A 57,671-nucleotide genomic window follows, 5' to 3' on the forward strand; every position below is an offset into this window, starting at 1 on the left:
CTTGCCAGCAGTACCAAAGCTGGTGTCAAGACTACCATTGCTGTTGTAACGTACCACAGCAAAGTTACTACTACTCGCTCCCGCTACCAGAATCTTGCCATCGTCTTGCAGGGCAATGCTGTAGGCTATGTCAGTATTGCCGAAGTCAGTAGTGACTTTGCCATCACTATCAAAGTTAGTGTCGAGACTACCATTGCTGTTGTAACGTACTACAGCAAAGTTATTATTACTCACTCCCGCTACCAGAATCTTGCCATCGTCTTGTATGACAATGCTTCTAGCAATGTCACTGGTATTAGTACCAATATCAGTAGTGACCTTGCCATCACTATCAAAGCTGGGATCGAGAACTACAGATAGAATTGAAGCGTAGGCTGTTATTACTTCATGCCCAAACGCTAAACGAGGAACAATAGGTGCTGTAGAAACCTCCAGTTCCCAATCACCACCTAATGCAGCACTCCCTGTCAAGTCATCAGAGGCAGCTACTACTGCACCTGTCAATTCGCTCAGACAGCGTATAAACAATACACCTGGCTCGGTTTGAGCGACTTTGCAACCATATAGCAGTAGTTGTGCGTCTTCACCCAAAGCATTTGCCCAACCCATAAGTTGGGCTGCGTAACGATTGAGTGTTTCGTTGTTGAGTTGACTGTTGCCCAAATAGATGCACCCAGGTGCGCCGTGGGAAACAATGTGCAGACTATTGACTCCCTGATGAGACTCCAGCACTTGACTAATTTGCTCAATGCCATCTTGGTTGGCATCTAAGACTACAACTGAGGTATCTGGTAATACACCCATCACCAGACTTTGGTAGTCATCAACCTGTGGGTCAATAAAAACTAGACGAGTAGGATACAAGTCTAAAGTTGGTTTAATATTAATGCTGTTAGATATTTTGTGTATAGTAAAGTTATTATTGCTACTATGCTTTATCATAATTGTCCAAGAGTAAATCCCTGATATTTAGCTAAAATGAAACTTTTTGCAGATCGTTTCTTGTAGTTGCTTTCACTTTCAATTTAGGAATAAAATAAATCCTTTCCCTCGGTAAATCCACTAGTTTAATTAATGAAGATTTAGAAATTTTGGGCATAGAAAGTAGCTGAAACTTTTGATAAAAAAACTCAGTAAACATCTATATACCGACGTTGCATATTTGCGAGATGATTTAGCAACGTCCAAATTTTCCCTTAGTTTTCCCTGCTTGCCTCAATTCATACCACTGTTCTGCAATGCCCTATTCCCAGATTTCCTGTTCCCTCCCTAGACAAGTAAGTTCAGGAATCAAATCGGATTCCTATATGATCCGGTAAGTATCGTCTAAATGAAAAGAGATTTATGACGCAAACAATTTCAATTAACGACTCCGGGCGCTTGCAACTCACGCCGCTAGAAATCCCATCCCGTCTGCTGTTGGGGCCAGGGCCATCTAATGCCCATCCCACAGTTCTCCAAGCGATGAATACTTCACCTGTTGGGCATCTTGACCCAACTTTTCTCGCACTCATGGATGAAATTCAGTCGTTGCTACGCTACGTATGGCAAACAGAAAACTCACTTACCATTGCAGTCAGCGGTACGGGAACAGCTGCAATGGAAGCAACCATTGCCAATGCTGTAGAACCCGGTGATGTAGTTTTAATCGGTGTAGCTGGTTACTTTGGTAATCGCCTTGTGGATATGGCTGGACGTTATGGCGCTGATGTGCGAACCATTACCAAACCTTGGGGACAAGTCTTCAACTTGGAGGAACTCCAAACTGCCTTAAAAACTCATCGTCCAGCTATCTTAGCTCTAGTTCATGCCGAAACTTCCACCGGCGCACGTCAACCGTTGGAAGGGGTCGCTGATTTGTGTAGTGAATTTGGCACTTTGTTATTAGTGGATACGGTGACAAGTTTGGGCGGCGTCCCCTTGTTTTTGGATGCTTGGGGAGTTGACTTAGCCTATAGTTGTAGCCAAAAAGGGTTAGGTTGCCCGCCTGGTGCTTCTCCTTTTACAATGAGTGCGCGTGCAGTTGAGAAATTGCAACAGCGGCAAACGAAAGTTGCAAACTGGTATTTAGATATGTTGTTGCTGGGTAAGTATTGGGGTGCTGAACGCACCTATCACCACACAGCACCGATTAATTTATACTATGCATTGCGGGAAGCACTACGTTTGCTTGCAGAAGAGGGATTAGCAAATTCCTGGCAGCGGCATCAAAAGAACGTAGAATATCTCTGGGAAGGTTTAGAGAATTTAGGACTGAGTATGCACGTTGAGCAAGAGTATAGATTACCAACGCTTACCACTGTCCGTATTCCAGCCGGGGTAGATGGTAAAGCGATCGCACAGCAGTTACTCAATGAACATAATATTGAAATTGGCGGTGGTCTTGGCGAACTCGCGGGTAAAGTTTGGCGCGTAGGATTGATGGGCTTTAATAGTCGAAAGGAAAGTGTTGACCAACTTTTAGCCGCACTGCGGCAGGTTTTGCCTAAGTAGTTTTGATATATGGTGCGTTAACAGTAGCTTAACGCACCTAAGAAAAAGAGCATTGGGCTAACTTTACTGTGAGAAAAAACCAACAACCAACAGAGGCAAGAGTATTAAGACAGATACAATCAAAACCAGGGTTGCCGGCTCGACTTTAATATGGTTATTCTCTGGATCGCGCATTTGGCACTCTCTCGAACAATAAATATATTACCTAAGCCTAAATGATGGTTACTTTTTTTTCCAACCCCAATGAGGTTTAGAAGTGTAAACTTTTTAGCCCATCAGCTTATTTCTTCCAAGGCAATTTAGTACCCATTTCGGTTAAAGCTGAGAAGATAAGATATACAATGAGTAACCCAGCAGCCGCAAAGAAAGCGAGTAAATCGTTATCCATAAATGCCCCACGCTAAAACTTCGCTAATCATAGCGGAATTATCTAATCTTTAGCATTTTTCTGAGTCTGCAATCTTTGATCTTCTGGGTACAAACTGTACCAGCCATACCAGTGACGAACTGCTAGCCAAATCGCTGAAAGCAAACCCGCCAAACTAAGGGTTAGTCCGCTAAACGGTATTAATAATCCAAAAATAGGTAGTACTGCTCCAGCAATAGTAGCCACGATCGCAGCCAGGGAAGCACTGCGGCTAGCTCCCAATCCCCATGTTAAAATTAGTAAAATGATGGAAATTAAAGTCCAAGCCAACTGAGCATTGATAATGCGAGCTAGATAGGTCAAAGTTAACAGACAAGCAAAGAAAATACTAGCAGCGATCGCAATATTTCTAAAACTCATTGGCAGTGACAAATATAACAATAATATCCACCACAAAAATATTGCCGGGGCTAGCAATAAAAGCCGGGGAATGATGCCAGTATGACGAATGGGTTCGGTGTTGGTAAAGACTCCAAAGGGATTTTTGACTGAAACATTATCGTCAAATATCCAAGTAAACTGAGTACTGCGTCCGTTAACTTTAATCTCATTCGGTACAACACCACTAGCAAAATCAGCCGGAGCAAAGTTGGCAATTGCTGTGAGGCGAAAATTAGAAAGCAACTGTCCCGTTGCACTATAAACCCAACGCGGCCCGCCTTGAGCCTGATAAGTAACTCGAAAGGTAGTTTCTTCTCCTGGTTGCAGCCGGAAGGGAAAGCCATAGTCTCCCGGATTGGTTTGTTGTAACCTAGTACCGTCACGCTCAACTTTGTAGCTAGCAAGCAGTGTGTAGCCGTTAGGTGGCGGTGTTTCAAAGAAAAAATTATTAATATCCTTGAGTTGGTTAACTACTTTATAATCAGCAGTGTAATTTACCTGATAAATTGAACTGCGGCCTGGAACATCTACACTTTGGTCAAGCTTGACTTGTATTTGCGAACCAGCCAACGTTAAGAAGCGGTTGATTTGTCGTGTCTCATTTACCTTGACAATTTTGCCATTAACTTGAGTGTTATAGGAGTATGGCTCTTGAATCGAGTAGCGGACTTGAGGCGCAAATTGTTCGAGTTTTTCACCTGCGACACTTTGGGCCACTTGAGCCACCTTTGTTTGTTCCCAGTAGTGATAGCGATTGCTCAAAGTCGAACAGAGAAAAAATCCCGGTACTAACAAGACTAATACTAGAGTTAAATGCTGTAATCCTCGCAGTAGTTGGGAATAACGCACAGCCCATTCGCCAATGAATATAAATTGTTCCGGCTGGCTGCGACGCAGAGAAAAACTGATGAGTGCGATCGCAACTCCCAAAGCTACAATCAAAAATACTAATAACAGTGAAGCTTTGAGCGCCTGGGTTCCAAATTGAACAAGCTCAACTGGATGCGTCAAATCGGGTAATCCGGGAATACCTTGAGCAGAAGATGACATTGGTTGATTTTTGCAGAATTTGGAGAACCAGACCAATAAAATCTCTTAAAAGTTTCTTGACAATAGTTTTATTTGATACCCAGGCAATTGAGAGAAGTGCTGCGTTGCCGTAGCCAGCTGTAGGCATCGTGTCCCTAACTTGCTCGACTGTAACTTAACGTGAGTTCGATGAATCTCTCCCGAACAACCTACCTCTCCCACGGGGAAAGGGAGGAGCAACGAGAAATTAGGGTTTTGGCTCTTCTCTGGGTGTCCAAGAGGGGTTGGGGGAGAGGTTAAAAAAGGGCTTGTCGAACTCACGTTAACTTGGTATAAACACCAAAAACCCGATCGTTAAGACCGGGTTCTTGAGGGAAAACAATGGGGATATATTCCCCGAAGGTTAGTTATAGAGGTTCAGTATAATATCGATGCTCTGATATTTACTACCACGCCATTGTTACCCATTCCGGAAAATTAGCTAAGAATTTTTGACTAGTCTTCTTTGATCTCCTAACATACAGCAACCTACTGGTAGCATCAGCGTGTAGGATTGATAAATATTAATTTTCCGGCTTTTGCTAATGAACAATGCATTTGGTAGCTGGCAAGAATGGTTAACAGTATTCACCTATCTAGGTTTTACCGTCTTCATTATCTGGCGAGTGTTTACCGCCGAGAAGAATTAAAAAAGCTGCATATAATCTCACCAGGGCCTTTTTGCTCAAAGGGCAAAATAGTCCCAGCTTGTTGAACCTTGACTCGTTCGCGACAATTGTAAACCTCTGTAGGTCTTTTTATGCCATCTACGCTAACAATTGCCTTGTATTCCCAATAATTTTTGGCACTTCGGCTGATACTGAGAATGCAAATCTGGTGGCGTAGACCGTCGTAGACAGCGTAATTACGGCATACAGATGCAAAAGCTGGATATACCACGGAGAAAGGTAGTATTAATAGCAACATAAATATTATGTATTTAATCCTGCTCATAAAAAATTTTTTAACATTATTTGGAAATATTATTAGATTTTTCAACCCTTTGAGTTGATTCAATTACTTTTCCTAGTTTGACGGACGAGAGATTGCAACCCCATAGCATACAATGCATGAGTTAATTGAACGTGAGTTCGACAAGTCTTATTTGACCTCTTCCCCAACCCCTCTCCGTGTCGGAGAGGGGAGCAAAAAGCTGAATTTTTCGTTGCTCCTCCCTTTCCGTTTCGGAGAGGGAGGCTGGGAGGGAGAGGTTCATCGAACTCACGTTAATTGAGAAAGTCAGATTACATCTGGCTGGGTTCCCACCATTTGTATCTGTAGTCTGATTTTGGAAAATTGATATAACAACAAATGTGCAAAAAAAGTCAGTCGTAAGGACGATAAAATTGCAACCAAAAACAAAATTTGAGCAATCTGGGATTACACGCTGTTTTGCAGCAATACTGCTCTTTGGTCAAGTGTGGCTACATTTACTCCAAGGGAAAACCTACTATCGCAAGATTTTGCAACATCTTGTTACCGCTGGGCCAGGTTCTATCTCTCCAGTTCTCCTTGTCAGCGGTTTTGCCGGAATGATTTTTACTATTCAAACAGCGAGAGAATTAGTGCGATTTGGCGCTGTTGATGCAGTGGGAGGTGCTTTTGCCTTAGCTTTTTGTAGAGAATTAGCTCCAATTTTGACCGCTAGTATTATGGCGGGACAAGTAGGTTCTGCTTTTGCAGCGGAAATAGGTGCAATGCGAGTCACCGAACAAATTGATGCACTTTATATGCTCAAAACCGATCCAATTGATTATTTAGTACTTCCTAGAGTAATTGCTTGTTGTTTGATGGTGCCTTTGATGACGATTTTGGCTTTAGTTACAGGCATCACTGGTGGAGTTTTTGCCGCATCAAAGTTTTACCAAATTATTCCCGAAACATTTTTAGAATCAGTCAGAAATTTTTTAGAACCGTCAGATTTGTTTATTATTTTGCTAAAAGGGTTTATTTTTGGAGTGCTGGTTGCTGTCATTGGCTGTAGTTGGGGTTTAACTACGAAAGGGGGAGCAAAGGAAGTAGGGGAATCGGCAACAAAAGCAGTTGTTACTAGTTGGGTATCCATTTTTATTATGGATTTTTTCCTATCTCTACTGCTGTTTGAACAGCCTGCATTTTGAACCCAACTAAGTATTGAACAAAACAAAATTCCCAACTTATTAAAAAGTCGGGAATTTGAGCTACAAAGGAAATTGTAGGGAAATAATACTGCTTCTAAAGGATTGGCGTAACCCAACCCAGGCATAGCTTGCTTTTTCGGGTATACTTCATCACGTTAACAGAATTTGGGAATATATGAACTTGTAAATTAGCGCACCCAAAGCTAAACCTCCCAATGAAAAGATCGAGGCAGTCGAAAAAGCTAACCCTTCCTTAAGACCAGCTCTTTGAAAGTCTATCCTGACTAATATAGTCGCTGAAATGATGAGTAAAGTATCAAGAAATATCCGAAACCAGGCAATCATAATAAAGAATAAGAACGCTGCTAAGACGGCAACAGCAAAAGCCCTGGTATTTGATTGCAGGAAAATACTGTAGTAATATGTCATCCTTGGCCAAGGAGCGGTCAACGTTATGATTAAAAGCAAGATAGCAATTACAGTTGCCACCCACACAAATATAGGAGCACGTGTTTCTGATATTACCCAGCCCAAAGTACTGTAACTCAGCAGTACTAGTGCTAGGGACACCCAAGGAACTCTTTTCAAAATTGACATGGGTTTATATTTCTAGTACAGGGTTAAGGTCTTATCGCATAAATAAGTTTACTAACTCAAGACTTTATTTTGCTTGAGGATTTGCTTAGTTTATGATAATTGTCCTTCCTTAAGCATATCCCAGTATCAAAGGAGTTTTTTCCGATACGGGTATTAGTGAGATAAGAAACCAGAAGTTCTTACAGATAAAATTATGTAGATTTTGAATATATGGCTTAAACTAGTAGGTTTAGCATCATATTTTATAACTTCAATCAATAGACTTTTATGCTATTCACAAGAAAGCTAAACAAGTTTGTCGAGAATTGCGGTACAAAGTAGTTAAAGATTTGTAAACTGTTAGCAGCCGAGTAGCCGCGTGTCACATCTTGTTAAGGAATTATCATGAAACAACTTATTATTGCTGAACGCGTATGCCTCATTGGTCATATCGCGTCAAAAGCCTTTGGACTGGTAGGGATGCTACTGGTAGTACCCAATGCCGAAATAATTTTCAACTTATCGCAGGTAGGAGAAACTGCCGTACAGTTAAGTATGGCTGGCGGCGGTGTAGTAGATATCATCTTAGGGACAGTAGCTGTCTCTATTTATGCCTACCGGACATTGGGATTAGGAACTTGGCTAGCATTTATGCTACCAGCTATGTTTATCTCTTTGGGAAGTGAACTACTGGGAACTAGTACAGGGTTTCCATTTGGTGATTATAGCTACTTGAGTGGTTTGGGTTATAAGATTGCGGGGCTAGTTCCTTTCACAATTCCTTTATCTTGGTTTTATGTTGGGCTGTCGTCTTACTTAATTGCGAGAACTGGTTTGAAAGTGGCTCAAAAACCCAGTTGGGGTCGCCATATTGCTGCGATAGCCGTTGGGGCTTTGCTCTTCACTTGCTGGGACTTTGCCCTTGAACCGGCTATGAGTCAAACTTCTCTGCCTTTCTGGTATTGGGAACAACCAGGAGCTTTCTTTGGAACACCTTACCAGAACTATATAGGTTGGTTTGGTACTAGCGCTCTGTTTATGAGTGTGGCAGGATTATTGTGGCGAAATACCTCGATTAAATTAGAGCGATCGCAACTAAATTTGCCTTTAGTCGTTTATTTAACTAACTTTGCATTCGCCGCCGGACTCAGTTTAGCCGCTGGATTCTTTATCCCTGTGTTACTTGGCTTATTGCTAGGTATAATTCCGGCTATGGTGCTGTGGTCAAGGAGTTCAACCACACCTGCTCAAGTTACTGTTGAACCAGTAACCAAAGAAGTATCAGTAGCAAAGGTTGAAGTTGCCTTGAAATAAGTCTAGAAATTAGGGAGTGGAAAGTAGAGGGGCAGGGGAGCAGGGGAGCAGGCGAAGCAAGGGGACAAGGGCACAAGGGGACAAGGTGACAAGGTGACAAAAGTTTAGAACTTACAACAAGTCTTTCCCCTTGTCCCCAATTCTCCTTGTCTCCAAGTCCTCTTTCCAATGCCCAATGACTAATGACTGGTGACAAGGTGACAAAAGTTTAGAACTTACAACAAGTCTTTCCCCTTGTCCCCAATTCTCCTTGTCTCCAAGTCCTCTTTCCAATGCCCAATGACTAATGACTGGTGACAAGGTGACAAAAGTTTAGAACTTACAACAAGTCTTTCCCCTTGTCCCCAATTCTCCTTGTCTCCAAGTCCTCTTTCCAATGCCCAATGCCCCATGCCCAATTCCCAAGTTTAGTGTTGAAGTTCCAAACCTGCTGCCGCATCCAGCAGCCACCAAAGTTCTCCTTGGGGCTGAATTAAACGGGATGGGTAAGTGAAGTCATCGGCTACAGGTGCAAAGACTTGCGCTAAAGCTGGTCGTTTATTAGCACCAGCAACCAGAAAAATCACGCTACGAGCAGAGTTGATGAAGGGGTATGTGAAACTTATCCTGGGGTTTCCGTCTTTGTTACCCACAGTCACAAGGCGATCGCGTACTTTAAGAGCCTCGGTATGGGGAAACAAAGACGCAGTATGTGCATCATCACCCATTCCTAGTAATACTACATCCAAGGGGGGAAACTCGACCCCAGAAGAATGGAAAAATTCTTTGAGCTGTTGTTCATATTTGGCAGCAGCCAGTTCTGGATTGGCTTCTAAAGTTGGTACGGGGTGAATGTTAGCCGCTGGGATGTCAACACGATCTAGCCACGCACGACGCGTCATCAGTTCATTGCTATCGGGGTGATCTGGTGGTACGTAACGCTCATCTCCCCAGAATATATGAATTTTATCCCAAGGCAGTTTTTGAGTAGCGATCGCTTCGTATAACGGTTTAGGTGTACTGCCGCCAGATAAGGCGATAGTAAACTGCCCCCGTTGCTCAATGGCAGTTTCTAACTTGGACAGAATTAATTCTAGCGCTCGTGTAACCAGCGCCGGCTGATCCGGTAGAACTTCAACAGTTTTGTTCATGGCTTCATCATCATATTGCTGGCTTCTGGCAATACAATACCGAACTTATTACAATCCCCCTTTTTAACTTTTGAAACATTTAACATCATGGATTGAGTAAGCTTGAAAAATTTAGACCCTCCTTATCAGCTTCAACGGTAAGTCGTCAGTAGTGAGTCGTACTAACTACTAACCACTCTCATGATTATTTTTATTTACATCCAGTTACTTGATACTTTGTTGATTCACGCCACAAAGGATACGTTTATTAATTCTTATTAAAAATTAATAGAACTAATCGATCGCAAACAATTTTTCCCAGTCAGGGATCGCTTCACGTTGGGCAATTAACAATTCCTGAATTCCTTTTTGGGCAACATCTAGCAGTTGATCCAACTGAGTGCGGCTAAAGCTGCCTTCTTCGGCTGTTCCTTGGACTTCAATGATTCCCAGATGTTGATTCATCACCACATTAAAATCTACTGTTGCAGCCACATCTTCGATATAATTTAGATCCAAAAATGGCTCTTTCTCCAGTAATCCTACGGAAACTGCCGCTACCTGTCCACACAAAGGCGATCGCTCCAACACGCCCTCTTGCGACAATTTGGAAATTGCATGAGCCAACGCCACAAACGAGCCTGTAATAGCTGTTGTTCGAGTTCCGGCATCTGCTTGCAACACATCAGCATCTACAGTTAGCGTGCGTTCTCCCAGTGCCTCAAAATCTACTGCTGCGCGTAAGCTACGTCCAATTAAACGTTGAATTTCTTGCGTCCGTCCAGATAATTTCAATAATTCCCTTTCTTGGCGTTTTTGGGTAGCAGATGGTAACATTCGGTACTCAGCAGTTAACCAGCCTTTACCAGTTCCTTCAAGAAACTTCGGAACTCCCTTATTAACGCTAACGGTACAAAGTACTTGAGTATCACCGCATCTTGCGAGAACAGAACCGGGGGCAAAGCGGGTGAAACTGGGGTGAAAGCTAATCGGACGTAGTTCGTAAGCAAGACGACCGTCAGGACGCTGCCAAGCCATTGGAGTTGCCTCAAGTTTTACAATACTGCCTTAAGATTACCTTAGTGTTATTGGGCATTGGGCATTGGGCATTGGGCACAAGAGGCAGAGGGGCACAAGAGGCAGAGGGGAAAGACTTACTGCAACTTCTCCCCTGCTCCCCTGCTCCCCTGCTCCCCCGCTCCCCTGCTTCTTTTCTAAGGAACTGAAAGCAGAGTCAAAATATTTTGCTGCACCATCTCTGGTGATTGGTCGCCGTTGATAGTCAATAAACAGCGACGACGGTCGTAATATTCTAGGATGGGAATGGTGCGATCGTAGAATAATTCTACACGGCGCTGTACGATTTCTGGTTGGTCATCTGGTAGCGATCGCCCCAAGGATCGACTAACCATAACTGCTTCCGGGACTTGGAGATAAATTGCCCAATCTAGCTTTTGCCCTAAATCATCCAATAAAAAATCTAATTCTTCAGCTTGGAAGGCAGTACGGGGATAGCCTTCTAACACCCAATCGCAATTAATATCCGGTTGTCTGAGGCGAATTCGGATCAATTCAACGATCGTTTCGTCTGGAACTAACTCCCCTTTTTGCATGTAGGGCCGTGCGTGGTAGCCTAGTTCGCTCAAGCTAGCGTAAACCGAAAGAGAAGTCCGGGGATCGGCTTCCAACCATCGAAATTCCGGCAGGGGCTGATTGCCAGATATTGCTTCTCGTAAAATCTCACCTGTGGAAATCAGAGGAATATCAAAGTATCTGCAAAGCCTTTGTGCTTGAGTGCTTTTCCCCGATCCTGAACCTCCCAGAATCACCAATCTCACAACGATTTACTCCTCATCCTGTCAAATTCACTACTAGCTAAGCCTGTTTTGCCCAAACAACCGAAAAATCTAACATTTAGAGATTTTTAGGCGTTGTGCCTAGCTTTTTTAAATAATTGGGACTGTAACTTTTATGTTTTCATTTTTACAACTCATTTCCGAGAAAAGACGAAAATTTAAATCAAAACAACTCTTGACTTCAATACAAACGTAGTGTTTGACTAAGAATGCAATTTGCCAAATTCACCATACCTGTGAAAAACAGATAGATTATACAGGCAGAGTTGTAATAAGTATCGCCAGCACAAACATTTAATTTATTGTAATTTTTTGAACTTTACCCTATGGTTGCCCAGCTAGAAACTCCAAGTATAAATTCACCCCTTACCTTACCATATCCAGTAGAAGGACTAGTGCAAGTTTTCACTAGCTCCCATCGCAACTTTTTTACGAGTGTCATGGCTCAAGCACTGAGAATAGCTGGACAAGGAACGCCAGTATTAATAGTGCAGTTCCTCAAAGGAGGTATTCGCCAAGGACAAGATCGACCTATACAATTAGGACAAAATTTAGATTGGATTCGGTGTGATTTGCCTCGTTGTATCGATACACCACATTTAGACGATACAGAAAATCAAGCCTTACAAAAGCTGTGGCAGTATACACAACAAGTTGTGTGTGAGAGTAAGTATTCTCTCGTGGTGTTAGATGAGTTAAGTTTAGCGATTAACTTTGGTTTAATTCCTGAAACAGAAGTTTTAGCGTTTTTGGCAAAACGCCCTCCCCACGTCGATATTATTCTCACAGGGCCAGAGATGCCAAAATCTCTTCTCGATGTGGCAGATCAAATTACAGAAATCCGCCGGAGTTATCGGCCTTAAACAAAATACTCAGTTCGTGCTAATATATCGAGTCGGTTGGAATTAACGTTAGCAGCGAACTTGTGATTAAGAACGATATCTGGATTACTGAAATGGCTCAACAGGGTTTGATTTCGCCCTTTGAGCCTAGCCTAATACGTCATCTTGAGAATTTACCTGTAATTTCATTTGGTCTTAGCAGCTTTGGCTATGACATCAGACTATCACCAGATGATTTTCGCATTTTTAGGCATATTCCAGGCACTGTAGTAGATCCTAAGAATTTTAATCCTGAAAACTTGGAGCGAACAGAACTCCATACAGATGTTAATGGCAAATACTTCATTCTGCCTGCCCACTCCTATGGGCTTGGGGTTGCCCTTGAAAGGCTGGAAATACCAGATAATATTACAGTAATTTGTATAGGTAAGAGTACTTATGCTCGTTGTGGAATAATTGCAAATGTAACTCCAGCCGAAGCTGCTTGGCGCGGTTACTTGACACTAGAGTTATCCAACGCCTCTAGCGCTGATTGCCGCATTTACGCCAGTGAAGGAATAGTACAGTTGATGTTTTTGGAGGGAGAACCATGTGCTATAAATTATGAAGCACGCCAGGGTAAGTATCAAGACCAGCTAAAGGGTGTAACTCTGGCTAAGGTTTAAACTTCAAAAGAATTATTTAGTTTTGTCTCTGCTTTCTTTAGGAAGTGTCTGTACTTCCTGTTTACCTAAAGGCTGCACAATTTGAACTATTGTTAAAACTATGGTTGCAATAGTTAAGATAATAGTAAAGTAGGTCTGATTTGTCTCAATAAAATCTCTAACTCTACTTAATAAATCCTTTCTAGAGTTTCCGGCAATTTTTTTAGCGTCTTTTGTATAAGGAATAACTCCTTGCCTAACATCAAGTACATAGAGTGTACAAAAATCTTGTCCTTTCTTAAGCTGAACTGTTCTTTTGCCTAAATTGAAAACTGTGATAGAAAGTTTTCCTTCATATCCAGGGTCTATCTTTGATGAGGTGTTAGATAACCCATCTTGCAGAAGAGATACTTTTGGAACTACATGGCCAAATCTAGATTTGGGAAATTGAACTGATTCAACTGTCTCAATAATGACGGCAGAACCTGGTTGAAGAGATATTGTGCCATTCTCCAACAGATCAGTTTTACCGGAGTCTCTATGATCTCTGTATTCATCACCAACTCTTAAATCATAGCTGGCATTGCTAGACTTCGTATTATGAATTTGTTTGATATTAAGATTCTGTATAAAAATTACATCTCCTTCAAGACCACCAGCTCTCTCGTACTCTTCCCTGGTCTCTACTACTGTTCTATTACTACCATCCAATATAAATGGGATAACACTCATTATTTTGCTGCTTGTGAAATAGTGTAATTTATTATACTCTATTCCCTTTCCTAGATACCCAATTATTTAAGGTGCTAATTTTACCTTACCTAGATGCTGCTTTTCACACCATTGTGCGATCGCTCTAAATCATACCCAAAAATCAAAGTGCGATCGCTTGCTTTATCCCACTGCAAATTCTGTCAGCTTTCGCATATAAGGAGGCTGATAAGCCAGCACTATATCTTGCTTAGGAATACCATACTCTATTAATTCATTAGCCACGCCAATCTCAGTCCCATCATACTGAATCCAAATCTTATCATCTCGAATATCTAGATGAATTAAACAGCCATAAACTCGACGACGATTTTCCCACCCCGTATTCACAACTTGATAATGATTTTGTTGCACATCAAAAATAGTTTGTCGTTCGATTTCACCATAAGCAGGTTTAATCTGAGCATGAATCGTCAAAACTTGCTGGATGATTTGTCTATACTTTGCTAGTTTATCCATTGTACTATTACCTCATTTTCGGGGTCAAATACTAGCAGTTTCAATTGATATTCATGGATACTCAGTTGTGGCAATTGCCGTGAGAAAAAATCTTTATAAGTTGCTAGCGTAACTGCTAAATAGAGAACTCGCTCTGGTTCTTTTAGTTTTAGTGCAACTCGATAATTTAAACATTGTCCTAAAGCTGTATGAAATTCGGAAATTGCAGAAGGAGCAACAAAACTCTTGATTTCTACAGCAATTCTTTCGTCTTATTTTTGGGCAGCGATTAACCGTTCTGCACCCAGATCAATTTGCAATTGTCCATCTGCTAAATCAATAGACAGTGGATCGTGTGTAATTGTCCAGCCATCTTTTTGCAAAGCCAATCTAACTAAATTATGGAAAATATCTCTTGCAGACATTCATTAAAATTTTAAGTGTAATAACTCGAAAATTTTCTAGTCTAAACTTTCATCATATTCTAGCTCTCAGGCAGGAGTTGGTGCGATCGCTTTATCCTACAAAACATTCCGTAACTCTTGAATTGTATTTGCTACAACAATCTTGCGTAAAATCTCTTTCAATTGCCCTAAGTCAGAAATTTGCGAAATTTGCGACATCAACTCCAAACCATCGCTGCCAAATTTCGCCTCTAAACTTGTTTCGATGCTAGAGATTATTCCACGTACTTCTCCTCTTGCTTCTCCTCTTGCTTCTCCTCGTGCTTCTCCTCTTGCTTCTCCTTCTGCTTGTCCTCGTGCTAGTCCCTCACGTAAAATTTCTTGATACCAAGGTGACTCTCTTAAGACTGTCATATCCCACCTCATGATTTCCTGAACTAAAGTACTTTCTAATACAAAGGTTGCAAAAAATGCCAGAACTGTCTCAAGTTGATTTAATTGCTCGTCAGCACGCAACATTCGCAATGCTTCCCTAATTGTAGACTCGTTTTCTCCGCCTTTGAGAATTGGTACAAAGGGAAGCAGCGACGGTAACGGCGTCTCAAAAGCAATATTTACATCAACTTCCCAGAGATTGATTACGCGGTAATCTTGAATTGCTCTTAAACCGATAAAATTTGATGCAAAGCTTGTAGGTATTTCACTGTTGCTGATTTTGAGAATGTTAATCAGTACAGGGTAGGTTTGTAGTTTATATTTCTCTTCCGCAAGAGCCGCATAAGCACGCATCCGACGCGGCATTTCTGATGTGTGGCGTAATTGTAACTCATTGAGGATGAGAAATTTCCCGTATTGGGGACTTTCAGCCGGAATTACAACATCGCTTTGTCGGCTAATCCATTGGAATTCTGTATTTAAGATTTCGCCTGTAACAATGTCGGGAATTCCTGTTACCCATTTTGCCCAATTATTTGGTGCAAGGCTGATTAATTTTTTAGTGCTAATATCGACAGCTTTGTTCATCAAAAAAAATAGATGCGATCGCCCTAAATCAAACCCAGTAAATCCGAGGACAATCGCTTCGCCTTATCCTACCGCAAATTGTGTCAACTTTCAGCCATTATCTAAGGTGCTAACCTGGCTTTACCTAGACGCTGCTTTTCATACCATTGTGCGATCGCAGGTGCCCAATCTTCAAAATGAGGCCACATCATTTCACACAACTTTTGAATTTCCAGTTGAGCATCTTTCTTATTTCTCAGGTCACAAAAATGCAAGAAAGACCTTAAATTAAAACTAACTACAAAATGCTGGCGATAATCAAAAGGCACTTTACCTCTGGCGTGTTCTTCGGACATTCCCGCTTCAAAATCAGCTTTATATCGTTTAGCTGCGTCTTTACACCACTCCAAATCTGCTGTTCGTTGTTCTGGTGAATAGTGATACTTTTTACCTTGTCTATCAGTGTAATAACCAACGGGTCGTAGATAAAAAACATCTTCTATGTCTTTCTTGCCTTCTACTACGTCAATAAATTGGTTGCCTGTGTACCTAAAAGATTGTACATCAAATGATACAGAAACGCGATGAGTCCGCGCCTGCTGCATCACACTGTGGGGAAAGTAGCCACAGTTGAAAACAATCTGGGGATGCTCTAAAGGCCCATAGTGTCCCCTCTCTCCTGCTAAAAGACGCTTAACAATTACTTCGCCGCTTTGTGACTCCGAGGGCCAGGAGTCGCGCTCATCAAACACAAACCCATCAGTATAATCCTGGTGCATTGCAGCATAAATCACCTGCTGCGGGTTTGGTGTTTTGGCAATAACCTCTACTCGAAATCGATGCATTAGCTGTTGGGGAATGGATTGGTGACTGGGATTGCTTAGATAGAGTACTTAGACATGGCTTTGAACTCGATTCATCATCATATCTCTTCTCTGGCTTGGACTTCTACTCGATTAGATGAAGATACTTTACAAATGTTAATAACTTTGTTACAGTTATTTACATAAACAGAAGACAGGGAAAAACCCATGCGTACAAGCACTGCTATAATTGACGACCAAGGCAAACTGAACAACTTTGCGATCGAGCCAAAAGTATATATAGATGAACAAGGCGATCGCACTGGTTTCACTCCTTATGCAGAAATGCTCAACGGTCGTTTAGCAATGATTGGTTTTGTCTCTCTGATAGCATTAGAAGTATTCACAGGACACGGTATTGTTGGTGTTTTGGCAAATCTGTAAAAACTAATTGATTTAACATAACTCTCAAAAAATGCAAGAGACGGTAAATTTACCGTCTCTTATTTTATAGAAAACTTAGTGCTAGAGTGAAAATATACTGATAACAAAAACCGTTAATTATCAGCGTAAAAATATTGGGTGAACTATGGCTTTAGTTACTTCAACTATGTTGCCGCTAGGCACTAAAGCGCCAGATTTTAATCTACCGGAAGTAGTATCTGGAAAGGCAACTTCACTTTCTACCTTTGCAGATAAAAAAGCATTGTTGGTAATGTTTATTTGTCGGCATTGCCCGTTTGTAAAACACGTCCAAAACGAATTAGTGCAGTTAGGCAGAGATTATTTTACAAGTGACTTAGCGATCGTTGCTATTAGTGCTAACGATGCAAAAAATTATCCAGATGATGCGCCAGAGTCGTTACAAGCATTTGCAACAGAACAAGGGTTTAATTTTACCTTATGTTACGACGAAAGCCAGGAAACAGCGAAGGCTTATACAGCAGCTTGTACACCAGATTTTTTTGTATTTGATGAGCAACGCCAACTTGTGTATCGGGGACAATTAGATGATAGCCGCCCCAGTAATGGTAAACCTGTAACAGGTGCAGATTTACGCGCAGCCATTGAAGCAGTGCTAGCGGGTAAACCTGTTACGAGCGAGCAAAAGCCGAGTGTTGGTTGCAATATTAAATGGAAACCAGGAAACCAACCCAGTTATTTTGGTTAAGAGGGATTGGGGATTGGGGATTGGGCATGGGGCATTGGGGATTGGGCATTGGGCATTGTAAAAACTTTTCCCTACTCCCTAGTGCCCACACCTATTAATGTTTAATTTCTAAATTTAATATGTAGTATCCTAATTGGACTTTTTCTGCCCACAATTCATATTCCAGCCGCAAATTCTCTGGCAAAGGATGTCCGTTGAGAGTTAGGCTACGAGTAAAATTTCGTAAACGAATCGGATCGTTAGGTTGCAATGACTCAGTTGGCAACCAATAGCGACTAATGCCATAAACACCTTGTTCCCAAAAGTGACGATAACTCACTTGAGCATTACCTTGCATAGTCATGATGACTCGGTAAGGGGAAATCTCCAGCCACAATATTCTGGGACTGTTAGGGGCGTAAGCTTTGCTCTTGCTTTGAGGAAGTGTGTCTTCTGGACTTATGACACTCTCTACTTCGCAGCTAATTAAAGGCGGTGCGGTCATCAGTAAATGAAACCGATCGGTATCCTTTTGATACAATGTCGCGGCAGTTTCGACAACAGACCAGATCGGTAGGTCAGTGGAAATAAGTGATAAGCACACGGGCTTGCGGTGATGGGTCAGCATGGGAGCGATAAGGGCTAAAAGCTATTGAACAAAGTGAAATGAACACTCTAGCTGTCTAATAGGTCGGGCTAAGAAACTAAATAGTAAAGCAGGCTGAATATTAATGAACCCGTTGATTTGTTAATAAGCTACACAAATCTGGATGAAACAGGTAGAATGTCAGCTTACACAGTAAAAATGGTACTTTTATCTAGAGAAAGCTAATTCGTAAGTAAAGCTTGTAAATATTCTAAGGCTATAGCCTCAAAACAGTGGCAATCGTTTTAGATGCTAAAAACCTTCTTCAGGGAGACTTACCGTAGATTGGAGTAAGTTTCATACAGCCAAAAGCAATAGGATACTAGGAAGGAAGTCACCAGAAGCGACAAACTAAGTCGCTGATGAACTTCCGGTGTATTCAAAAGCCAGTGTATCCTAATGTCGGCTTCTGTTATATCCGTAGAAACTCACGAAAACCTTTCTCACCAAAATATTCCTGAGTAAAAAGTAAAATTCATTGAGTCAGCAATACTTTGGTTTGCCCATTGCGCGTCTCGCAGAGGCTGAAGCTTCATAAAAAATCATTCTGATTTATTATTTTTATTCATTACTGATGCCATTGCACCTGTGAACAAGTCATGAGTGTTACAGGCTGGTACTTATTTGGGAATACTTTTATAGGAGTGATGAGAAAGGCGATCGCACTAACACTTGTAATTCTAATGTACTACGTTACCTTACAATCACTCTTATTTTACAAAAAAGACCTATCAATACTCACTAATCTACCAGGAGCAAGCAAGATGGGATTCACTGAAGATATTACCAAGCTATCTGAACAAGTGCGTAAGCGGGCTGACCAAGTTGTTGGTGAAGAATCTACTAAGATGGCACTGATTGTCCCTTTTTTGAGTGTTCTTGGCTACGATGTTTATGATCCTAGTGAAGTAATGCCGGAATACGTGGCAGATTTTGCTATTAAAAAAGCAGGGCAGTTTGAAAAGGTAGATTACGCTTTAGCTATTAACAATAATATAGTTATGCTCGTAGAGGCAAAAGCTCGTGGTCAAAAAGCTGAAGCACATGATGGGCAACTGAGTCGCTATTTTAATGGACTTTTGACAACAAAAGTAGCTATTGTCACTAATGGGGTTGAGTACCGTTTCTTTACAGACTTGCGTGATAAAAATGTCATGGACAAGGAGCCATTTTTTACTTTTAACATCCTGGAATATGATACCAAAGATATTGATAACCTCAAATTCTTTCACCGTGATAATTTTGAGGTTACAGCTATTACCAACCATGCTGAGGAAATGGTTTATGTAAAAGGCATGACTCAACTTCTAGGAAATCTTTTACGTTCTCCTTCTGAAGAATTTATTCGCTTTTTAGTGACTGAACTTGGTACAGTTGCTCCTAGTTATGAAATTAAAGGTCGAATTACTGGTAAAATTATTGATAAATTCAAACCAATTGTTAAAAAGTCGATTCAGGGAAGTTTAGTAGAGTTAATGACTCGCTCACTTACTCCAGTAATAGATCAGCCTGTTGAACCTCCAATAGACGTAGATATTGAAGGAGGGGATATACAACCAGATCCTCAAGAATCAAAAGTAGTAACAACTGCTGAAGAAATCGAAGCTTTTGAAAAAATTAAAACAATCACGCAAACCTCAACAAGTTACAATTACCAACTCCAATACAAAGATACTGTTTCATACTTTGGTATCAATCTTGTTGGCAAAAGTACTTGGTGGTTTCTGCGGCTGTATCTATCTTCGCAGAAAAAAAGTTTTGTTACTCGATTAAGTGTAGATGAAGTAAAGTCGCTAGCTTCAAACTTTGAAGTGCAGGAAGTAACAGCTTCTCTGGGGGATGTCGCATCAAAAGTAATTATTTCCTCTGTCAGTGATTTAGATAAGCTGACATCACTGATTCTCAGATGTTACGAGACAGAAGCAGCAAAGCATCAAACATTGACTCCAGATGTAATCAGAATGGAAAAATCAGCTTAACTCAAGGTATCTACTACCAAACTATAGCTAACCAACTATCTGCAATTTTTACCTGCTAACAAATTAGCGATCGCAGTACTAATTGGTTGACATATCGGTAATCATTGGCTTTGAAAAAGGACAAAAAAAGTGGCTCTGCAACCAGCAGAACCACCAAAGCTTTCGCAAACCTGTTATAAATTAACGAACTGCCCCTTGAGCAGAAACAGTATCAATCGGTTTCATCAGGTACAGCCGCAATAACTGCCAGCCGTTGGAGATGTAAAGCGGTAATTTTTGGAAGAATTGCAAGAATTTGGGAGTGTTAGAGTTAGCGATCGCACCCAACTTCTCATTATTGCTTATACAAACATCCAAGCGCTGATAAAACTCTGGATTCTCTACATCCAGCATCAGTGGGAATACCCTACCTGCGTTTTCGTTGGTCTTCTTAATTACATGGATATCGTATTCTCGCGCATCCAATCCCAGGGTGGCATAAAAGTCCTTGCGTTGGATGTCATTGAGATACATTGTCGCAAATACCGACAACAGGAAGAACCGACTCCACAGCCGTGCTTTCCAATCATTCAACATTTGCGGCTGAGATTTCATCACCGCATCAAAGAAATCACCGTGACGGTTTTCATCTTGACACCAGTTTTCAAAAAACCGGAAGATTGGATAAACCCGATCTTCAGGATGTGCTTCTAAATGGCGATAAATGGTGATGTAGCGCCAATAACCGATCTTCTCAGAAAGATAAGTAGCGTAGAAGATGAATTTCGGTTTAAAGAAGGTATAACTGCGACTCTTAGTCAAAAACCCTAAATCTAGGGACAGATTAAAGTCCGACAAAGCTTTGTTCAAAAAGCCAGCGTGACGCGCTTCATCCCGTGACATCAGGTTAAAACACTCTGCCAAAACAGGGCTTTTTCCTTTCAAGCGACGACCAAGTTCTTTATACAGCAAAAAGCCAGAAAACTCTGCCGTACAAGAACGTTCTAGAAATTCAACGAACAACTTGCGAGTTTCCCCGTCAATATGATCCCAGGATTGTTCAAACTCGGCATCCCGAACAAAGTGGTGGCGGTTGTAGTCAGTGCGGAACTCTTCGAGAATGGCTTGTAACTCGTCTTCATTGACGGAGATATCCATCCGGGCCATTTCATCAAAATCGGTAGTATAAAACCGAGGTGTTAACAGGGTTTCTTTTGCCGGGACTTTAATCCCTGGCCGGATTTCTTCAAAGCCTGGTTTTTTGAGGGAATCTACCATGTCTTGATTTCTCTTTCGTCTTTATTATCTTAAGTAGACCTTTCGGGTGACGTTCCTACGTCTCTACCGCCACGGTAACGGCAGTTCCTCATGGGGAAACCCCGTTGGCGCTAGTCTCTCCCTTTGGGAGAAGACCGGACTGCCTCACCAGAAATCCTCTGGCAAACCGTAACAGCCCACAATAATCCAATTGTATAAAGTTCAGTCTACCAAGGTGCGGGTGAGAAATTTCTAAGCAAAACATTAAGAGTTGCAACAATCATTCCATATTTGCGGAATCAAAAATCGCGGATTGGTAGTCAAATAAATATAGTTCAGCAAGCAGCATTATCTCGTTGAAGTGGAGTAGCACTTACCTCTTGATTTTCAAAGCACTACTATTTCAGTAATTTTCTCTGGTTGTTACTACAATAAATTTATGGGGTTCTATTAATACATTAGACAGCTTAAAATTAACAATTCATGAGTAGCATAATTACTGAAAAATCTAAGTACTTTAGTTATTTTTTGCACCTTTTTCAATAATTCTAGATTAGACAATGCCCACAACTTCAAATCAGAACAGCAGTGTCTATTACGAAAATTGTTAGAAAGCAACTGGTGCAAGATGTAAGTCTAGCTATTAGCACTTGGTATAAAAAACAGTCCGAAAAACCATCTTAAACAATAGAGTAAATCCAAAGGGTTGAAAACAAGATGAATCTTGAAAACAATCAGCAGCATAAAGACCGACTTCTTGTCTCTTATATCTTGTGTGCAGTCGGATTTATTGGGGTAGGAGGATTGCAGCGTTTCTACAATGGCAAGATCGGAACTGGTTTGTTATGGCTGTTGACTGGTGGTGTGTTTGGTGTAGGGCAGTTCGTGGATTTGTTCTTTATCCCCAATATAGTTGACGAATACGAACATAACTTGAGATTAAAAGCGGGTGTATCTCCTTTTGGTGTGCCGTTGAATCAAGCAGTAGTTGCTTCTCAAGTCCACCAACCAACAGGCAACCAACTCATGATGAAACTGATTGAAGCGGCGGAAAACAAGGGTGGTATTTTAACTGTCACTCAAGGCGTAAAGTTTACAGGAGCCAGCTTTGCTGAAGTGGAAGCTACTCTCAAAGAGATGTACAAATCAGGTTATGTAAAAATTGATAACGACCCCAATACTGGAGCCGTTACCTACCATTTCCACGAGCTTTAATTGTTATTAGTCATTTGTCATTTGTCATTTGTCCTTTGTTATTTGTTATTTGTTATTTGTCATTTGTTAAAAACCAATGACCAACAACTAATGACCAACAACTAATGACCAATGACCAATGACTAATTTCTACCTAACCACTTTTGACCGTCCAAGCGCTGAACTAAGCCATATACCAACAAATCGAGGGTAATTTTGCGCTCATCGATTAAGAATGACTCAAGAGTGCTAGGTTTTTTACCTTCATTACAAGAAAATCCCTTTTTTCCTTGAATATCTTCATCGGGGAAGTACAGGTTAAACTGACGCTTACCGATTTCTGACCAACTGCCAATAATTTGCCAGCATTCTTCGGCGGATTCAAAGCCAGTGATTGGCATCTTCTGCTTGGCAAAAGACACCTGTAAATCTTTCACACCTTTTTGAGCGATCGCTTTTTGTAAAGCTGGCAAGTAGTCTTGCTCAATGAACTCTACAAATGGCTTATTTTCAACAGCTGGGGCTTTTTCCTTTTTAGGGGCTTTAGCGGCGGGTTTTTCTTCTGTTGCGTCGTCGTCGGCGGGTTTTTCTGCTTTTGCGGCTTTAGCTGCGGCGGCGGGTTTTTCTCGCTTGGGTGATGCAGCAGCTGGTTTGGCAGCATTGGGATTATCTTCGGGGTTTGCGGCTTTAGGATCTGGCGCGTTGGCAGTAGGAATATCTGTGGCTTCGGGTGAGTCTGTACTAGGAGCGTGTTCTTCAGCTACACTGGGAGCTTGCTTGTCAACAGTGCTGGGAGCTACTTCTCCCGCTTGATTGTGATTGGTTGGGTCTGCCATTGCTCAGGTCAATCCTTTAATCTAGCTTTGGGAGCGATCGCTCACCTTGATGTATCGGGTATTTTTATTTTGACATACTAGTACCTCTGTGCAGAATTCGTAATTTGTATTTGTAATTTGTAATTTATATACCGCCAGGGTTTCATTTATTTGGGATGGGTGGTTTACTTGCAATACTGTTCGGTTAAGGTAAGAGACGCGATGCACCGTCTCTACAATATTCAGACGCGATGAATTGCCGTCAAGACAATATTCAGTCTTTTGTCTTGACGGCGATAAATCACGTCTTTAGCGATCTAGAATTTTCATCCTTCAAATCCCTTTGAATCCCATACCAGTTTCTACCTGTTGCTTTGCTGGAGTAGAATTTACCTTGCTGCTAGCAGTCTGACGCCTAGTGCCAACTTGGCTCAAGAATATACCTACTAAAATCAAGCTACCGCCAATATATTGAGGTCGGGTAGGGGCTTCACCCAAAATTAAATAGGCTGCTATAATTCCTACGATTGGGCCAAATGAGCTAATTAAGGAAGCTGTAGATACAGTGGAAGTTTTCAAGCCTTTAACCCAAAAAGACTGGCCTACCACCACAATCAACCCGCCATAGAGAAACATCCACTGCCACAAGAATGGTGAGAGAACATCAGCGAAATGATCCTTGCCATAGAGGACTAAAGCAATAAAGAAAAAGATTACAGTTCCTAGTGCAGTCCGAAAGATACTATAGATTCCCAAAGGAATCTGCGAAAGGTGTTTCTTACTAATAATCGTAGAAGCGGCTATGGCTACAGATGCTACTGCTGCCAAAAGTTCCCCTATGCCTAAACCGAAACCTCCCATGTTCATCATGGTTTCTGTTGGAGGCTGAAGGATAATAGTTAGGATAACGCCAACAAAAGCTGCGATCGCACCAATAAATTCCCAAATATTTACTCGTTCTTTCAATAACCAGACTGATAAAGCCAAAGTTAGAGGCGGTTCCAAACGTCCCACCAAGATGACATTGTTCACCCCTGTGAGTGCCAATGCCTGGAAAATTAAGCCAGGGGCTAACGCTCCTGATAAAATAGCTACTGCTGTTAGACTGACCCAATCTTTCCTTGAGAGTTGTTTCAAATTAGCTTTGTTCCACTGCCGCCCATAGATTAGGATCAGAAGTATCAAAGCGCAAAGGTTTCCCACGAATAAAACATTACATAAAGAAATCGGATTGCGGTTGCCGATCAAATGTTGAACGCCAATTTCTGTTAGCTTCCGAGTAACAGCACTAGATGCTCCAAAAATTAGCATTGCTAGCCAGAGATATGTTTGTCCCGAAATTCTATGGATTTGGCGATGTAGTCTTTTGGCTCTAGTCACAATAACATCACTGCAATGAAAGCATTGCTCATCATATTAAGTTATCCTTACGCACTTCAAAATGAGGTTTTGTTGAGAAAATACTTAAATTCTCCTGTGACTTTGAGCAGCCATGATTAGCTGAGAAAATGCTGAGAATTGACTAAATTTTCTCAAAGGATAAATTCATGAAAATAGTGGCTTAGTTTCAATAAGCTCTCACTGCCACCTGAGATGCTTGGGATGTTCAGGATAAAACAAAGAAGAGAAGTAATAAATGAAACTCGCACCCTTACTTACAAGTGTAGCCTTGGTTGGTTTTTTCACAGTTTGGGACGTACCATTAAAGGCGATCGATCCGTCATTAGTGCAAGCATCAGCAGCCGAAGAAATGTCTGTAGCACAAAAATTAGACTTGCTTACTAAGAGTAAGGGTCAAATTGGTAGTGGCGATCAACTGCGTCGTTTCTTCTTTGGTGACTTGGAACCAATCGGTATCCAGGTAGGCGGTGCAGGTCATGTAGTAAACCTTTATAACAAAGCTAATGATGTCACATTTGCTTACTGTTCGCATTACGATGTGATTGTAGCGATTAAGAAAGGTAAGGTAACTAAATTTGAACCCAGCGAAGTGAAATAATAATAAATCCACTTTCAGGGTAACTGAAACTAGAGCAGCAATTGAATTGTATCTAGGTTGCAATATATGAAGAAAAGTCCGGAGTAGTGGAAACGTCTCCGGCTTTATGCTGTGCGTTTCCGCTTTAGCAAAAGTTTGATTTAGTTCTGGCAAAAAAATATGAGGTTTTTGGAATAATCAGGAGAAAGGGAAAAGGTAAAACATGAAACTTTATTTTTTGTATTGCCTTTAAACTATTATTTATTATTGCTGCTTCAGGTATTTCAAAATGAAGATTTTCAAAGCGATCGCCTTGTCAGCAAAAATCTTTTAATAGCTATAAAATTAATTAGTTTATGCAAAATCACAGTTAATCAATAACAGTTTCAGAAACAGAAAATCTACTTCTATATTTATGTGTCCCAATTATTTTTACTTTGTTTAAACAATATAAAAGGGAGCATACCAATTTTGCCAAAAGATACAGGACTGATACAAAAACCCTGTAAAAACCTCTTTCCTTGGCGCTCTTGACGTCCTTCTCCCAAGGGGAGACGCTAATACCAATTCAAAATTCAAAATTCACGCATTAAGAAAGTGAGAATTAGCATAGGTTTTATGGTTTGCATCTATATCATATTTTTTGTGAATTGGTAGAACGCGAAGGCGGATCATTATTTCATTATTATTCTCAGCCAAAATTCCGTATAAAAATAAACTTGCGCATTTGGGATGCTCCCATCTAAAAAGTAGATTGTCGAGTGAAACTACTCAGCAACTACTAAATCTTAACCAAGGTGCTATTAAACCTTAATGATTAGAAAAAATTTTCTTAACATTAGTCAAATATACTGTTACTAAGAGAACTTCAAATAAAGGTTATAACCTAAGCTTTTGACTTCAAATTGTAAATTAAAGATACTTAATTTTTGGTTAATTGTAATTAAATTTGGAAATAATCTGTTCCAAAAAAATGTGTGTAAGTGTGTGTAAATAAATGTAGTTTTGAGATTTATACCTCCGACATAAAGTTCTCACACTTCCTACTTTTACAGATTGAGCAAATAGTAATTACAACAATCTTGAGTTAAGTTGTCCTAACCTGTTTACAGTCAAAAATTTAGTATTATTTCAGTTTTGCAAACTTCTCGGCTATATAAGCAAAGTAAGATAACGCAGACTAATCTAAATTTTCAGCCTGGGAAAGTTAGCTTTGTTTGTATTGTACTAGCTTTTAGTCAGGTAGCAGTTTGCATATTTGGAGTGTTCCCAAACGTTTTACAGTTTGAATAAGGGGAAAATTCTCATGGCTCTTTACGGCTATACCATTGGAGAAGACCGCGACGGCAACGCTAGTAATGGCAAGCAGCTTGACGTTTACCGCTTTTCGATCCCTTCTGGGCCTGGAGGTTCTATTACTCCTACAAGAGTAGGTACAGTCAATCTTCCAGCTACTGCTACTACCGCCGATTTAGAAGGTTTGGGAACTAACCCTCGTACCGGAAGGGTAGGTGCGGTTAACGAAGCACGCGTTACTGGTGCTACAACACCAATCGATCCAACTGTTACTGTCGTTAATAATGTAGATCAGCCTTTTGCTCCAGCCACGACCTCACCAACCCGTACATCATCTGACCTACGTCGTTTTGGATTTGAGTCAGGTGCTGACTTTGGACGTGACTATTCAGTAGCTGCTCAACCAATTGTTCTATACAACATTTCAGGGAATCCGAATCCCGCAAATGGGCCAGTAGGAAGCTCTCTTTATAAAATTACTACAGCTACCCCTGGAACTATTAGCCTTGTAGACGGCTTTGGCGCACCTACTACTACTGCACAAAGACAAGGAACTCAACCTACCAATCCTGGAAAATTTGCCGATGGATTAGCTATCGACAATCTCAATCCTGGTAGAACTCGCGCTCTTGCTAGCGATTTCAGGACTAATGATGGAGATGGAAACCAGCTTTACAAAGTCGATCTACTCACTGGTGAACTATCTGCACCGATTACTCTAAGAACTCCTTCAGGACAAGCTCTGAATGTCAACGCAGATTCTGGGTTGTCATTTACTAACTTCGGTTCTCAAAGATTGCTGGGTTGGCTGGAAACTGGCGCTGTCTATGAGATCACAGGCTACCAAGATGAACTTGCTGCATCAGGTCTAGGTTTAGGTAGTGCCACAGGTACTAATGGCGCTGGCTTTGCAACCGCCACCTTACTTGGTAACGTTAATTTACCAAATGCTGTGAGCGGAGTCGTTGATTATGAAGGCTTTACGATTGTTAATGAATAACAGTCGTCAATAGCATACTCTTTCTTCAACTCTTGTAAAAAGTACTTTTGCAAGAGTTGAAGAACGGAGCTAAGGATAAAAAAGTGCCAAGCGGGATTATGACTGATTAACTGAGTTTGTAGTAAGCACTTTAGTCATTAAATAAGAGCTATCACTATTCAAAGTTTTATTTGATGAGCCATTATAGCCTATAGTTAACGTTTCTCTCAAAATTAATTTATTGTTCTCAATCGATAAACAAATATTTGTTCCTTCAATAATTTTTTTCAAAAAAGTTGTCAGTTTTTCAACATGCTTTTCTCTTTTTTGGTCAAAGGCTGGAATTTTCTCTCTCAATATTTTATGAATTTGAGATATAGGAATACCACCTTGTTTCAACTGACTTAATTGCTCAATATTCTGCTTCAATTCCTCTAAAGCTTTCTTCGTTACTACTAAAATATCATCATTTAATGAACTCTCGCTAATTACTTCATTAGTTGGAATATCCACTATTTTTACCTGGGGAGCAGGTATAGGTATAAAGCGATCGCAAACAGACTTGAGAATACGATTAATTTGTCCTTCGTAAGCACATCCAATTACAGTTTTTCCATACTCATGGAGCTTTTTAGCTAAAGCGGCAAATGCACCATCGCCTGATACAATAACGAAAACTTGCAACGTAGGACGACTCTGGGCTAATTCCATAACATCAATGGCTAGTTGCATATCTGCTGCATTCCGTTTATGGCTGTAATCAAAAATTTGAATTGCTTCGATGCCAAGTTCTTGAATTTCATTCTTGAGTAGCCTTAATCGAGAATCACTCCAGTCGGCATAAGCACATTGGATAGCAATTTTATTAACTAAGTTAGTATTTTCTAGATTTGTTTGAATTTGTTTAAGAGAAAAATTTAGGTTAGGGTTGCTTCTACCCATTGTTAAATTTTCAATATCATAAAAAATAGCTGTATTGAACTGCCCAATATTAGGTGAAGTATGAGCCGTGGAAGTAAACTGCTCTACACGAATCTGACGCTGCTTTAACTCTTTTAACTCAGCAATTAAAGACGTTATTTCTGGCGCTGACTCTGAACTACTCGTTTCCTGTTTTAACTCCGTAATTGTTGTTGTTAAGTCATTAACTTGTAATTTTGCTTGTTGTAATTCTTCTTGTAACTGCTCAGTTAATGTATTAATCTGACTCTGGGTTTGGACAGTCTGCTCCCGAAGTTCCCCAATGGTTCTTGAGAGAATATACTGGCGTTGCTGATAAGCTGTTACTAAAGCTTGCTGAACGATATCACATTCTTTGGTAAAAGCTTCACGGGTACACACTTGTAAAACTGTTTCATAACCTGCGATCGCAATTTCTAAATTACTAGCAATGTTCCCTTGTTCAAACTCTTGAATAATGGTACTCAGTTTGATAATGACTCTAGCTAAATTAATAGCAATGGCAGGTTCTTTAGCAAAGCGATCGCTTACCCATTTTCGCAACTTTAAAGCTAAATCATCGTTGAGTTTACTTAAGTTATGTTGCAGAATTGGATATACTTCCTGATTTTGATAAGTTGCTCTCAATAAATCAATTAGAAAGTCTTGCTCCTGGTTAGCAGCTTCATTTGGCATAGCTAAATCCCTGACAATACACATTTAAGTTTAGTATTCCCAAGTTTTCATGTTATTGAACAATTAAAGCGGCGTAATCCAATAAGTAATGCCTCTAATAGCTTGTTTTTTAAAACCATACAAAGATAAATTATCTTCAGATAGACCCACATAAGTCCAATGTGGAACATCGTTTTCTACAGTTTGAAACCAACCATTTTGATTAAGAGCTTTTCTCTGCTCTTTACTACCTACACGTAAATCAATGGCTAATCCCCAGAGATGTTGTGAAGTTCCGGGAGGGGCAACTAAACCGAGAATTTTTGTTTCTTTACCTTGTTGAACTTTTGCTAAAACTCGATCGTTAGCATACTTGTGCCAAAATCTTAAATTTGTGTTGAAAGTGCGAGTGCAATCACCAGAGCCATAACCAGATTTTAGCGGAATTTGTTGTTGTACTCGCGCTTTATTTAAAGCATCAGCCGCCGATTTTTGTAAATAACAGTCGTTAGTGCCATCAACATGACCCATTGTTAAAGTAGCTTGAAACTCTTGGGTTTCTTGTTCATTAACAAAGATATTTTTTGGCGGTAGTTTAATTCCAATATCGGGATTTACGAATACTGCACCATAGCTTCGTAGCAAAGTATATTCATAAGTACCAAGCTGAGGAATTGTAGGTAATTTTCTAGCGATCGCAGATAAAAAACGCTGTTTAGCATCTAATTTGGGATCGGGAATAAATGGTTGCGAGCTTGTATTTTTAGAGATGTCTATACAAGGTAATGAATTATTAATCAAGCATTGTTGTAATGGTTGAGCAGTTATAGCAACTTTGTGGTGGGTAATCTCATTGCTAGCGACTAATACAAAAATCATCAATATAACGATACTGATGAAACTTGTCTTTCTAATAAATTTAGTAATATTTCTTTGATTTTTGAGGGTAAGTTTCATTCTAAATAATTAATTAGCGATCGAAAATAAAGTTAATACTTTTTTTGGCGATATTGATTATTGCTGAATTAAAATCGCAGATAGTTTATCGACACTGAACTATCGTTAAATTCAAATTCGATAAAACATCTAATATATACCAGTTGTAAATTAATTTGTGCTGGGTTAACGCTCTGAACAATAACTGCGAACGAAAAACCGGAATATTGTCACAAATTTTAAAAAGATGAGATTTTTCACTTATTACTAAACTTAAAAAATGGAACCTTGCTTTTAATTGAGTACTAGTAAGTTTGATAACTTTTTTATCAGAAAGTTACATCCATGAAACCACTGGAACAGTTAAAATTGAAAAGAACTCTAAGCTTGCCGATCCTGTAAGTATGACCATGCACAATTCCGTTGAATTCCAAGACGCTTTTGATGTCATAGTCGTCGGTGCAGGTCACTCCGGTTGCGAAGCAGCTCTCGCCTCTGCACGCCTCGGTTGTCGTACCCTGCTATTGACGCTCAACTTGGATAAAATCGCTTGGCAACCTTGTAACCCAGCAGTAGGTGGCCCGGCTAAATCTCAGTTGACTCATGAGGTAGATGCACTCGGCGGGGAAATTGGTAAAGTAGCAGACCGCACCTACTTGCAAAAACGTATCCTCAACTCTTCACGGGGGCCTGCTGTTTGGGCATTACGCGCCCAGACAGACAAGCGCGAATATGCAGCGGTGATGAAAAATGTTGTTGAGAATCAAGAAAACTTGACAATCCGCGAAAGTATGGCAACAGATTTGGTGCTGGGCGCTAACAATGAAGTCATCGGCGTTGAAACATATTTTGGTGTCGGGTTCCAATGTAAAGCAGTCATCTTGACAACCGGCACCTTCCTGGGAGGCAAAATTTGGGTTGGTAACAAATCAATGCCAGCCGGACGTGCTGGGGAATTTGCAGCTGAAGGATTGACACAAACCCTAAATCGCCTGGGATTTGAAACCGGCAGACTTAAAACTGGAACTCCGGCGCGGGTAGATAAGCGATCGGTAGATTATAGTAAAATGCTCATCCAGCCAGGAGATGAAGATGTGCGCTGGTTTAGCTTTGACCCAGATGTGTGGGTAGAACGGGAACAGATGCCTTGCTACATCACCCGCACAACCGCCGAAACCCATCGCCTGATTCAAGAAAATTTGCACCTGTCGCCAGTTTATGGTGGTTGGGTGGAAGCCAAAGGGCCGCGCTATTGTCCTAGTATCGAAGATAAGATTGTCCGGTTTGCCGATAAAGAAAGCCACCAAATCTTTATTGAACCAGAAGGAAGGGATATACCCGAACTTTATATTCAAGGGTTTTCTACAGGGTTGCCAGAAAATTTGCAACTGCAAATGTTGCGGACTCTCCCTGGTTTGGAAAAATGTGTGATGCTGCGTCCCGCTTATGCAGTGGAATATGACTATTTACCAGCAACTCAGTGTTACCCCACACTAATGACTAAAAAGATTGCGGGGCTGTTTTGTGCTGGGCAGATTAACGGTACTACAGGTTATGAAGAAGCTGCTGCTCAAGGGCTGGTGGCGGGAATTAACGCCGCTCGATTTGTTCGCTCTCAAGAAATGATTGTTTTTGCCCGCGAGCAAAGTTACATTGGGACGCTAGTTGATGACCTGTGTACAAAAGACCTGCGGGAACCTTACCGGATGCTTACCAGTAGGTCAGAGTACCGATTGCTATTGCGTTCTGACAATGCCGACCAACGTCTGACACCCTTGGGAAGGGAGATTGGTTTAATTGACGATCGCCGCTGGGATATGTTTACCCAAAAACAGGGTAATATCACCACAGAAAAACAAAGACTGCAAGCCACACGAGTTAAAGAACATGATGAAATTGGAATAGCGATCGCATCTGATACCCAACAAGCAATTAAAGGTTCGATTACCCTCAACGACTTGTTGCGGCGTCCAGGATTACATTACGTCGATCTCGACAGGTTCGGACTGGGAAACCCCAACCTCAACCGGGCCGAGAAAGAAGGCGCAGAAATTGACATCAAGTATTCTGGCTATCTCGCAAGGCAACAAAATCAAATTGACCAAATTGCCCGCCAAGCGCACCGCCAGTTACCTGGGGATTTAGACTACACAACAATTGATACTCTTTCTAAAGAGGCACGGGAAAAGCTGACTCACATAAAACCACTTACCCTTGGTCAAGCTGCACGTATAGGTGGTGTAAACCCAGCGGATATTAACGCCTTATTATTATATCTAGAATTGCGTAGAAGCAAGAGCCAGTCAGAGTTTCCAGCGTTAGCTTAACACAAGCTTGATAAAGACTGAGTATAGTAGTAGGGAGAGAGATTGGTATGATAGATGACATAAAGATTAGTAGTGGCATCATCAACAATCCCCAGATGCAAGTTGAGTTTAATACCAACACTCAATCAACTTATCTCAATTAGATGGGGGATTGGATGTTTCATTATTCAGGAGGCAGTGTTTCGACTACGCTCAACAACCACGCAGGAGTAACCCACGCACAACTGCATAGGATTGGCGAAAGACCGGAGGCAAAGCGGCTCCTCTGTTTGTTTATCGCCCGATACATCTCAATACAATTCTTTTTTTTAAACAGGGTAATTACCCAAATCTGAAGTTTTTATTCATACTTATTTACTTCAGTAATAACTGCCCTCAACCTACTGCCTCCTCTGATAATCATAATTTTCAGGCAGTCTCAATGAAACAAGTTTCACCACCAAGTATGAAAGAGGGACTGGGGACTGGAAACTGGGAACTGGTATTTTTACTCAGCACTCAGCACTCAGCACTCAGCACTTTCAAGTCAGTAGAAGTGGCGTTTCCTCGTCCAAGCAACAACCCAGAACGTCTATGTTACAAGAAGCCAGCACCCGTCTCATAGTACCAGAACCATCAGAAGACTTAATCACCAACGAGCCTTGGTCGATAGAAAACTATGCTGATGGCTTAATGGATGAACTCTTTGCCGATATCGACTACATTCTGGATGCTAGTGGTAATCTGCCTTCTCAAACTGTTAGGCACAGTAGTCAGAACAGATCGAGCCACTCTGTTGCTGGAGTTTCCGCCCAAGCTCAACGCCAATCGCCTCCAGAATACGTGCCTCTGCAAACAGTTATGATACCACAGATTACTCTGAACCAAGGAGTACAGTCAGTTGCTCAAGATCGGCACAAGCAATTGAGTACCGTTGTATTTGACACCTCTACTGTTAAACCAGTTAGTAGAAAGCGTCAAAAAACTAGTTCGGTTTTGGGCAAACTGCTGATTGTCGGAACAACTTTAGGCGTGGCGATCGCTAGTACGATCTACTTGGTGCAGTCTGGAGTCGTATATCTTTTAAATAACAAATTGCCTGAGTCAGCGCTTCTATTGCCGCAATCGCAGTCACGGTTGCCCGTAAAAACAGAAATTGAGGCAGAGTTAGTTGACTATATGCTCCAATCGCTGGCTGTTATAGACAAGCAAGGAGCAAAAAGCAATCAAAAATCTTTCAATCCAGGATTCTCCAGTCAGGCAAATACTAACCAAATAGCCTTTGGTCGCCAGCAAGCAACTGGTAATCTACCAGCACTTCCACTTCTAGCTAATAATACACCACCAGCCCCTAATCGTTCTGGAAGCGTTGTTGAGCGCATCTATGTCCCCGTTTATCAAGCGCCGTCACCAATGCGCTACGCCCTTCCAGCCATTCCGGGGACTCCCACACTTTTACCACAAGTTGCCAGCGCGTTACGGGTATCTCAACCTAATGTTGTCAAAACTGCCCTGAATACAGTGCGACAAGCTGCCAAGCCTGTAACTGTCAATATGTTAGCTGCGGCTGTACGAGCCGAACTAAAACCGGTGGCAGCCAAAACTGCACCCATTACCGTGCGCCAAACACCCAAACCTCTGCCTGCATTACCAGTAGTTCCATTGCGTGCTGCACTCGCACCAGAGTCAGAACCAACTATTACCCAAGAACAAGTATATCCGGCAACGGCGATCGCAGTTGCTCCGAGTAATACCTTAGAGGGATTGCTAGAGTTGGGCAACAAATCTGCCGCTTTGTTTAAAATTGATGGCGTGACTCGCCGCATCAATATGGGTGAAAGTATCGGCTCAAGCGGTTGGACACTAGTAGATGTCAGTAATGGCGAAGCAGTCGTCCGACGTAACGGCGAAGTGCGATCGATTTATGCAGGACAGAAACTATAAATTTTTTAACTCACTATCTGATTGAGGGGAGTTTAAAGATTAAACTCATCTATTACCATTAACAGTACTGCGACCAGCAATAATTGATTGAAATAATTTGATTGCGTCAAATATTCCTCTGTTAGTTCTCTGCCTTTATCTGCACTGTTAGGATTGCCTGCTGATATGTAGCCTGACTAATGCGATCGCGCCTTAATAGTTTTAATATTATCAGCTTTATTGATAGCAAGATCGCTTTTACCTCCAACAGACTCTAGTAACTATTGAGCGAAGATTAATTTTTTGATAATTTGCCGATTGATTTCAGTAATTTTGATACTTTCAATGCCAAGTTGTGTAAATACTGTTGATAAATCTTTATTAAAATAAGTTTCAACTAAATCATCTAGTAATCATATAGTTTTGTCCTTTTAAAAAGGATTTGCATAACTCTTCACCCAATAATGGTTTTCCTCAAAATGGACATCTAAAATTGGGTAACTTCCTGGCTTAATATCAAATTTAATTGGGTTTATTTCCTTTGATAGCTTAAGAGTTGCACATTCGCTACACTGCTATTAACCCAAGATGTTTAGGCGTAGTCTGTCGTAGACATCGCTCTGTCGGTAAGAAAAATTAAATATTTATTATAAATAGCTGAAAATCTTGTCTAATTATCTCATAAAGCAGCGAAATACCACAACCTTTAATCAATATAAGCAGAAAATCAGGTTTTTGGTGAAGAATTGGAAGACAGTATTGAATTTCCCTACCTAAAGATAGTTCACAGAAATAAATTTCAATGTTAGAACTACTATAATTTATGTTTATTATAGTTCCATTATGGTGACTATATGAAAACCTACATCGTGTATACATCTTCCTTAAGCAAGATATATTTAGCTAAAAAAGTTAGTTTGCTAATTGATGTAATCCTCAAACCTTAACAACATGAAACAACCTAACTATTTTCAAAATAATTCTAAAAACTCTTTAAGAGAAAAGTATCATCTTTACAAAGGCGAAAAGCTGAACTGGCTTCAAGTAACTCTTCGGCTTGAAAGGTCAATTATCTCTATTATTCTTCCTTGGGTAATTTTTTGTACTATATATGGTACTTTCATATCATTTTTAGCTCATTTAGGATTACCAATAGCATTTTCAGATTCTAGCAATATTCTTACAAATGCTGTTTTAAGCTTTAATATTGGCTTTACATTACTATTAGTCTTTCGGACGAATACAGCCCATGATAGATTTTGGGAAGGTCGTCAACTATGGGGAGCTTTAGTTAATACATCGCGTAACTTAACTCGTGGAATTGCGATAATAGTTAAAGAGAAGACACCACAAGATAAATTAGAAAAAGAAGCAATGCTTCGGTTAGTGACTGCTTTTGCAGTTGCAATGAAGTTACATCTTAGATCGGGGCCTTTAGACACTCAGTTGGCATCATTAATGTCTGAAAAACAATATTTATACCTCCAAGATAGCGATCATCCTCCACTACAAATTGCTTATTGGATAGGAGATTACTTGCAGTATCAGCATGACCGAAATTGCCTAAATGTCTATCAACTAACTACTTTACATAATTGTGTAAATGAGTTAGTAGATATTTTAGGCGGTTGCGAACGTATTTTAAAAACGCCATTGCCTTTGATATATACTATTAAATTAAGACAACTGTTATTAATTTTTTGTCTTATATTACCTTTGGAAATTGTGAGCTTTTTAAATTGGTGGACTGGGATAGTAATGGCTTTTGTCAGTTTTACATTATTAAGTATTGAACAAATTGGTTCAGAAATTGAAGAACCTTTTGGCTTTGATCCTAATGACTTACCTTTAAATACTATTTGCAATACAATTTCAAACAATGTTGAAGAATTAATCAGGCTTACTTCTAACAATGTTCGTTCTTATTAAATCCATAAATAAGTTTTATCAGTCAAGTTTTGATGAAAACGGAGAGGTTTTTCCTTTATTAAACATAGAAAATACTTGGTTGAAAAATATAATAGTTTAATAAATGCTTCGCCAAGCTTTTACCGTCCCTTTACCAATTTCGCTATCAACAGTTTGACCTCCTTCTAAAACTAGTCTGATATCTAAGTTCTCATCTGGAGCATTTTTCAAAGCAGTGGCTAATTCTGGACTGACAGCAAATGTGCCGGTTGAACCGTCTAATTGAAAAACTTTTTCTCTGACCTTGAGCAAAAGCTTATCGACTTTTTTAGTCGTGACAAATCTTAGATAGTCAGGTCTGGGATACACACGACCTGCGGTGTAGAAAGAAGACATTGCTTGACCCGAATTTACTGTTACGAGTACTCGAATGCTGGAAGGTGTCCACAAACTAATAACTTGTGTTGAACCCTCACGGTACAAATAGCCACCTAAAGAATTGCGGTCGAAAACTCCAACAAACTCCCCTTCAAAAGGGTCAACAATTCTTACGGCTTTCGACCAAGGCACATCCATATCGGGGGACAGTCCAGCCGATTTGACCATTGGCAAATCCCTTGATGCTTGCGCAAGAATAGCTATTTCTTGAACGGTGAAAGCAGCACAATGTTGAGGGGAAATTACAGCCAAGCTAGCCCCAAAAAGAAGAACTGGAATCGTTTGCGGTAACTTCATCATAAGTCAGGGGTATAATCTTCAAATGCTTCTTAGTGCAAAACAGTTTGCCTCACTTCAACTGGTTCACCAGTCAAACTAAAAGGTCGAACTTCGGTAATTTTTACCTTTACTAACTGCCCTTTGAGTTCTTTGATGTTGCCGCTAAAAAAGGTCAAACGATTACCGCCAGTGCGTCCCATCACCTGGGTTGAATCTTTAGGATTTTGGTCTTCTACTAAAACTTCTTCAATGCGTCCAAAGTAACGTTGCGATCGCTCTGCTACTTTTAAGTTTCCCAGATGATTGAGCCGTTGCAGGCGATCGCTTTTAATTTCTTCACTCAGTTGATTGTCCCACAAAGCGGCTGGTGTCCCCGGACGCGGCGAATATGCTGCTGTATTCAACATATCAAAGCCAATATCTTCCACCAGTTTCAGGGTATTTTCAAACTGTGCTTCTGTTTCCCCAGGAAAACCGACAATTACATCGGCACTAATCGAGGCATCTGGCATATACCGCCGAATGGTATCGATAATCCGGCGATATTTCTCATGGGTATAACCCCGCGCCATCGCCTTTAAAAGTTCGTTATCCCCAGATTGAAAGGGAATGTGGAAGTGTTCGCACACCTTGGGTAACTCAGCACAAGCCTGAATTAATCTTTCAGTAAAATAACGGGGGTGACTAGTAGCAAATCTTAGCCTTTCAATCCCCGGTAGATCATGGACGTAATAAAGCAAATCTGTAAAGTTGTGCAGATGCCGACCTTCTGGTGTCACTCCAGGTAAATCTCTGCCGTAAGCATCAATATTTTGACCGAGTAGAGTAATTTCTTTGTAACCTTGCCGTCCTAATTCTTCCATTTCAGCCCGGATAGCTGACGGCGTGCGAGATTGTTCGACACCGCGCACATTGGGAACTACGCAATAAGTGCAGCGTTCGTTACAGCCGTAAATCACATTCACCCAAGCGGTCACTGTACTATCTCGTCGCGGCTGGGTGATATCTTCAATAATGTGAACTGCCTCGGTTGCAACAACTTGGTTGCCTTCAAATACTGACTCCAACAAATCTTTCAGACGGTTGGCATGTTGTGGCCCCATTACCAAGTCTAATTCTGGCACTCGCCGCAACAGTGCTTCTCCTTCTTGCTGGGCAACACAACCAGCAACGATAAGAGTTAAATCAGGCTGCTCGTGTTTACGCTTTGCTTGTCTGCCAAGATAGGAATATACCTTTTGTTCAGCATTATCCCGAATTGTACAGGTATTGTAGAGAATCACATCTGCATGATTCGGATCTTCACACCACTCAAAGCCCATGTCTTCCAAAACGCCAGCCATGCGCTCTGAGTCAGCTTTATTCATCTGACAACCGAAAGTAGTAATGTGATATTGGCGTTTAGAAGTGGTCATGGGCAATTATGCTGAATCAGCGTAATGTATGTCAGGTTTATTTCTATTCTATAACGCTCTTAACCGGCTTCAGGAATGCTGAGTACCTTGGCTTAAATTTAAATACAAAAACCTCAAAAAGTTACAAGCTACAAGCATTAGCGGTGATGAAATTCAACTTCTGTTTCCAGAATTTTAATATCATAGTTGCCAAAGAAATCGTGACCTAGTAGCCCGATGCTGGCTTTTGGTGCGATCGCTACTTGAAGATTATTGGCTGTAACTCCACCTACTGCAATAGATTTTACCTTACTGGTTGAGAATTTTACTTCACTACCATCAGCAATTTGGGCTTGCATTGTACCTGTAGCCTGGAGGTTAAGTGTATTCGCCATATCTTGAGTGATAATGGTTCCACTAGCACCTGTATCTACAATCATTTCAAAGGTTTTTTTGTCGTTGAAGGTGACATCAATCACAGGAGTTCCACCAAAACGGCGTTTGATTGAGACTCGAAAAACTCTATTGTCTGAAGGTGCAGCTATGATATTGCCACAAATTCTTCCCAATCCAACGGTTTTACCAGAGGAAGTTATCATGTAACACGCTCCTGGATCGTCTGCTGTTGCCCGATGAGAGAATGCTAAAAATATCAGCGTCGGCATTAGTGCAATTGCAGCTAGATTAACGGTTGTAATCCAACGCCTCCAAGCATTCTTCATGTTATACCGCGCTCCATTTTTTTTGACTACTTTTAATATCTAAACTCATCATGGTGGCTGTAAAACATGGTGTTAAAAGAACAGCTTTTTAATATAAAAATTCAAATTATATCTATCTAAAATAGACATTTATAACAACTTTTTTAGTTTTCAATTAGCTAATTTTTTATATATGTATCTCAAAAATATGAAATCGCATCTTACTCAATACATCTTACATAGAATTACTGATTGGTAAATTAAAGATTAGGTAAAGACATGATGAAACTACTTAGAGCAGATTCAATCTGACATACTAATAAGTTGGATAAGATAAATTTGTAGCTTACTCAAAGCTTGCTGCTGCATTTACAGCAGTTGCGATCGCATTTTTAACGGCGATATCTTTTTGTTCTAGAATGATATTTTCACTATCAGTACGCGAAGCAACTACACCGCAAATAGCAGCAGCAGCAAAATTATACACACCTGCCATTTTAAATAGCGTGCCGCATTCCATCTCGTAATTCAAGATATTCAAGCGCCGATATTCTTCTGTGATGCCATGCAGCGATCGCATTAAATTTGGATTGGCTGAATCAGTGCGTTCTTGTCCTTCGTAAAAAGTATCAACTGATGCCGTAATTCCGATGTAATGTTCAATCTTTAATTCTCGCGCGGCTTTAACTAAAGCAACTGTGAGAAAAGGATCGGCTGCGGCTGGATATTCCACAGGCGCAATGTCATTTGCTGCACCTTGGCGACATAATGCTGCACTGCTAATAACAACGCTACCGACTGGTATATAAGATTGAATCGATCCGCAAGTTCCAATGCGAATAATTTGCCGGATTCCTACTTGTATCAACTCATTGACAACAATACTTAATGAAGGCGCACCCATACCACTAGTAGCTGATAAGATGCTGCGACCATTAGATAAGTATCCAACATAGCTATTGAGTCCGCGATTTTCTGACAACACGCGGACATCTTGTAAATAAGTTTGGGCAATTAGGTGCGATCGCTCTGGATCGCCAGATAATAGAGCCATATTAGGAGCCGATGAACCTAAATCATCTTGCCCAAAGCCAATGTGATAGAAACGTTTATTTGCCATTCAATGCTACTCACACACTTATTGTTGGCTCCTACAAATAAAAAGCCAAAAATTGCTCTCGATAGGTTGGGCGATCGCTAGATTATTAGGACTTATGCAATTAACTTATCATGCATGAACCAACAAGTATTGACCATTACCAAGAATTTCACCATCACAACCGTCAAAATACACAATGCACAAGAGTAAATAAAGTCTCCACATCCGGCAGAACTTGCCATAGTTCATGCCATAATTTAAATCTTTGACTTTAGCTTGGTTCTGGTCAAAATTCATCAACCAATTTATCAGAGTCTTTGAGTAGTTAGCGCCATTTAAATACCATTGATTAATAGTTTTCAGGTCTGTATTAATCTTTGGGATGACATCATAACTCCATACCCGCATGTTTGGAAAAACATATTTGTCGATAAAAGGATGGGTTATATTATAAGGTAATCTGGTTGTGATTATGTGAATTAACACCTTGCCATCATCTTTGAGGAGAGAAGCCAGTTTTTGAAATGATTTCGTTAAATTCCCTACATGTTCAAACAGGCCAATCGCCATAACTTTATCAAACTTATTCTCAAAATCAATATCATTAAAGTCCTTTTCATATAGAGTGAATCTATCTGAACTGAGGTAACTGGTAGGGTCTCGCATTTTTTTCCGCATATATTCGCATTGCCCGTGGCTCAAATTAAGAGCCGTTACTTTTACATGCGGAAACCGGGAAAGAATGTAATTTGATGCAGAACCCCAACCGCATCCCAAATCTAAGATTTCATCTCCGTCTTCGATGCCTGCTTTTGCGATCAAATCATCGAGCATCTGCATTTGAGCTTGCTCAAGGTTAGATGCTCCTTTTTCCCATAAAGCCATTGTGTATTTGGGATATAAAAGTTCTGTCTCTTTTAACATTAGACTGAACATTTCTTCGGGTAGGTTGTATTGAATCTTCATTAGTTCGTGTGACCCTTCTGCAAGGCAATCGCTTTCTTGCAACAGCCATTCATAGGGAACTAAAAGAGAAGGAAAATATTTGTAGCTGATTTGCATGGAGAGATTTAAAAGGGATTTAAGCAGAGTATCGGGGATTTTTAGCCCATTGATATAAGCCTCTGCTCCTGCCATTACGATTGCATTGAATACAGCGATCGCTGTGCGGTTAGCTTGGTAAGCAATTCGGTTTTTGTTATTCACATCTACTAAAAGAGTATGTCTTTGGATTTTGTCTGTAATGCTGGAAGTCATGTATACATTACCTTAGATTTTTAGTTATATTAAATTTATGACAAAACTAAATAATCGTCTTTTACCATTTCGGTCGACGCTAAATTCAAAACTCCCATAAAATCAAGGATTTATCACTCCCTGATTCTACTTAAAATGGTAAAATACGAGAAATAAAATTGAGAGCCAGAAAATCAATTTATGTATTAAAAATTAATATTTTTTTATGAACTTTAATAAGAACATAAAGCTCCCTTAATTAATAGTGTTTATCTTCAGGTTACAAAAATATTTGATAAATTGCATTTAAATTTTTAACACCATTGGGAACACTATATTTTCCCTGGTAATGAACTCAGACTATTATCCAAAGTCCTACTTTACCTAAAATCTCCTCCTTCCCATATCTGAAGTTGTCTTTCAGCCGCAACTATGCAATTGAGATATTTAGGTGGATAGAGAAAATGATCGTAAGCTAATGCCATCTGCCTAGCAGCTTCAGTGTATGGCACTCGTCCTATTCCCGTACCCAATCCAGGACAGGCAATGGTGTTAATTTTTTGCCTAGCGTGTTGATTATGCTGGCGAACTGCTAACAGCATCGCCCACATTGCGATATAAGGAATATCTGTCCCAGCAATAATCATGGGAACTCGCATCGTAGGGGTATGAGCCAAAAAAGGATGTTTGTGATGGCCTGTTTCCACAATCATTGATGTTCCCACAGGTTGTTCGCCCAAATAATCCTCAAGGATGCGCTGCTGGACTCTTGCCATTAACGAACGACCGAAAAAACGGATAATTGCCGCATCTATGCCACCATCCATCATTCCAAAAGAGTTAGCAGGGCTGACCATACAATCAAAATCTGGCAACCACTCGAAATAGTTATTCACTATTTCTACATTGGGTAAGTAATTAAAATGTTCTTCAAAGGCTGCACACAACAAAGAGTCGGGAGCTACCAATATCAATTTCAAGCTTTCATTTCCTCCGCTTGAATATCTATTTTAAACGTCAGCTAGGGCAAATATCAACTGTCTGACTTTTCGCGTCAGCTAGAAAGGCCCACGAAAAACCTAACCCCCAACTCGTCGCGGGAAGGGGGAAAATTCAAAGTCTCTCTCCTAAAAGGAGAGAGAAATAGAAGTGAGGTTTTTCAGATACCGTAAAAAGTCAGAACTGTTTGTCTGTATTATCAGCCTTGTCTTTTATTTATACTACATATATAATACAAAATATATCACCACTCAGTTGGTGACTGTTTGTCGCTTGAACAAAAGGAAATTTTATGATTCCCCGAACACGCATCCGAAATATTGGTATCTCTGCCCACATCGACTCTGGTAAAACTACGCTGTCAGAGCGAATTCTCTTCTACACGGGCAGAATCCACGCTATTGAGGAAGTGCGGGGAGGCGGTAAGGGTGCAACGATGGATTTTATGCCAGAGGAAAAACTACATGGTATAACCATCACTTCTGCTGCTACCACCTGCCAGTGGCACGATACGCAAATCAACCTGATTGATACACCTGGACACGTAGATTTCACAATTGAAGTGGAACGCGCCCTGCGGGTATTGGATGGGGCAGTGATGGTGCTGTGTGCTGTGGCGGGCGTGCAGTCCCAGTCCTTTACGGTGGATCGGCAAATGAAACGCTACCGTGTGCCGCGTTTGGCGTTCATCAACAAAATGGATCGGACGGGAGCAGATCCATTTCGTGTAGTACAGGGAATATGCGATCGCTTGCAACTAAATGCGGTATTACTCCAGTACCCGATTGGCAGTGAAGACCAATTCCAGGGAGTGATTGACCTGGTAGAAATGACTGCTGACTACTTTGAGGGTGAAAACGGGGAAAATCACGTCAAAAAGTCGATTCCCGAAGCTCTTAGGGATGAGGCGCAACAGGCACGCGAGAAGCTGCTAGATACTTTGTCACTGTTCTCAGAACCGATGACCGAGATGCTACTGGCGGGTGAGGAGATTCCCAAAGAATTAATTTGGCAAACCATCCGACAGGCAACCTTGAGCCTAGAATTCACGCCTGTACTGCTGGGTTCGGCATTCAAAAATAAAGGAGTGCAAAACTTATTGGATGCAGTTGCGCTCTATCTACCATCTCCCGTAGATAGAGAAGTAGTCAAAACCGCAGATTCGGTGAGTGTCTACCCTAACCCCGATGCTTCCTTGGTGGCATTGGCATTTAAACTCACTGTTGAATCCTTTGGGCAGTTGACCTATACCCGGATTTACTCTGGGACGCTCAAACCCGGCGATACCGTCTACAACTCGCGGACTGAACAGCGAGTGCAAATCGGTCGCTTGGTGAGAATGCACGCCAATAAGCGAGAAGAGGTAAAAGTTGCCGTTGCTGGGGATATTGTGGCTCTGTTGGGTGTGGATTGTGCTTCTGGTGATACATTCTGTACTGGGGAACCACTGCTATCTCTAGAGAAGATGTTTGTGCCGGAACCAGTAATTACGCTGGCAATTACGCCCAAGAAACAGGAAGATAGCGATCGCCTTTCCAAAGCACTCAATCGCTTTCAAAGGGAAGACCCCACCTTCCGGTTGAGTATTGACCCCGAATCAGGATCAACTCTGATTTCTGGGATGGGCGAACTCCACTTGGAAATCTATCTCGAACGCATTCAACGAGAATATAATGCCGAGGTTTACGTTGGTAATCCTGCCGTGGCGTACCGGGAAACCATTAGGCAACAAGCTACTTTTGACTACCGATTCAAGAAACAGTCAGGCGGCCCCGGTCAGTACGCCCATATTACTGGATGGATTGAACCCACAGATCAGCCGTTTGTCTTTGAGAATCGAGTGGCTGGGGGTGCGATTCCCAAAGAATATATCCCGGCGTGTGAGAAAGGTTTCCGTGAGGCGATGCAATCAGGAAAGCTAGAAGGCTATCCGGTAACTGGGGTGAAAGTCGTTCTGGATGGTGGTTCTTATCACCCAATTGACTCTTCAGAATTGGCTTTCCGATCAGCATCTCATCAAGCAATTGAAGGTGCGATCGCCAATGCAAAACCCTACATCCTGGAACCCATCATGCTTGTTGAGGTGGAAACACCCAACGAGTTTATGGGAAGGGTTCAGGGTGACTTATCCTCCCGTCGAGGTTTGTTGTTGGGTTCCGAGACAATGCAGGGATACACGGTGATTCGGGCAGAAGTAGCGCTGGCGCGAATGTTTGGGTATTCTACAGAATTGCGATCGCTCACTTCTGGCATGGCTACTTTTTCAATGGAGTTTGCCTGCTATCGGCAGTCCTGAACCAACATTAGCAATTAGTATCTCCAGCTTGTCCGATCAAAAAGACAAGCTGGAGCTTAATTAAATCATTTAATCAGAGAAAGCCGTAGGGCCCAGCAGTAAATACCGTTCGGTTAAGGAATTTCTTTGTTGAAGCAGGCTGTTCTTGAGCAAGGGAAGAAAAGAAGCTGTTCTTGAGAGAAGAATTACTGAACAATGACCCTCTTTTCTCCCCTGCCTCTCATCTACCCCTGCTTCCCCTGCTCACCTCAACGCAGAAATTCCTTAACAAAACGGTATTGCCCCAACTGGGGAGAGCATCAACAACGCCGTTGCTCCCAGGTCTAATTATTCAGTCACGTCTTTATCATCAGTTTTTAGCGCCTTAAGAGGGTGTTTGAAAAGTTTTGAGGGGTCAAATTTTATGCTAATCGCTTCACCACTATCCTGCATAATCTTCTTGTGCGGTCGGGTCTTAATGCTTAATTTTATAGACTTAAATTTCTGCCAATAGAGAGATGTTTATTTAATACTAAATACTTCTTTATTAGGTCTCTTTGCAATAAAGGGATTTTTGCAATTGTATATAAATTTGTACTTCGCTAAGTCCTCAGTAATTTGTCATAATCTAAATAAGTATATCCAAGGGAAGAAATAATCTTAGTACAGATTTTTAGCAATTGATTTTTATCATAAATACTGCTAGCCTTATGATTCACAACTTATAACAATTTTGTGCAGATTAATTAGAAAATAATATATATGAGACAAAATTTATTGTTTTATAAAAAAGTCTATGGTATTAGCCTTAATTTTGTAGTATAAAAAAATAATTAAAATGGTAAAATTAGAAATAGTTGAGCGTATAGTAAAAGAAAGAATTGAATGGATTGATTGTTGGAAAGGTCTTGCCATAATTACAGTTGTTGTAGGACATATAGTCAACCCGATATCGAAATATATTTACTGGTTTCATATGCCGCTTTTTTTCTTTATCAGTGGATATCTCTATAAAGAAAAAACTGACTACTATACTTTTTTTAAGAAAAAAATATTTCATCTTCTAGTACCCTATTTTTCATTTCTTTTTTTATTTACTCTACTTCAGTATTTACCATTGATAATTGACAGTTGGCAGCAAAAAAAATTATTGCCGATAGATCAAATTATCATATATACATTGATGATAATTTGGAAACAATTATATGGTGGGGCAAATCTGGTGCTTTGGTTTGGTGTATTTTGGTTTGTAACTTGTTTATTTCTTACGCAGCAGGTATATAACCCGATCTATATAAAGTTTGGCTCTAATAATTTGCTGATGATAAAAATTATTATTGGCTGTTATTGTTTAGCAATGATTAATTATTACTTCCTTAAAACTTTTATTTTTCCTTGGAATATTAATGTAGTTGCAATGGCACTTCCATTTTATTGGTTAGGACACATGGCAGCTAAATCATTATTAATTAATTCGAGGACATTAATCTTAGTAATAATAATATTTCTGTCTGCATTTTTATTAGATCATGGGTCTTTGCTATATTTCAATTTTAATATGAAAAATACTACTTATGGTGTATTAATTTTTAATGTAATTATAGCTTTGTCTGGTATTATTATTACACAGCAATTGGCGATATTACTTCATAATAAATCTTACATAGGAAATGCCCTACGCGAACTTGGTAGTGCTTCTATGCTCATTATGTATTTGCATCAACCAATACAAATAACTATTAAAAATTACCCAATATTCGCATCTCCAGGAATTAGGGTAATAGGTGCATTATTGATTTCATATATTATCTACAAACTTATCATCAATTATTCAATTATGCGTAAGCTTTTCTTGGGTGATTTTTCAACTTATGCAGTAGTGGAAACTATCAAGAACTCAAAAGTATAAATTTGCACCCAATACTTTTCGGTTGTGGACACCGCCAGCACTGCGGTGTAAAGGCTATGCCAAAAGTGTGGTAGTAGGTTCATTGTTATAGTTGGGGACTGGGGACTGGGGACTGGGTGAAAAGTCTTTTTGTGTTTAGGTTCGATCGTCTGTTGATGTCCTAACACTACTGGGGACGGCTATAAATGCGCGATCGCTCTTAGTAAAACGTGCCATCCTATTTACAGGTGCTAATAACCAAGCAGCCCAAGCAGTTTATCAACAAATTGGCTTTTTGCCTACTGGCGAGAAGTATGGCTTAGTCTTATTTGAAGAGACTCAGAATTGAGAAATATTGAGTTAAACGTTGGAGGCGCAACACCTTACGCCCTGGCGATCCATTTATATTTTAGCTATTTCTGGATTTGCTGGAATTGATTTTGTAGTCTCTACTGAATTGATTGTAATACTTGAAGTATGAGCCAGTATCGTTTCAAACAGTCATTTTCTGCCGATCCCAGCTTAAGCGATAAGCTTTTTGACTTGATGGAAGTCACATTTCCCGGACTCAGCAGTTTAGCAGAATGTGCAAGAAAACTAGGTGCATCCTGGGAAACAGCTTCAACTCCCTTTATTCGCTTTCATGATGATATAGCTATTACCCATGTGGGAGTGTTAGAAATTCCCATGCAAATTATGGGACAAAGGCTCACTGTCGGAGGAGTTCATGGAGTAGCTACCCGTGCAGAATTTCGCCGGAGAGGGTATTACCGGGAAGTGATGCAGGAAGTGCTAGGGTATTGCGATCGCGATCGCTTTTATGAAACCCTGGTACTGACGACACCACAACCAGAGTTGTACTTACCTTTTGGCTTTCGTGTTGTCGAAGAACACATCTTCAAAATTAAGTGTAACTCCACAGGTGGCACTGATAGCTTCAGAATACTGGATTTTACAAATACTAAAGATTACACATTGCTACACAGACTTTTGGAAACACGCATTCCTGTCTCTAATATAGTTGGCGTAGTCAACGAAAAACCTGTGTTCTGTGTCAATGAAGGAAGTCGTCCCTTATATTATGCAGAAGATTTAGATTTAATCGCCTGTATGGAGATAGAAGATAACCGACTTCATCTTTTCGATTTAGTGACAACGCAGATATGTTCTTTGAAGAATATTCTTAGTAAGATACCTCAACCCATTGAAGAAGTAGTGATTTACTTTAGTCCAGAACTTCTGGATGTTAAAGATGTGCAAGCATTCACCCATACATTTGATGAAACCGTGCTGATGGTTCGTGGTAAATTTGCAGCAGAAGGCGAGAAATTTATGCTGCCGCGTTCTGCAAGGTGTTGAGTTACTCAAAAACAATTAAATCATAATAGAACTGAGAGTTTCATCATCAGGATTGCTTTATGATGTATCAAACTGACCCGCCGCGATCGCCAAAAGATGTATTGCCAACCATGTACGATCTTCCTAGTGAAGACCCAGAGGAGCCTGGTTTGCCCGATCAGTTTCATTTATTGCAACCTCGTCTGTTAGACGAAACCTTTCGTCCACCAAATTATCCAAGCGACGAGATATTTGTTGCTAGCGATCTGAATCTTTATTACGATCCGCGCCGTCCACTATGGTATAAGCGACCAGATTGGTTTGCCGTTTTAGGTGTTTCCCGCCTCTATGAACAACGAGATTTACGTTTAAGTTATGTCCTTTGGCAAGAGGGAGTTCAGCCTTTTATTGTGGTTGAATTGCTGTCTCCAGGTACTGAAAAGGAAGACTTAGGGCAAACATTGCGGGATATCAAGCAACCACCAGCAAAGTGGGAAGTATATGAGCAGATTTTGCGTGTGCCTTATTATATAGTATTCGATCGCTACAAATATGAGTTAAGGGTATTTAAGTTAGACGGTGGTCGTTATGCTGAAATCGCACTGTCAGAGTCGCGCTTCTGGATACCAGAACTAGAATTAGGCTTGGGTGTTTGGCAGGGACGTTATCAAGATGTAGAACAGCCTTGGTTACGGTGGTATGATTGGACAGGCTGCTGGGTATTGACTTCTACAGAACAAGAAAGTCAACGGGCTGAACAGCAAAGTCAACGGGCTGAACAAGAAAGACAACGGGCTGAACGGTTGATTGCACAATTGCGATCGCTAGGTGTTGAACCCGATTTAGATTAGCTTTTTGCCTGTTTTATAGCCCTGCAAACCACTCATAGCCTCGATCTTCCCAATAGCCTTTAGTGGGTAATAAATTGCTGACGAATGTAATTTGAGTTACCCACTTGCTTTGCTTGTAGCCCAATTTAATTGGGGATGCTAGGCGCATCGGCGCACCATTATCAACTGATAAGGGTTGTCCATTCTTTTGATAAGCCATGAGAGTTTGGGGATGTATGGCAGAAGCAAGATCCCAGCTTTCATAGTAGCCATCCGCAGATTTGAAGTAGACATAACGGACGTTTGACTTCGGCTGTACCAGCGCTACTAAATCTCGTAATCGCACACCTCCCCATTGAACGATCGCAGCCCAGCCTTCAACACAGACATGGCGAATTACCATTGAAGTCAAGGGTAGTTTTTGAATATCTGCCATACTCAATTGCATCGCATTATTGACCTCACCATCAATTATTAAGCGAAACTGTGCCGGATCGATTTGCGGGGTAAAATCAAAGGTATTAATCAGCAATTTATCTGCTTCTATGGCACTGACAGAAAATTCAGGTATAGGTTTTTGAGTTAGCAGAAGTGCTTCAAGACTTTGGTTTAGTGGCTCAGAGATTTGCCGCAGATTATCTGAGAACAAATCTGTTCCACAGCCACCAAGAAGAAAGCCTACTCCTGAAAGTCCAGATACTTGCAGTAACCGACGACGGGATAGGGTACGTTTGGGAAGAATCAGACTCATAAAACCTCTACAGCAACATAGATTTCACTAATTTGACTAATTCAAGGGTTAAAGCAAAGGTAAAAGTCAATATTTCGCATTTATCTGCCTTGCGATCGCCAACCTAAAGATTGTAAGTTAGTTACACACATAAAAATCCCCACGCATTTATTTTCTACTGATAACGGATATTTAATTTGTCTTAAGCGCTATTTTAAAAACATAAAAAACCCTAATTAGTTACAACTTTCAAATATGTCAGACAACAAAGAATTTTCATCCGAAAAAAGCTCTTCTGTTAAAAATGTCTTGATTATAGGTGCAGCCGGGTATATTGGCGGAGCGCTGTGCCGAAAGTTTTCTCAGACACAAGATTTTGCCGCATTGGCACTTGTGCGTCCGAGTAGTGATATTGAGGGTATAAAGCCTTTCTGCAAGGAAATAATCCGCTCTCAAGAGGTAGAAATTTCCAGCAATGATATTGCACAAGCAATTCGCAAGCATGATATTACAACAGTAATTAATGTAGCGTGGCATATGCCTCCAGAATCAACCCAAGAAGCTCAATTCGCTTTAGACCGTATAGCATTAGAAGCCACTTTATACGGTACTAGTGCAGTTTCGCCAGATATTCATGTAATTACAACCAGTGGGAATTTCTCTTTGATTACCGCCAATGGAGGACGAATAACAGAAATACCGCCGCCAAAAGGATATACACGACCCGAATATTTAGTATGTTTTGATTTACTATCGGGTGTAAATGTGTTGAAAGATGTGCTAGTAGAAGAATATATCAGTAATAAAGGTAATGCCTCGATTGTCTATCCTTCATCAGTGTATGGTTCAGCACCAACTCGTGGCAGTTTCTGGGATTTTGCAATTCAGCAGTTCATTACAGGGAAACCATACCAAGGCTATCAGCCATTTCCACCAGATTTTATGACGGCGTGGATTCATGTTGAAGATTTAGCAGACTGCTACATTGCGGTAGCGCGATTTGGCTCCAAAGGGGGACACTACCTTGCTGCACCTGAAAATTTTAGTATTAGCCAAGTGTCAAAAATGTTTGCCCAGGCTGCTCAGGTAGAATTTATAGCACCAGTCTTTGAAAACAAAGACAAAGTTATATTTGATGATTCTCATACTAGAGAAGTACTTCAACTTCAATGGAAGTATAAACTGGCTGATGAGATGAAAGGTTGGGTAGAGAGAATAAAAGAGTTAGGAACTTATTTTTTAGAGTAAATCAGGGGTAAATAACTAGTCAATTGTTCGATGAGCTTGATTAAAGCCATCCGTCAACGTCACCGACGAATGGCTGCTCGCTCTATTGTTATTCCTTTCCCCCTTACCCTTTACCCTTTCCCGACAAATGCCAAGAAGTCTATTATGGGAGGTTTTAAGACTTTATCAATAAGTATGTAATTACGAATTACGTTAGCGCAGCGTTAGCGACGCAGGAGCGTCATTACGAATTACGAATTATATTGCAATCCTTCAGCGCTGCTACCAATTTTTCAATATGTGCTACTTCATGAGTTGCCATCACGGATATTCTGATTCGACTTGTGGGCACTGTGGGGGGACGAATTGCTGGGGCAAAAATGCCAGCATCTCTTAGCTGTTTTCCAGCTTTGAGCGCATCTGTAGCATTAAGTAATTGAAAACATAATATGGGTGATTCAGAAGGCAGCAATTTCAGGTTAGGTAACTGTTGCAGCAAAGTTTTCAAGTAATGTATATTCCTCCACAATTGGGCGCGGCGTTGCGGTTCTTGTTGCACTATTTTAATTGCTGCTAAAGCCGCAGCTGTATCAGCTGGTGAAAGCCCAGTGGTATAAATCCAACTGGGTGCGCGGTTTTGCAAAAAGTCAATTAGGGCGCTACTTCCTGCTACATACCCGCCTAAACTACCTAAAGCTTTACTCAAAGTGCCAACTTGAATTAATTGCTTTCCCGTACATCCAAAATGCTCTACACACCCAGCGCCAGTTTTTCCTAGTACCCCAGTGGCATGAGCTTCATCGACTAGCAGCATACAGCTAAATTCATCAGCCAGATCCAACAGTGCAGGCAACGGACATAAATCGCCATCCATGCTGAAGACGCTATCAGTAAGAATCAAACAGCGTCGGTAGTTTTGTCGCTGTTGACTCAACTGAGTTTTCAATACTGCCAGATCGCAGTGTGGGTATTCCACAACTGCTGCACCGCTAAGAATCGCTCCATTTTTCAGACTGGAATGATTGTACTGGTCAGAAAATATTAAATCGCGCTTGCCTACAAGGGCAGTAATTGCACCCAAATTGGCTAGATACCCGGAACTAAATACCAAGGCATCTTCTGTTTGTTTGGTAGATGCGATCGCCTCTTCTAACTCCCTGTGTAACTCCCGATGCCCACTGAGTAATCTCGAACCAGTACTACCAGTCCCAAATTCCGCGATCGCAGCAGTTGCAGCCGCCATCAACCGTTCATCTCCAGCCAATCCCAAATAGTCATTGCTGGCAAAATTAATTACCTCTTGCCCAGCTAAAACCACCGTTGCACCCGGACGACCACTGATCGGTTGTACTGAGCGATACCAGTCCGCCCGATGAATTGTTGCTAACGACTGTTCTAGCCAAGCATAAGGATCGGTGGGGAATGGGGACTGGGGACTGGGGACTGGGGATTGGGAATTGGGCATTGGGCAGGGGGCATTGGGCATTGGGCAGGGGGCATTGGGCAGGGGGCAGGGGGAGAATAACTAATAACAAATGACAAATGACAAATGACAAATGACCAATGACTAATGACTAATGACTAATGACAACTAAACTTGTTCGCTACTGAGATGAGCGATCGCTTGTTTAATCCAGTCTTCGACATAGGCATCTTTGGGTAGTCCGATGTCTTCGCTGACCACATGCAGGGCGTGACTGACTTCATGGGCAGTATATCCCAAGGCGAAGAGAGTCATTTGCACTTCTTCGAGAATTCCTGGTGCTGGCCCGCCTGTGGCGACGAAGAACCCGGCTGATTTGCGCCACTCGACTAATTTGCTTTTCAGTTCCAAACAGATGCGTTCGGCGATTTTTTTACCAACACCGGGAGCCTGAATGAGGATTTGTGTATTGCCAGCGATAATTGCTTGGACTAAATCTGGTAGTTCCAGAGTGTCTAAGAGGGCGATCGCTAAGGCTGCACCAATACCTGTGACAGTCAGCAAGTGGCGAAATAAATCGCGTTCGGCTGGGGAAGCAAAGCCATAAAGAAAGGGCACTTCTTCACGAATTTGCAAATGGGTAAAAATTTGCGTTACTCCTCCCGACTCTGGTAACTGGTTTGCTAGGCGTTGGGGAACTTGCAAATCATACCCCAAGCCATTCACTTCCAGAGTCAGAATCACGCGATTAGCGCCAATTGTTTGGATACCAGCGACTATACCTTTTAAATAACTAATCATTACAAGAGACCAAAATAATTTAAGCCTTCGATAATTCCACCTGCACAAAATCCTCTTGCCAGGTAGTGATAGTCTGCGGGATGCTCATTGTGCCATTGGAGTAACTCTTTTCGGGCATTCCCCACAATGATTCCCCGTTCGTTGCCTACAGCAAATAAAGCAATATCATTACCCGAATCACCACAGACAACTGTTTGTTCTGCTGCAAATTTCCACTTCTGGCGCAAAAACTGCATTGCTTGACCTTTATCGCTGGTCAGGGGTACAATGTCAAGGTCTATTCCGCTACTGTAGATTAACTTTACATTTAATTTAGCTTTTTGCAACTCAGCTTCAAGTTGTGGTAGAACATTCGCAGATACTTCTTGTTCTAAAAAACAACTCACTTTGAAGTGACGCTGTTCTGAATCTGGTTGCCGAACTAACTGAGGATATTTTTTTGTAATAGATAATACAGTTTCCCGTTCCCATCCGGGAGAAAGCATTTCCGACCAACCTGAGTCTGGAGTATCAGTACCATCAAGGTAAATTTCTGTACCCACAGATAGGACGAGGGCATCGGGTTGCAAAAGATTTTTTTGAGCTTGGAGTTCTTTGTAAAGTACAGGCGATCGCCCCGTAGAATAAACGATTTTAGTGCCGTATTCTTGGCGATGTCTCTCCAACAGTTGATTTAGTTCTGGTAAAGCGCTGTCATCGCCCACAGTCCGGTATACGAGGGTGTCATCTAAATCGGTTACAAACAAAAATGGTTTCATGATTAATACCTCTTGCAAAATCTCGTTATTCTACCGCGTGAAGAGACTTTTGCAAGAGATTTCTTTGTTGAAAACAAAATATTGTATCAGACACTAAATTCGAGGATCAATGCTTAACTAAAGTGTATTCTATGTAAAGCTCAGGATATGTATAACAACACTACATCACCACACTTAGCTGCTTCTTGAAAGAACTCTACCACGTAGATATAGTAATCAGTTATGTACTCTAATGCTTCCTTTCCTTCTTGCCATACATGTGGATAAACGTCTGCTGTCAAAAGTGCTGAAGGATCGAAGCGGGCTTCCAGATCGGTCTTGGAAATCTTGCTTAATTCTTTTGCTACTTCTTGTACTTCTTGAGGTGAGAGGAAGCGGGCTGGGCCAAAATCAAAATCTGGGTTTTCTGGATCGCCTAGTGGAGTACCGCCCATGACAACATTTGTTAAAGGCGGATCGTTTGGGAGTGCCGATCCAGTAAGTAAAAAATGCAGACCATGCCATGTCTTGTCAATATTGAGATAGCGCCCATCTGATTCAGATGCCTCGTCATCAGAGAATAAATAGGTAACAATAGACTCTGGATTATTTTGTAATTCAGTAAGTCGATTGGGTGTGATACGTCTATAGTGTCCTATCATTCCCATATTATTTCTTACAAGATTAGGCTATTATTTTTTATCTTCTAATAATATAGTCTTCCGATTTCCGATTTCACTGGTTCATTACCTCGTTCCCAGGCTGCGCTTGGAATTGAGTAAAGCCTCATCAAACCAGCTTTTTAGGACTTGTGTGTACACTGTAGCTTCTTAAGATATCTATTATATTTCAGGTAAAAAATAGATTTATAAGTCCATTCCAATGATTGTTGCAAAGACTTAAGCCTTTCTTATACATGGAAGAACATTTGTTGCAAAGTATTAAGCCTTTCCAAAAAATAATTATACATTAGCTGCAAATGCTTAAACCTTTCTTATATATGGAAGAACGTTAGCTGCAAAGTATTAAACCTTTGCAAAAAATAATTATACATAAGCTGCAAATACTTAAACCTTTCTTATACATGGAAGAACATTAGCTGCAAACGCTCAATTTTTGACAACTAGTGTTTAAATTTGAGCGATGTCGAATGAGACTTAGCACCAAAAAAGAATGTAGAGACTTAGTACTACGTCTCTTTGGCTTAATGCACTACGATACAATCAATTTAACCACCTCTACTGCCTGCGCTCGTAGTCAACACCTCTTCACAACATTCGACTCCAACTGATTCTCCCTCCGACATTCCGCCTCTTGAGAGTGGCGATCGCCTACATTTGTGATCGCCCGTAGGCAAAAATGGATAAAGTCGAGCTTAGTCTTTGGTTTTATTCCTCTGTTCAAGCTACCCCTAGATTTTAAAAAATTAATCATAAATTTTGTGTTGAATATTATTAGTACATACTTTTACTAGATTCTTTTTTTACTCTGCACACTGTATAAATGCTAGAATCCTCAAGTAGACAGTTAGGATACTTAGATGCCAGTTGTAACTAACTCAATCAAGTTTGGTACAGACGGCTGGCGGGGCGTTATCGGTGACGAGTTCACCTTTGAACGCCTAGCCCTGGTCGCGCCAGTTGCCGCAAAAGTATTATATGATACGTATTTTTCTACGGTGGGTAGCCGGACAATAATTGTCGGTTACGATCGCCGATTCATGGCCGAAGACTTTGCTCGTGCTGTCGCCGATACTGTCTCTGCTGTCGGCTTTGATGTGCTACTGAGCGAAAGCTTTGCCCCAACTCCAGCTTATAGTTGGGCAGCAAAAGAACTCAATGCTTTGGGGGCGCTGGTAATTACAGCCAGCCATAATCCTGGTGCATATTTGGGGTTAAAAGTCAAAGGATATTTTGGTGGGTCGGTACCGCCAGAAGTCACAAAAGAGATAGAAGCGCAGTTGTCGGTTGGAGTACCACTAGCAGCTACCCCAGGCAAGCAAGAGAAGTTCGATCCCTGGCCCAGTTATACCCAAGCGCTAGAAGGTAAAGTTGATATCGCTAAACTTCGAGAAGCGATCGCATCTGGCAAACTGACATTATTTGCCGATGTTATGCATGGCGCGGCGGCTGGCGGATTGGCGAAACTACTAGGCGATCGAGTCAAAGAAATCAACAGCGATCGCGATCCCCTCTTTGGAGGCGGTGCGCCGGAACCATTGCCGAAATACCTTTCAAAGCTATTTGAAGTCATCAAGACTCACCGAGAAACCGATAAATCGGGTTTAACAGTGGGGTTAGTATTTGATGGAGACTGCGATCGCATTGCAGCAGTAGATGGAGAAGCCAACTTCCTCAGCTCGCAAGTATTAATCCCGATATTAATCGACCATTTAACCCTGCGGCGCGACTTTAAGGGTGAAATAGTTAAAACTGTTAGTGGTTCCGACTTGATGCCCCTTGTAGCAGCACTACATAACCTGTCAGTCTTTGAAACAGCAGTTGGTTATAAATACATCGCTGACAGAATGTTAGTAGCAAAAGTGTTACTGGGCGGTGAAGAGTCGGGAGGTATCGGCTATGGCAGCCATATTCCCGAACGCGATGCATTGCTGTCAGCATTGTACGTACTAGAGGCGATTGTCGAATCTGGTTTGGATTTAGGTGAATATTATCGCTACTTGCAGAAACAAACAGGATTTATCTCAGCATACGATCGCATTGACTTGCCCTTAGCAAATATGGAAGTGCGATCGCGTCTTTTGCAACAACTGCAAACCCAACCCTTAACGGAAATTGCAGGGAAAGCAGTGATTGATTGCCAAACAATTGACGGCTACAAGTATCGTCTAGCCGATAAAAGCTGGTTAATGATTCGCTTTAGCGGTACTGAGCCAGTTTTACGCCTCTACTGCGAAGCCTCAACAATTGAGCAAGTGCATCAAACTCTTGCTTGGGCGAAACAGTGGGCAGAGTAAAATTAGTGAGGAGTTGAGAGTTAGGAGTTAAGAATTAATAACTCATAACTTATCACTCCTAACTCCTAACTGATAACTTTTTATGACATTACTTGTAGTAGCCACAGGAAATCCAGGTAAGTTGCGGGAAATGCAAGCTTACCTGGAAAATTCTGGTTGGGAATTAACCCTTAAACCTGAAGAGTTGGAAATTGAAGAGACGGGCGAAACTTTTGCCGCTAACGCTTGTCTGAAAGCATCACAAATTGCTAAAGCTACAGGAAACTGGGCAATTGCTGATGATTCGGGTTTACAAGTAGATGCCCTAAATGGCGCACCAGGAGTTTATTCTGCACGTTACGCCAAAACCGACTCAGAACGCATTGCCAGGGTACTCAAAGAATTAGGCAACGAGGTAAATCGGCAAGCTCAATTTGTTTGTGCAGTAGCGATCGCTCGTCCTGATGGTGCGATCGTATTAGAATCCGAAGGTATTTGTCGCGGCGAAATTCTCCATGCACCGCGTGGTGATGGTGGTTTCGGCTACGATCCAATTTTTTATGTGCAAGAGTTGCAATTAACTTTTGCTGAGATGACACGAGACTTGAAGGGGTCAATTAGCCATCGAGGCAAAGCTTTTGCTACTTTACTTCCCCAACTAGACACAGTGCTTATTCCTGAGTCCTGAGTTAGGGAGAATATAAGTCACCATTTGGCTTTACTCATTTTAAATTGACTTCAAAATAATTATGTAGGAATTGAAAAATTGGATGCACTAGAGAGATGGGAAGCAAACACATAGGCTTAACCTCCTGTTAATATAGTTTTACCTTGCTTGATTATGGGGAAATACAATAATTTTAAAAGTGCTGGAAATTTTGACCAATTTTCTAATAAATCAAGCAAGTTTAATGACAATTTTAATAGTATAAAAATTTAAATATGGTGAAGCTAGCATTGTTAATTGGAGTAAGTGAGTATGAGTCTGGTTTAGCTCCTTTAGCTGCTGCCACTAAGGATGTGGAGGCAATGCAGGAAGTGTTGGAAGATCCAGAAATTGGTGGTTTTGATGAAGTAAAACTTCTAATAAATCCTGAGCGACAGGCGATAGA

At 41.0% G+C, this 57,671-nt stretch carries 51 protein-coding genes and 1 pseudogene (1 of these 52 running past the window's edge); 23 read left to right on the plus strand and 29 right to left on the minus strand.

Features of this window, described 5'->3' with window-relative positions; translation table 11 throughout:
* A partial coding sequence (locus RMZ95_RS06525; protein ID WP_409882174.1) for a DUF4347 domain-containing protein occupies positions 1-942 on the minus strand: 942 nt, incomplete at its 3' end.
* Between the two features lie 402 nt (positions 943-1,344).
* On the opposite strand from RMZ95_RS06525, the gene RMZ95_RS06530 reads away from it, so the two are divergent.
* The gene (locus tag RMZ95_RS06530; protein ID WP_322682615.1) at positions 1,345-2,493 is read left to right on the plus strand and encodes an alanine--glyoxylate aminotransferase family protein; all 1,149 of its coding nucleotides are present in this window, start codon (positions 1,345-1,347) and stop codon (positions 2,491-2,493) included.
* Positions 2,494-2,923: 430 nt separating this feature from the next.
* Here RMZ95_RS06530 and RMZ95_RS06535 read toward each other — a convergent pair whose 3' ends face one another.
* Together RMZ95_RS06535 and RMZ95_RS06540 are read right to left on the minus strand one after the other, a co-directional pair.
* Complete coding sequence (locus RMZ95_RS06535; RefSeq protein ID WP_322682614.1) at positions 2,924-4,351, minus strand: hypothetical protein; 1,428 nt, start codon at positions 4,349-4,351, stop codon at positions 2,924-2,926.
* A 648-nt stretch (positions 4,352-4,999) separates the two neighbouring features.
* Positions 5,000-5,296, minus strand: coding sequence for a hypothetical protein (locus tag RMZ95_RS06540; RefSeq protein ID WP_322682613.1), 297 nt, complete (start codon positions 5,294-5,296; stop codon positions 5,000-5,002).
* Positions 5,297-5,715: 419 nt separating this feature from the next.
* Between RMZ95_RS06540 and RMZ95_RS06545 the strand changes: the two genes are divergently transcribed.
* Positions 5,716-6,489 carry an MlaE family lipid ABC transporter permease subunit gene (locus RMZ95_RS06545; protein WP_322682612.1) on the plus strand — a complete coding sequence of 258 codons (774 nt, stop codon included), beginning with the start codon at positions 5,716-5,718 and terminating at the stop codon, positions 6,487-6,489.
* Between the two features lie 150 nt (positions 6,490-6,639).
* On the opposite strand, the gene RMZ95_RS06550 is transcribed toward RMZ95_RS06545, so the two are convergent.
* A complete protein-coding gene (locus RMZ95_RS06550; RefSeq protein WP_322673759.1) occupies positions 6,640-7,086 on the minus strand; it encodes a hypothetical protein in 447 nt (148 codons plus the stop codon).
* Positions 7,087-7,470: 384 nt separating this feature from the next.
* Between RMZ95_RS06550 and cruF the strand changes: the two genes are divergently transcribed.
* A complete protein-coding gene (gene cruF / locus RMZ95_RS06555) occupies positions 7,471-8,379 on the plus strand; it encodes a gamma-carotene 1'-hydroxylase CruF (RefSeq protein ID WP_322682611.1) in 909 nt (302 codons plus the stop codon).
* 407 nt (positions 8,380-8,786) lie between these two features.
* On the opposite strand, the gene pgl is transcribed toward cruF, so the two are convergent.
* The 3 genes from pgl to RMZ95_RS06570 form a co-directional block, all read right to left on the minus strand.
* Positions 8,787-9,509, minus strand: coding sequence for a 6-phosphogluconolactonase (gene pgl, locus RMZ95_RS06560; RefSeq protein WP_322685110.1), 723 nt, complete (start codon positions 9,507-9,509; stop codon positions 8,787-8,789).
* A 273-nt stretch (positions 9,510-9,782) separates the two neighbouring features.
* Positions 9,783-10,526, minus strand: coding sequence for a ribonuclease PH (gene rph, locus RMZ95_RS06565; RefSeq protein WP_322685109.1), 744 nt, complete (start codon positions 10,524-10,526; stop codon positions 9,783-9,785).
* Between the two features lie 176 nt (positions 10,527-10,702).
* Complete coding sequence (locus RMZ95_RS06570; protein WP_289798524.1) at positions 10,703-11,326, minus strand: adenylate kinase family protein; 624 nt, start codon at positions 11,324-11,326, stop codon at positions 10,703-10,705.
* 344 nt (positions 11,327-11,670) lie between these two features.
* On the opposite strand from RMZ95_RS06570, the gene RMZ95_RS06575 reads away from it, so the two are divergent.
* Together RMZ95_RS06575 and dcd are read left to right on the plus strand one after the other, a co-directional pair.
* Positions 11,671-12,207: a P-loop NTPase family protein gene (locus RMZ95_RS06575; RefSeq protein ID WP_322685108.1), complete on the plus strand. Its 537-nt coding sequence runs from the start codon at positions 11,671-11,673 to the stop codon at positions 12,205-12,207.
* Between the two features lie 62 nt (positions 12,208-12,269).
* Entirely contained in the window at positions 12,270-12,851 is a 582-nt protein-coding gene (dcd, locus tag RMZ95_RS06580) for a dCTP deaminase (RefSeq protein WP_409882175.1), read from the plus strand.
* Between the two features lie 12 nt (positions 12,852-12,863).
* Here dcd and RMZ95_RS06585 read toward each other — a convergent pair whose 3' ends face one another.
* The 5 genes and pseudogenes from RMZ95_RS06585 to thyX form a co-directional block, all read right to left on the minus strand.
* Complete coding sequence (locus RMZ95_RS06585) at positions 12,864-13,562, minus strand: dCTP deaminase domain-containing protein (protein WP_322685107.1); 699 nt, start codon at positions 13,560-13,562, stop codon at positions 12,864-12,866.
* 162 nt (positions 13,563-13,724) lie between these two features.
* Entirely contained in the window at positions 13,725-14,060 is a 336-nt protein-coding gene (locus RMZ95_RS06590) for a XisI protein (protein WP_322685106.1), read from the minus strand.
* Positions 14,048-14,464: pseudogene (locus RMZ95_RS06595) on the minus strand (XisH family protein). The gene RMZ95_RS06590 and the pseudogene RMZ95_RS06595 overlap by 13 nt, the downstream one beginning before the upstream one ends.
* Before the next feature lie 96 nt (positions 14,465-14,560).
* Entirely contained in the window at positions 14,561-15,466 is a 906-nt protein-coding gene (locus RMZ95_RS06600) for an Rpn family recombination-promoting nuclease/putative transposase (protein ID WP_322685105.1), read from the minus strand.
* A 101-nt stretch (positions 15,467-15,567) separates the two neighbouring features.
* On the minus strand, positions 15,568-16,290 hold the full coding sequence (gene thyX / locus RMZ95_RS06605; protein WP_322685104.1) for an FAD-dependent thymidylate synthase: 723 nt from the start codon (positions 16,288-16,290) through the stop codon (positions 15,568-15,570).
* 186 nt (positions 16,291-16,476) lie between these two features.
* Between thyX and RMZ95_RS06610 the strand changes: the two genes are divergently transcribed.
* Both RMZ95_RS06610 and RMZ95_RS06615 read left to right on the plus strand, forming a co-directional pair.
* Complete coding sequence (locus RMZ95_RS06610; RefSeq protein WP_114083012.1) at positions 16,477-16,692, plus strand: chlorophyll a/b-binding protein; 216 nt, start codon at positions 16,477-16,479, stop codon at positions 16,690-16,692.
* Between the two features lie 145 nt (positions 16,693-16,837).
* Entirely contained in the window at positions 16,838-17,419 is a 582-nt protein-coding gene (locus RMZ95_RS06615; protein WP_322685103.1) for a thioredoxin family protein, read from the plus strand.
* 94 nt (positions 17,420-17,513) lie between these two features.
* Here RMZ95_RS06615 and RMZ95_RS06620 read toward each other — a convergent pair whose 3' ends face one another.
* Positions 17,514-18,026: a hypothetical protein gene (locus RMZ95_RS06620; RefSeq protein WP_322685102.1), complete on the minus strand. Its 513-nt coding sequence runs from the start codon at positions 18,024-18,026 to the stop codon at positions 17,514-17,516.
* Positions 18,027-18,808: 782 nt separating this feature from the next.
* On the opposite strand from RMZ95_RS06620, the gene RMZ95_RS06625 reads away from it, so the two are divergent.
* Positions 18,809-20,023 (plus strand): type I restriction endonuclease, encoded by a 1,215-nt coding sequence (locus RMZ95_RS06625; protein ID WP_409882187.1) that lies wholly within the window; start codon positions 18,809-18,811, stop codon positions 20,021-20,023.
* Between the two features lie 180 nt (positions 20,024-20,203).
* Here RMZ95_RS06625 and acsF read toward each other — a convergent pair whose 3' ends face one another.
* The gene (gene acsF / locus RMZ95_RS06630; RefSeq protein WP_322685100.1) at positions 20,204-21,280 is read right to left on the minus strand and encodes a magnesium-protoporphyrin IX monomethyl ester (oxidative) cyclase; all 1,077 of its coding nucleotides are present in this window, start codon (positions 21,278-21,280) and stop codon (positions 20,204-20,206) included.
* Between the two features lie 696 nt (positions 21,281-21,976).
* On the opposite strand from acsF, the gene RMZ95_RS06635 reads away from it, so the two are divergent.
* Positions 21,977-22,474, plus strand: coding sequence for a TM2 domain-containing protein (locus RMZ95_RS06635; RefSeq protein ID WP_322685099.1), 498 nt, complete (start codon positions 21,977-21,979; stop codon positions 22,472-22,474).
* Positions 22,475-22,596: 122 nt separating this feature from the next.
* Here RMZ95_RS06635 and RMZ95_RS06640 read toward each other — a convergent pair whose 3' ends face one another.
* Positions 22,597-23,289: a DUF2996 domain-containing protein gene (locus RMZ95_RS06640; RefSeq protein WP_322673742.1), complete on the minus strand. Its 693-nt coding sequence runs from the start codon at positions 23,287-23,289 to the stop codon at positions 22,597-22,599.
* A gap of 312 nt (positions 23,290-23,601) precedes the next feature.
* Positions 23,602-24,648, minus strand: a complete 1,047-nt coding sequence (locus RMZ95_RS06645; RefSeq protein WP_322685098.1) for a DMT family transporter — start codon at positions 24,646-24,648, stop codon at positions 23,602-23,604.
* A gap of 256 nt (positions 24,649-24,904) precedes the next feature.
* On the opposite strand from RMZ95_RS06645, the gene RMZ95_RS06650 reads away from it, so the two are divergent.
* Entirely contained in the window at positions 24,905-25,267 is a 363-nt protein-coding gene (locus RMZ95_RS06650; RefSeq protein ID WP_322685097.1) for a hypothetical protein, read from the plus strand.
* Positions 25,268-26,552: 1,285 nt separating this feature from the next.
* Positions 26,553-27,542: a water stress protein WSP1 gene (locus RMZ95_RS06655; RefSeq protein WP_322673740.1), complete on the plus strand. Its 990-nt coding sequence runs from the start codon at positions 26,553-26,555 to the stop codon at positions 27,540-27,542.
* Positions 27,543-27,638: 96 nt separating this feature from the next.
* Here RMZ95_RS06655 and RMZ95_RS06660 read toward each other — a convergent pair whose 3' ends face one another.
* Both RMZ95_RS06660 and RMZ95_RS06665 read right to left on the minus strand, forming a co-directional pair.
* Complete coding sequence (locus RMZ95_RS06660) at positions 27,639-29,156, minus strand: NYN domain-containing protein (RefSeq protein ID WP_322685096.1); 1,518 nt, start codon at positions 29,154-29,156, stop codon at positions 27,639-27,641.
* A 63-nt stretch (positions 29,157-29,219) separates the two neighbouring features.
* On the minus strand, positions 29,220-30,092 hold the full coding sequence (locus RMZ95_RS06665) for a D-alanyl-D-alanine carboxypeptidase family protein (RefSeq protein WP_322685095.1): 873 nt from the start codon (positions 30,090-30,092) through the stop codon (positions 29,220-29,222).
* Positions 30,093-30,475: 383 nt separating this feature from the next.
* Between RMZ95_RS06665 and mnmG the strand changes: the two genes are divergently transcribed.
* The 4 genes from mnmG to RMZ95_RS06685 all read left to right on the plus strand — a co-directional run bounded on the left by mnmG (position 30,476) and on the right by RMZ95_RS06685 (position 36,229).
* Positions 30,476-32,398 (plus strand): tRNA uridine-5-carboxymethylaminomethyl(34) synthesis enzyme MnmG, encoded by a 1,923-nt coding sequence (mnmG, locus tag RMZ95_RS06670; RefSeq protein WP_322685115.1) that lies wholly within the window; start codon positions 30,476-30,478, stop codon positions 32,396-32,398.
* Positions 32,399-32,819: 421 nt separating this feature from the next.
* The gene (locus RMZ95_RS06675; protein ID WP_322673737.1) at positions 32,820-33,002 is read left to right on the plus strand and encodes a hypothetical protein; all 183 of its coding nucleotides are present in this window, start codon (positions 32,820-32,822) and stop codon (positions 33,000-33,002) included.
* Positions 32,972-34,321, plus strand: a complete 1,350-nt coding sequence (locus RMZ95_RS06680) for a hypothetical protein (RefSeq protein ID WP_322673736.1) — start codon at positions 32,972-32,974, stop codon at positions 34,319-34,321. Before RMZ95_RS06675 ends, RMZ95_RS06680 begins: the two co-directional genes overlap by 31 nt.
* A gap of 930 nt (positions 34,322-35,251) precedes the next feature.
* A complete protein-coding gene (locus RMZ95_RS06685) occupies positions 35,252-36,229 on the plus strand; it encodes a bestrophin family protein (RefSeq protein ID WP_322673734.1) in 978 nt (325 codons plus the stop codon).
* Between the two features lie 96 nt (positions 36,230-36,325).
* Here the strand turns inward: RMZ95_RS06685 and RMZ95_RS06690 are convergent, their stop codons facing one another.
* From RMZ95_RS06690 to RMZ95_RS06715, 6 genes are all read right to left on the minus strand, one after another.
* On the minus strand, positions 36,326-36,946 hold the full coding sequence (locus tag RMZ95_RS06690; protein WP_322685094.1) for a hypothetical protein: 621 nt from the start codon (positions 36,944-36,946) through the stop codon (positions 36,326-36,328).
* A gap of 29 nt (positions 36,947-36,975) precedes the next feature.
* Positions 36,976-38,340 (minus strand): tRNA (N6-isopentenyl adenosine(37)-C2)-methylthiotransferase MiaB, encoded by a 1,365-nt coding sequence (miaB, locus tag RMZ95_RS06695; protein ID WP_322685093.1) that lies wholly within the window; start codon positions 38,338-38,340, stop codon positions 36,976-36,978.
* A 137-nt stretch (positions 38,341-38,477) separates the two neighbouring features.
* Positions 38,478-39,041 carry a retropepsin-like aspartic protease gene (locus RMZ95_RS06700; RefSeq protein ID WP_322685092.1) on the minus strand — a complete coding sequence of 188 codons (564 nt, stop codon included), beginning with the start codon at positions 39,039-39,041 and terminating at the stop codon, positions 38,478-38,480.
* A gap of 325 nt (positions 39,042-39,366) precedes the next feature.
* Positions 39,367-40,140, minus strand: coding sequence for a nucleoside phosphorylase (locus tag RMZ95_RS06705; RefSeq protein WP_322685091.1), 774 nt, complete (start codon positions 40,138-40,140; stop codon positions 39,367-39,369).
* Between the two features lie 108 nt (positions 40,141-40,248).
* The gene (locus RMZ95_RS06710; protein WP_322685090.1) at positions 40,249-41,376 is read right to left on the minus strand and encodes an SAM-dependent methyltransferase; all 1,128 of its coding nucleotides are present in this window, start codon (positions 41,374-41,376) and stop codon (positions 40,249-40,251) included.
* Between the two features lie 359 nt (positions 41,377-41,735).
* Complete coding sequence (locus RMZ95_RS06715; RefSeq protein ID WP_322685089.1) at positions 41,736-42,335, minus strand: macro domain-containing protein; 600 nt, start codon at positions 42,333-42,335, stop codon at positions 41,736-41,738.
* Between the two features lie 311 nt (positions 42,336-42,646).
* On the opposite strand from RMZ95_RS06715, the gene fusA reads away from it, so the two are divergent.
* The 4 genes from fusA (at position 42,647) to RMZ95_RS06735 (ending at position 48,706) form a co-directional block, all read left to right on the plus strand.
* Positions 42,647-44,650 carry an elongation factor G gene (gene fusA, locus RMZ95_RS06720; RefSeq protein ID WP_322685088.1) on the plus strand — a complete coding sequence of 668 codons (2,004 nt, stop codon included), beginning with the start codon at positions 42,647-42,649 and terminating at the stop codon, positions 44,648-44,650.
* Between the two features lie 817 nt (positions 44,651-45,467).
* A complete protein-coding gene (locus RMZ95_RS06725) occupies positions 45,468-46,538 on the plus strand; it encodes an acyltransferase family protein (protein ID WP_322685087.1) in 1,071 nt (356 codons plus the stop codon).
* Between the two features lie 456 nt (positions 46,539-46,994).
* Complete coding sequence (locus RMZ95_RS06730) at positions 46,995-47,876, plus strand: GNAT family N-acetyltransferase (protein WP_322685086.1); 882 nt, start codon at positions 46,995-46,997, stop codon at positions 47,874-47,876.
* A 62-nt stretch (positions 47,877-47,938) separates the two neighbouring features.
* The gene (locus tag RMZ95_RS06735; protein WP_322685114.1) at positions 47,939-48,706 is read left to right on the plus strand and encodes a Uma2 family endonuclease; all 768 of its coding nucleotides are present in this window, start codon (positions 47,939-47,941) and stop codon (positions 48,704-48,706) included.
* Between the two features lie 13 nt (positions 48,707-48,719).
* On the opposite strand, the gene RMZ95_RS06740 is transcribed toward RMZ95_RS06735, so the two are convergent.
* Positions 48,720-49,436 carry a molybdopterin-dependent oxidoreductase gene (locus RMZ95_RS06740; protein ID WP_322685085.1) on the minus strand — a complete coding sequence of 239 codons (717 nt, stop codon included), beginning with the start codon at positions 49,434-49,436 and terminating at the stop codon, positions 48,720-48,722.
* 234 nt (positions 49,437-49,670) lie between these two features.
* On the opposite strand from RMZ95_RS06740, the gene RMZ95_RS06745 reads away from it, so the two are divergent.
* Positions 49,671-50,663, plus strand: coding sequence for a hypothetical protein (locus tag RMZ95_RS06745; RefSeq protein WP_322685084.1), 993 nt, complete (start codon positions 49,671-49,673; stop codon positions 50,661-50,663).
* A gap of 223 nt (positions 50,664-50,886) precedes the next feature.
* On the opposite strand, the gene bioF is transcribed toward RMZ95_RS06745, so the two are convergent.
* From bioF to RMZ95_RS06765, 4 genes are all read right to left on the minus strand, one after another.
* Positions 50,887-52,107 carry an 8-amino-7-oxononanoate synthase gene (gene bioF / locus RMZ95_RS06750; protein WP_322685083.1) on the minus strand — a complete coding sequence of 407 codons (1,221 nt, stop codon included), beginning with the start codon at positions 52,105-52,107 and terminating at the stop codon, positions 50,887-50,889.
* A gap of 126 nt (positions 52,108-52,233) precedes the next feature.
* Positions 52,234-52,866 (minus strand): Holliday junction branch migration protein RuvA, encoded by a 633-nt coding sequence (ruvA, locus tag RMZ95_RS06755; RefSeq protein ID WP_099101282.1) that lies wholly within the window; start codon positions 52,864-52,866, stop codon positions 52,234-52,236.
* On the minus strand, positions 52,866-53,624 hold the full coding sequence (locus RMZ95_RS06760; RefSeq protein WP_322685082.1) for a sucrose-phosphate phosphatase: 759 nt from the start codon (positions 53,622-53,624) through the stop codon (positions 52,866-52,868). The genes ruvA and RMZ95_RS06760 overlap by 1 nt, the downstream gene beginning before the upstream one ends.
* Positions 53,625-53,764: 140 nt before the next feature.
* Positions 53,765-54,265 (minus strand): YfbM family protein, encoded by a 501-nt coding sequence (locus RMZ95_RS06765; RefSeq protein ID WP_322673720.1) that lies wholly within the window; start codon positions 54,263-54,265, stop codon positions 53,765-53,767.
* 878 nt (positions 54,266-55,143) lie between these two features.
* Between RMZ95_RS06765 and RMZ95_RS06770 the strand changes: the two genes are divergently transcribed.
* From RMZ95_RS06770 to RMZ95_RS06780, 3 genes are all read left to right on the plus strand, one after another.
* Positions 55,144-56,580 (plus strand): phosphoglucomutase/phosphomannomutase family protein, encoded by a 1,437-nt coding sequence (locus RMZ95_RS06770; RefSeq protein WP_322685081.1) that lies wholly within the window; start codon positions 55,144-55,146, stop codon positions 56,578-56,580.
* An 82-nt stretch (positions 56,581-56,662) separates the two neighbouring features.
* Positions 56,663-57,247 (plus strand): RdgB/HAM1 family non-canonical purine NTP pyrophosphatase, encoded by a 585-nt coding sequence (rdgB, locus tag RMZ95_RS06775; protein WP_322685080.1) that lies wholly within the window; start codon positions 56,663-56,665, stop codon positions 57,245-57,247.
* 254 nt (positions 57,248-57,501) lie between these two features.
* Positions 57,502-57,671, plus strand: partial view of a caspase domain-containing protein gene (locus RMZ95_RS06780; protein ID WP_322685079.1) — the start only. The gene runs 1,558 nt beyond the window's last position; the window shows 170 of its 1,728 coding nt (coding positions 1-170); it begins with the start codon at positions 57,502-57,504; its stop codon lies off the right edge, out of view.

Source organism: Nostoc sp. DedQUE07 (assembly GCF_034530975.2).
GTDB lineage: Bacteria > Cyanobacteriota > Cyanobacteriia > Cyanobacteriales > Nostocaceae > Nostoc.

Excerpts from the sequence above, each read along its gene's own strand:
- RMZ95_RS06530 (WP_322682615.1), top strand. The coding sequence starts at position 1,345 with ATGACGCAAACAATTTCAATTAACGACTCCGGGCGCTTGCAACTCACG.
- RMZ95_RS06535 (WP_322682614.1), bottom strand. The coding sequence starts at position 4,351 with ATGTCATCTTCTGCTCAAGGTATTCCCGGATTACCCGATTTGACGCAT.
- RMZ95_RS06540 (WP_322682613.1), bottom strand. The coding sequence starts at position 5,296 with ATGTTGCTATTAATACTACCTTTCTCCGTGGTATATCCAGCTTTTGCA.
- RMZ95_RS06550 (WP_322673759.1), bottom strand. The coding sequence starts at position 7,086 with ATGTCAATTTTGAAAAGAGTTCCTTGGGTGTCCCTAGCACTAGTACTG.
- cruF (WP_322682611.1), top strand. The coding sequence starts at position 7,471 with ATGAAACAACTTATTATTGCTGAACGCGTATGCCTCATTGGTCATATC.
- pgl (WP_322685110.1), bottom strand. The coding sequence starts at position 9,509 with ATGAACAAAACTGTTGAAGTTCTACCGGATCAGCCGGCGCTGGTTACA.
- rph (WP_322685109.1), bottom strand. The coding sequence starts at position 10,526 with ATGGCTTGGCAGCGTCCTGACGGTCGTCTTGCTTACGAACTACGTCCG.
- RMZ95_RS06575 (WP_322685108.1), top strand. The coding sequence starts at position 11,671 with ATGGTTGCCCAGCTAGAAACTCCAAGTATAAATTCACCCCTTACCTTA.
- RMZ95_RS06585 (WP_322685107.1), bottom strand. The coding sequence starts at position 13,562 with ATGAGTGTTATCCCATTTATATTGGATGGTAGTAATAGAACAGTAGTA.
- RMZ95_RS06590 (WP_322685106.1), bottom strand. The coding sequence starts at position 14,060 with ATGGATAAACTAGCAAAGTATAGACAAATCATCCAGCAAGTTTTGACG.
- RMZ95_RS06600 (WP_322685105.1), bottom strand. The coding sequence starts at position 15,466 with ATGAACAAAGCTGTCGATATTAGCACTAAAAAATTAATCAGCCTTGCA.
- thyX (WP_322685104.1), bottom strand. The coding sequence starts at position 16,290 with ATGCATCGATTTCGAGTAGAGGTTATTGCCAAAACACCAAACCCGCAG.
- RMZ95_RS06610 (WP_114083012.1), top strand. The coding sequence starts at position 16,477 with ATGCGTACAAGCACTGCTATAATTGACGACCAAGGCAAACTGAACAAC.
- RMZ95_RS06615 (WP_322685103.1), top strand. The coding sequence starts at position 16,838 with ATGGCTTTAGTTACTTCAACTATGTTGCCGCTAGGCACTAAAGCGCCA.
- RMZ95_RS06620 (WP_322685102.1), bottom strand. The coding sequence starts at position 18,026 with ATGCTGACCCATCACCGCAAGCCCGTGTGCTTATCACTTATTTCCACT.
- RMZ95_RS06625 (WP_409882187.1), top strand. The coding sequence starts at position 18,809 with ATGGGATTCACTGAAGATATTACCAAGCTATCTGAACAAGTGCGTAAG.
- acsF (WP_322685100.1), bottom strand. The coding sequence starts at position 21,280 with ATGGTAGATTCCCTCAAAAAACCAGGCTTTGAAGAAATCCGGCCAGGG.
- RMZ95_RS06635 (WP_322685099.1), top strand. The coding sequence starts at position 21,977 with ATGAATCTTGAAAACAATCAGCAGCATAAAGACCGACTTCTTGTCTCT.
- RMZ95_RS06640 (WP_322673742.1), bottom strand. The coding sequence starts at position 23,289 with ATGGCAGACCCAACCAATCACAATCAAGCGGGAGAAGTAGCTCCCAGC.
- RMZ95_RS06650 (WP_322685097.1), top strand. The coding sequence starts at position 24,905 with ATGAAACTCGCACCCTTACTTACAAGTGTAGCCTTGGTTGGTTTTTTC.
- RMZ95_RS06655 (WP_322673740.1), top strand. The coding sequence starts at position 26,553 with ATGGCTCTTTACGGCTATACCATTGGAGAAGACCGCGACGGCAACGCT.
- RMZ95_RS06660 (WP_322685096.1), bottom strand. The coding sequence starts at position 29,156 with ATGCCAAATGAAGCTGCTAACCAGGAGCAAGACTTTCTAATTGATTTA.
- RMZ95_RS06665 (WP_322685095.1), bottom strand. The coding sequence starts at position 30,092 with ATGAAACTTACCCTCAAAAATCAAAGAAATATTACTAAATTTATTAGA.
- mnmG (WP_322685115.1), top strand. The coding sequence starts at position 30,476 with ATGACCATGCACAATTCCGTTGAATTCCAAGACGCTTTTGATGTCATA.
- RMZ95_RS06675 (WP_322673737.1), top strand. The coding sequence starts at position 32,820 with ATGAAACAAGTTTCACCACCAAGTATGAAAGAGGGACTGGGGACTGGA.
- RMZ95_RS06680 (WP_322673736.1), top strand. The coding sequence starts at position 32,972 with ATGTTACAAGAAGCCAGCACCCGTCTCATAGTACCAGAACCATCAGAA.
- RMZ95_RS06685 (WP_322673734.1), top strand. The coding sequence starts at position 35,252 with ATGAAACAACCTAACTATTTTCAAAATAATTCTAAAAACTCTTTAAGA.
- RMZ95_RS06690 (WP_322685094.1), bottom strand. The coding sequence starts at position 36,946 with ATGATGAAGTTACCGCAAACGATTCCAGTTCTTCTTTTTGGGGCTAGC.
- miaB (WP_322685093.1), bottom strand. The coding sequence starts at position 38,340 with ATGACCACTTCTAAACGCCAATATCACATTACTACTTTCGGTTGTCAG.
- RMZ95_RS06700 (WP_322685092.1), bottom strand. The coding sequence starts at position 39,041 with ATGAAGAATGCTTGGAGGCGTTGGATTACAACCGTTAATCTAGCTGCA.
- RMZ95_RS06705 (WP_322685091.1), bottom strand. The coding sequence starts at position 40,140 with ATGGCAAATAAACGTTTCTATCACATTGGCTTTGGGCAAGATGATTTA.
- RMZ95_RS06710 (WP_322685090.1), bottom strand. The coding sequence starts at position 41,376 with ATGACTTCCAGCATTACAGACAAAATCCAAAGACATACTCTTTTAGTA.
- fusA (WP_322685088.1), top strand. The coding sequence starts at position 42,647 with ATGATTCCCCGAACACGCATCCGAAATATTGGTATCTCTGCCCACATC.
- RMZ95_RS06725 (WP_322685087.1), top strand. The coding sequence starts at position 45,468 with ATGGTAAAATTAGAAATAGTTGAGCGTATAGTAAAAGAAAGAATTGAA.
- RMZ95_RS06730 (WP_322685086.1), top strand. The coding sequence starts at position 46,995 with ATGAGCCAGTATCGTTTCAAACAGTCATTTTCTGCCGATCCCAGCTTA.
- RMZ95_RS06735 (WP_322685114.1), top strand. The coding sequence starts at position 47,939 with ATGTATCAAACTGACCCGCCGCGATCGCCAAAAGATGTATTGCCAACC.
- RMZ95_RS06740 (WP_322685085.1), bottom strand. The coding sequence starts at position 49,436 with ATGAGTCTGATTCTTCCCAAACGTACCCTATCCCGTCGTCGGTTACTG.
- RMZ95_RS06745 (WP_322685084.1), top strand. The coding sequence starts at position 49,671 with ATGTCAGACAACAAAGAATTTTCATCCGAAAAAAGCTCTTCTGTTAAA.
- bioF (WP_322685083.1), bottom strand. The coding sequence starts at position 52,107 with ATGCCCAATTCCCAATCCCCAGTCCCCAGTCCCCAGTCCCCATTCCCC.
- ruvA (WP_099101282.1), bottom strand. The coding sequence starts at position 52,866 with ATGATTAGTTATTTAAAAGGTATAGTCGCTGGTATCCAAACAATTGGC.
- RMZ95_RS06760 (WP_322685082.1), bottom strand. The coding sequence starts at position 53,624 with ATGAAACCATTTTTGTTTGTAACCGATTTAGATGACACCCTCGTATAC.
- RMZ95_RS06765 (WP_322673720.1), bottom strand. The coding sequence starts at position 54,265 with ATGATAGGACACTATAGACGTATCACACCCAATCGACTTACTGAATTA.
- RMZ95_RS06770 (WP_322685081.1), top strand. The coding sequence starts at position 55,144 with ATGCCAGTTGTAACTAACTCAATCAAGTTTGGTACAGACGGCTGGCGG.
- rdgB (WP_322685080.1), top strand. The coding sequence starts at position 56,663 with ATGACATTACTTGTAGTAGCCACAGGAAATCCAGGTAAGTTGCGGGAA.